This is a genomic window from Cellulomonas chitinilytica (genome assembly GCF_016862675.1).
Taxonomy (GTDB): Bacteria; Actinomycetota; Actinomycetes; order Actinomycetales; family Cellulomonadaceae; genus Cellulomonas; species Cellulomonas chitinilytica.
In genome coordinates, this window is record NZ_BONK01000006.1 from 172,219 (window position 1) to 227,366 (window position 55,148).

Here is a 55,148-nt window from a genome sequence, read left to right on the forward strand (position 1 = left end):
GGCGGTGCTCCTCTGGAGCGTGCTCGCCCGGATGCACCGGCAGCTCGTGCGCCGGGTGCCCGTCGGGTCGACCTACCGCGCCGGCGCCGACGACACGCACCTGTGGCTCGACGGGCCGGTCGTGGCGCTCGAGCTCACCTACGCCGGGATCACCGACGTCCGCACGCGCGACGAGGTCGTCTTCCTCCGGCAGCGGGGGACGGGCCAGTGGATCCCGTTCCCGGTGCAGGTGTTCCCCGGTGCGGCGCTCGACGACCTGCGCCGCCGGGTCGCGGCGGCACGGGTGGCCGGCTGACGCGGCGCCGCTGGGGCCCCGGCCCCGCCCGCCCGCAGCGCGGTCTCCGTTCCGCCTCCGCCGGCCCGCCGGTGCTCCTACGCTCTGCCCCGTGGAGAGCCTCGCCGAACCGTCGTCCCTCGTCTGGCGGTCGCACGTCACCGACGCCTCGTGGGCGCGCCGCCTGACGCACGCGGCCTGGCGGGACCAGCTCGCGCGTCCCGCCGCAGGCGTCTGGGCGGCCCTGCTGCTGCTGCTGGCCTTCGTCGTGCTCGTCGCCCCGCACGGCGGAGGACGTGCCGTGCTGGTCGTGCTCGCCGTCGAGGCGGCGGTCCTGGCCGGCCTGTACGCCCGGAGCCGGGCCCTCGTCGCGCGACGCGTCCCGGTCGGCACCGAGCTGGGGCTCGCACTGGCGGACGACCGGCTCGTGACGCGGGGCCCGCAGGGCGTCTCCGACGCGCCGTACGCCGGGTTCGCCGGCCCGCCGGTCGTGCGGGACGGTGTCGTCGTCCTGCGGTTCCGGTCGAACGGCGTCTCGATGTACCTCCCGGCGGAGCTGCTGCCGGGCCGGACGGCCGACGACCTGAGCAGGCGGATCCGTGCGGCGGCGAACCGTGGCACCGCGGCAACGACGGTCTCGCCGCTGGGGTCCGAGGTCGTCGACGGCACCACCTCGTGCACCGTCGACGCGGGCTACTCGCGTCGGCTCGCGCGGGCCGCGTACGTCGAGCTCTCGCTGCGGACCCAGGTCGCGGCGGTCGCGCTCGTGGCCGTGGTGGCCGGCGGCGTGGCACTGCTCCTCGCCTCCGACGGCGTCCCCACGGGCGCGGTCGTCGCGATGGCGGTCCTGCCGCTGCTGGCGCCGTGCGGCGTCTTCGCCGGGTCGTACGTGCGTCTGCGGCGTCGGCTCGTCCAGCAGGTGCCTGCGGGCTGGACGTACCGCGCGCGGCTGGGCGAGTCGACGCTCCGGTGCGAGGCGCCCCTGTCGACGTGGGAGCTCGAGTACTCGGTGTTCGGTCCTGTGCGGGTGCGCGGGGAGGTCGTGTTCGTGCGCGTGCGGGGCACGAGGTTCTTCCAGATGCTCCCGGGCGCGCTGTTCCCCGGACCGGCGCTCGACGACCTGCGACGGCGCATCGCGGCGGCGAGCCCGGGGGCGACCCGGCGCTGACGCTCACGCCGGTCCGCTGGACCGCGGACGGGCTCCGCGGTCAGGATGCCCGCGTGCCGTACTCCACCACGCCGATCGTCCCGCCCGGCCGCATGTCGGCCGCGCCGCAGCCGACGCTCGTCGCCGGCGACCTCGTCCTGCGCCCCTGGACGCCCGACGACTGGCCCGTCGTCGTCGCCGCGCACGCCGACCCCGCGATCCGCTACTGGCACGCCCGCATCCTCACCGACGAGGCCGGGGCCGCCGAGTGGATCGCGCAGCGCAGCGGCGCGTGGGGCGAGGAGACGGGCGCCGAGTGGGCCGTCTCCGACGGGTCGACGATCCTCGGCCGGGTCGCGATCTACCACCTCGACCTGCACGACGGCGTCGGAGAGATCGGCTACTGGGTGCTCCCGGAGGCCCGAGGACGCGGCGTCGCGACCCGGGCCGGTGCGGCGGCCGTCGACTGGGCGTTCGGCACGCTCGGGATCGAACGCGTCCAGCTCGAGCACTCCGCGCTGAACACGGCGTCCTGCGAGGTCGCGCGGCGGCTCGGCATGCCGCTCGAGGGCGTCCTGCGGGCGCACCTCCTGCACTCCGACGGCCGGCACGACACGCACCTGCACGGCCGGGTCGCACCGGGCGTCGAGCCCGTCGAGCGCCCCGACCTGTCCTCGATCGGCGAGGGTTGAGCGCGGCTTCGCCCGTCCGCCGCCGGAGGACCCGTCAGCGGGCGTCGAACTGCGCGCGCGCCGCCTCGATCCCCGGGTAGTGCGCGATCGCCCAGGTCGCGAAGGCCAGCGACGGTGCGATGAGCGTCTCGCCCATCGGGGTCAGTGCGTACTCGACCCGCGGCGGCACCTCGGCGTGCACGGTGCGGGTGACGAGCCCGTCGCGCTCCAGGTGGCGCAGCGTGAGGGTGAGCATGCGCTGCGAGACGCCGGGGATGTGCCGCTGCAGCTCGGTGAACCGCAGGCTGCCGTCCTGCAGGGTCGCGATGACGAGCAGGGACCACTTGTCGGCGATGCGGTCGAGCACCTCGCGGATGGCCTTGCCCTCGTCCGCGCGGCCGTCGTGGCACGAGCCCTCGTAGGGGCTGCGGACGTGCTGCTCGGCCGACATGGGTTCCTCCGGTGTGCGTCGGGCACACGTGTGTGCCTTTTGTAGCGGCGCCGATGATCACTCATCATCTGGCTACGCACAAACAGTAACTAATGATGGAGCACCACTCGCATGGACATCGTCTTCTGGGTCGTCGCCGGCCTGCTCGCCCTCGCCTTCCTCGCCGCCGGCCTCATGAAGGTCGCCCGCAGCAAGGAGCAGCTCGCCGCCTCCGGCATGGCCTGGACCGAGGACTTCTCCGACCGCTCGATCACCCTCATCGGGGCCGTCGAGGTCGCCGGTGCGCTCGGCCTCGTCCTGCCCGCCCTCACCGGCATCGCCCCCGTGCTGACCCCGGTCGCGGCCGTCGGCCTCGCCGTCGCGATGGTCGGCGCGATCGTCGTGCACGCGCGCCGCCAGGAGCCGTGGGTCCCGCAGGCCGTCCTGCTCGTCCTGACGCTCGCGGCGACCGTCCTCGGTGTCGCCTACGTCGGCTGACCGGACGGGCAAGACGAAGGGCCCGTGACCGCATCGCTGCGAGTCACGGGCCCTTCGGTGCGCGGAGGATGGGGGATTCGAACCCCCGAGGGCTTTCACCCAACACGCTTTCCAAGCGTGCGCCATAGGCCACTAGGCGAATCCTCCCGGCCGACCGAGGATACCCGACCGGACGCGCTGGACCGAACCGGTCCGGAGGCTCACTCGTCCCAGTCGACGGACACCTGGTGCTGCCACGCGCTGTCGACGTGGAGCTCGACGGTCGCGGGTGTCGTCACGCCGTCCGCCCACAGCGCGGTGCCGGTGCAGGTGAGCACGGGAGACAGCCCGTCGGGGTGCGGCCGCTGCACGTTCGCGCGGTGGTCGTCGGTGACGGTGAGGCCCGACAGGGACGTGAGGGGGACGTCGGTGCCGGTGACCTCGGTCTGGGACCGGGTGACGGCCTCGGCGGCGATCGACTCGCACGTCACGGTCGACAGCTCCGCGAGCTCGGCCTTGACCTTCTGGTTGAGGAACACGGGGATCGCGATGGCGGCGAGGATGCCCACCACGAAGAGTCCGCCCATCACGCAGCCGACGACGATCAGTGCGACCGTGAGCGGGCTGCGCCCGCGGGCGACCGGCGCGGGCGGGGTACCCCAGGCGAGGGCGTAGGCGCCGGGCGGCGCCGCGGCGAAGGCGGCCGGTGGGGGTGTCGGGACGGGTGCGGCGGGGCCGCGGTGCTCCGTCCACGCCTGCCCGTCGTACCAGCGCGTCGTGGTGGGGTTCTCGGGGTCCGGGTACCACCCGGGCGGGACGGCGGTCATCACAGCTCCTGCGTCGGGGGTGGCTCCGACCTGCATCGGCATCCACAGTCGCCGCCTGAAGCCCGCGGCGCGGGCGCCGGTGTCAGAACCCGTCCCGACCGGGCTCAGCCGCCCCGCGTCGACTCCAGCACCGCCATCGCGGCGGACCTCCCGGGGATCCCGCTGACGCCGCCGCCCCGTCGTGCGCCCGCACCGCACAGCAGGATGCGCTCGTGGTCGGTGGCGACCCCCCATCGGCCGGCCGGGGTCGCGGGTGCGTCGTCCTCGTGCCACGGCCACTGCAGGTCGCGGTGGAAGATGTGGCCGCCGGGCAGCGCGATCTCCTGCTCGAGGTCGACGGGGGTGCGGACCTCCAGGCACGGGCGCCCGTCCGCGTCGAGCGCGAGGCAGTCCTCGATCGGCTCGGCGAGCACGGAGTCGAGGGACCGCAGGGTGGCGGCGAGCGCTGCGGCCCGCGTCCCCTCGGGATCGGCGCGGAAGAGGCGGGCGGGCATGTGCAGGCCGAAGAGGGTGAGGGTGTGGTGGCCCGTCGCCCGCAGGTCGGGCCCCAGGATCGACGGGTCGGTGAGGGTGTGGCAGTAGATCTCGGCGGGCGGCAGCGTCGGGATCCGGCCGGCGGCGGCCTGCGCGTGCGCGGTGGCGAGCTGCTCGTAGGACTCGTTGACGTGGAACGTCCCGGCGAAGGCGGTGCTCGGGTCCACCGTCGCGTCCCGGAGTCGGGGCAGCCGGCGCAGGACCATGTTGACCTTGAGCTGGCTCCCCTCGGGCTCGTCGTGGGGTTCGACGCCCAGAAGGCGGTCGAGCACGCGCGGGGCGGCGTTGACCAGCACGTGGGCCGCGTCGACCGAGTGCTCGGCCCCGTCGTCGTCGGTCCACGACACCTCCCCGGCGTCCGGGTCGACGGCGTGCACCGTGGCCCGGGTCCGCAGCTCGGCACCGGCAGAGCGTGCCGCGTCCGCCAGGGCCGAGACGACGGCGCCCATGCCACCCACGGGCACGTCCCAGTCGCCCGTGCCGCCGCCGATCACGTGGTAGAGGAAGCACCGGTTCTGCGCGAGGGTCGCGTCGTGGGCGCCGGCGAACGTCCCGATGAGCGCGTCGGTGAGGACGACGCCGCGGACGAGGTCGTGCGCGAACGTGCGCTCGAGGAGCTCCCCGAGCGGTGCGTGCAGGTCCGCCCACCACTGCTCGCCCATGGCCGCCCGAGCCTCGGCACGCGTCGGGAGCGGCCCGGTGACGGTCGGGAACACGGACTGCGCCAGCGCGTGGGTGCGGGCGCCGAGGTCCTGCCACGCGTGCTGGTCCGCCGCCGCGCCGATCGCGCCGAACGACCGTCGCGTCGCGTCGACGTCCCCGGTGTCGACGAGCAGGCCACGGGCCGGGTCGGCGGGCAGCGGCGTGTACGAGGCGACGCGCCTGCGCCGCAGGTCGAGTGCGAGCCCGAGCTCGTCCCGGACCGCGCGCGGCATCAGCGAGACGAGGTAGGAGTACCGGGACAGCCGTGCGTCGACCCCACGGAACACGCGGTGCGACCCGGTCGCACCGCCGAGGTGGTCGGCGCGCTCCAGCACCAGCACGCTGCGACCGGCCCGGGCGAGGTAGGCCGCGGCGGTCAGCCCGTTGTGGCCGCCGCCGACGACGACCGCGTCGTAGCGGGTCCGTTCCACGGGGTCACGCTAAGGCTCCCGATGCCTCTGTGGGCGGTCGGTCCTAGCCTGCCGGTGTCCGGGCTCGCCCGACCGTGGTGGGCCGTCACGCGAACGAGGAGCGAGAGCCATGGCGCACGGCGACATCACGCACATCGACATCCCGGCGGACGACCTGCAGCGGGCCGTCAGCTTCTACTCGGCCCTGTTTGGCTGGGACATCAACGAGATGCCCGGCTTCGAGGGCTACCCGATGTGGCAGGCCCCGAACAAGATCAGCGGCGGCGGCCTCGGTCAGCGCGGCGGCAACCTGCAGGTCCCGCGCAGCTACGTCGAGGTGGACTCGATCGACGACGCGCTCACGCGGATCGAAGAGCTCGGCGGCAGCACCGTCCAGGGCAAGACGGAGATCTCCCCGACGAGCTGGTGGGCGGTCTTCGCGGACTCCGAGGGCAACCAGCTCGGCCTGTACGAGGGGACGACGGACGCGGGCTAGATCTCGCTGAACCGGGCGACCGCCCGGATCTTGTTCGTCGCGTCGAGCGCGGCCACCTTGTACGCCTCGGACAGCGTCGGGTAGTTGAGGACGGTGTCGACGAGGTAGTCGATCGTGCCGCCGCACGCCATGATCGCCTGCCCGATGTGCACGAGGTCGGTCGCGGACGTCCCGAAGATGTGCACGCCGAGGAGCTCGCGGGTCTCGGTGTGCACGAGGAGCTTGAGCATGCCGTAGGAGTCGCCGACGATCTGCCCGCGGGCGAGCTCGCGGTAGCGCGCGATGCCGACCTCGTAGGGGACGGCGTCGCGCGTGAGCTCCTCCTCGGTGCGTCCGCAGTAGGAGATCTCGGGGATCGTGTAGATGCCGATGGGCTGCACGGACGCGAGCTCGCGGGCCGGTTCGTCGAACGCGCGGTAGGCCGCGAGGCGGCCCTGGTCCATCGAGGTCGCGGCGAGGGCGGGGAAGCCGATGACGTCGCCGACGGCGAAGATGTGCGGGTGCTCCGTGCGGTAGTCGGAGTCGACCTTGATGCGTCCGCGTGAGTCCGCGGACAGCCCGGCCGCCTCGAGCTGCAGGGCGTGCGTCTGGCCCTGCCGGCCCGCGGAGTACATGACGGTGTCGGCGGCGATCTTCTTGCCGGACACGAGCCGGGTCACGGTGCCGTGGGCGCCGGAGTCGACGCCGGCGACCTCCTCGCCGAGCCGGAACGACACGGACAGGTCGCGCAGGTGGAACTTGAGGGACTCGACGACCTCGGGGTCGCACATCTCGAGCATCGTGGGCCGCTTGTCGATGATCGTGACGCGGGTGCCGAGGGCGGCGAACATCGAGGCGTACTCGATGCCGATGATGCCGGCGCCGACGACGACCATGGAGTTCGGCACCCGGTCGAGGGCGAGCACGCCGTCGGAGTCGACGACGGTGCGCTCGTCGAACTGCACGGTGTCGGGGCGGTGCGGCTTGCTGCCGGTGGCGATGACGACGAACCGTGCGGCGAAGCGGGTGCGGCGGCCGTCGTCGTCGAGCACCTCGATCGTGTGCGGGTCGACGAACGACCCGGTGCCGTTGTGGATCTCGACGTGGTTGCGCAGCAGCTGGGCGCGGACCACCTCGATCTCCCGGCCGATGACGTGCTGGGTGCGGGCGAACAGGTCCTCGACGGTGATGTCGCTCTTCACGCGGTAGCTCGCGCCGTACATGTCGCGCTGCGCCATGCCGGTGAGGTACATGACGGCCTCGCGCAGGGTCTTGCTGGGGATGGTGCCGGAGTTCACGGAGACGCCGCCCATCATGTGCCGGCGTTCGACGACGGCGACGCGGTGGCCGAGCTTGGCGGCGGCGATGGCGGCTTTCTGCCCGCCCGGTCCTGAGCCGATGACGACGAGGTCGTAGTCGTAGCGCTCGGGCTCGTCGGCCCGTTCGTCGGTGGCCATGGTCGCCAGTGTGGACCGCCCGCGGACACCTGGCAGCCCCTGGACGGGCGGCCGACTCGTGTCACCGACCCCCTGTCGCTCGCGCCGTACTGGCGAGTACGATCCGTGACCGAGACGATGACAACAGTCATCGTCCGGATTACGGAGAGGTGACATGAGACGCATGCGTGAGATGGCCGCCGTCACGATCGGTCTGGCCGCAGCACTGGTCCTCACCCCCACCGCCGGCTGGGCGGCGTCCGAACCCGACGTCAGCGCACCCGGTCCCACCACGGCGGCGAAGGTGCCCGCCGGGGTGATCGGCGCACTCCAGCGCGACCTCGGGCTCTCGAAGGCCGCCGCGAGCGAACGGCTCGCGTTCCAGGCGGGAGCCCTCGACACCGAGCGCACCCTCGAGCAGCGGCTCGGCGCCGACTACGCCGGCGCCTGGTTCGACACCACCAAGAACGTCCTGCACGTGGGCGTCGTCGACGCCGCCGACGCCCCCGCGGTCCGCGCTGCCGGAGCCCACCCCGTCGTCGCCCGCCACGCGCTCGCCGACCTCGACGCCTGGAAGACCGGCCTCGACACCGCCCTGGCCCCCGTCGCCGCCGCCGTCCCGTCCTGGTACGTCGACGTCACCACCAACACGGTCGTCGTCAACGCCACCGCCGGTGCGCTCACGCAGGTGCGGGACCTCGCCGCCGCCGCCGGCATCCCCGCGGACGCCGTCAAGGTCGTCGAGACCACGGAGGCGCCCCGCACGTTCATCGACGTGATCGGCGGCAACGCGTACAACATCAACAACCAGTACCGCTGCTCGGTCGGCTTCGCCGTCAACGGCGGCTTCGTCACCGCCGGCCACTGCGGCACGACCGGGTCGACCACGACCAACCCGTCCGGCACGTTCGCGGGCTCCAGCTTCCCCGGGAACGACTACGCGTGGGTCCGCGTCGCCACGGGCAACACCCCGGTCGGCGTCGTGAACAACTACAGCGGCGGCACCGTCGCCGTCGCCGGGTCCACGCAGGCCGCCGTCGGCGCGTCCGTGTGCCGCTCGGGTTCCACGAGCGGGTGGCACTGCGGCACCATCCAGGCGTTCAACGCCACGGTGAACTACGCCGAGGGCAGCGTCTCCGGTCTCATCCGCACCAACGTGTGCGCCGAGCCGGGCGACTCCGGCGGCTCGCTCATCGCCGGCAACCAGGCGCAGGGCATGACGTCCGGCGGCTCCGGCAACTGCACGTCGGGCGGCACCACGTACTTCCAGCCCGTCAACGAGGCGCTCGGCGCGTTCGGCCTCACGCTCCTCACGTCGACGGGCGGCGGGGGCGGCGGTGGCACGTGCACCGGCTACGCCCGCACGTACACGGGCACGCTCGCGTCGCGCCAGTCGGCGGTCCAGCCGACCGGCAGCTACGTGACCGTCAACGCGAGCGGCACCATCCGGCTCTGCCTCGACGGCCCGACCGGCGCCGACTTCGACCTGTACCTGCAGAAGTGGAGCGGGTCGGCGTGGACCAACGTCGCCTCGGCGACGTCCACGAGCGCCGACGAGTCGATCACCTACAGCGGGACGTCCGGCTACTACCGGTACAGCGTCTACGCGTACTCGGGCTCCGGCGCCTACACCCTCGGCGCGACCACGCCGTGAGGCACCGCTAGTCCCACCGACGGACGCGGGGCCCGCGTGGCAGGGGGGTGCGGGCCCCGCGTCGAACCTGGACGGACCGACGCGGGCACGGTAGATCTCGACCGTGCCCGCGTCGTCGTCGCCCACACCCGCGTTCTCGTCGTACCCGCTGCGCCGGGTGTCCTGGTCGGGCGAGGACGTGCCGCCGGACGCCTGGTACGCCCGCGTCCCTGTGATCGAGCAGGTGCTCCGCGACGGGTGGGAGCCGGCGCAGGTCAACGTGCTGGTGGGGGAGAACGGCGCCGGCAAGTCGACCCTCGTCGAGGCCGTTGCCCTCGCGTTCGGCCTCGGTGCCGAGGGCGGCTCGACGGGGTCCATGCACTCGACGCGTCCCACCGAGCCGGGCCTCGCGCACTGCCTGCGGCTGACCCGCGGCGCAGGGGCACCCCGCAACGGGTTCTTCCTGCGCGCCGAGACGATGCACTCCTTCTACACGTACCTCGAGGAGAACCCGGACGTCCGTCGCAGCGACCCGGTGTTCCACGAGATGTCGCACGGCGAGTCGTTCCTCAGCCTCGTCGGCGACCGCATGTGGCGCCGCGGCCTGTACGTGCTCGACGAGCCCGAGTCCGCCCTGTCGTTCACCGGCTGCCTCGCGCTCGTCGCGCACCTGCACCGCATGGTCACGACCACCGACGCGCAGGTGGTCCTCGCGACCCACTCGCCGCTCCTCGCGGCCCTGCCCGGCGCGACGATCTGGGAGGTCGGCGACTGGGGGATGCGCGAGTCCACGTGGGAGGACCTCGACCTGGTGATCCACTGGCGGGGCTTCCTCGACGACCCCCGGCGGTACCTGCGGCACGTCCTGGAGGACTGACCCGTTGGGTTAGGCTTGGCGGCAGACCCCTCGTGCGGCGTCATCTCGCTGAACTCCCCCAGGGCCGGAAGGCAGCAAGGGCAGGTGAGCTCTGGCGGGTGTGCGGGGGGTCCTTTTCATGCCTGCAGACGAACGTCCCGTGCTGCGGTCGGCACGCCGCGCCGCGACCGGTGGGTGGACAGCCCGTACGACCCTGGGCGGACGACCACGGGCACGAGGACGCGACCCTCGGTCGACGCGGCGACGGCTCGTCGCACCGCAGGCTGGTCACCATGACGACGACCCCCCTCGCCGGTCCCGACCGACTCACCGCCCGCGGGCTGGTCAAGCGCTTCGGCGAGACAGTCGCGCTCGCGGGCGTCGACGTCAGCCTGGCCCCCGGTGAGTCGCTCTCCGTGATGGGCCCGTCCGGCTCCGGCAAGTCGACCCTGCTGCACTGCCTCGCCGGCATCCTGCAGCCCGACGCCGGCGACGTCGTCCTGCAGCCGGCGGACGGCTCGCCGCTCGACCTCGGCTCGCTCGGTGAACGCCGCCGCTCGCTCGTGCGGCGGCAGCACCTCGGGTTCGTGTTCCAGTTCGGCCAGCTCCTGTCCGAGCTCACCGCCCTCGAGAACGTGGCGCTCCCGTCGATGCTGCTCGGGGCGTCGCGCGACGACGCCGAGCTGACGGCGAGCGGCTGGCTCGGCAGGCTCGGGCTCGACGGCATGGGGGACCGCCGGCCCGGCGAGCTGTCCGGCGGGCAGGCGCAGCGCGTCGCCGTCGCCCGGGCGCTCGTCACACGGCCCGCGGTCGTGTTCGCCGACGAGCCGACCGGTGCCCTCGACCAGGCCACCGGGTACGAGGTGATGCGGCTGCTCACCGAGACCACCCGGGCCGCCGGCGCGTCCCTCGTCGTCGTCACGCACGACGCCGACGTCGCCGCCTGGTGCGAGCGGCGGATCACCGTCCGTGACGGGCTCGTGGTGGACGAGGCGCGGCGCGCTGACGGCACGGCGGGCGCCGCGACGGTCCCCGCGGGTGCCGTGCCCGGCGTCGCCGCGGACGGGCTCGACGGCTGGGCGGGCGCGCGATGAGGACCGTCCGCGCCCTGTCGCCGCTGCTGCGCCGGGCCGGGGGACGGGACGCCCGGATCACGACGGCGCTCGCGTGCACCGCGTTCGCCGTCGTCACGGCCCTGGCGCTCAGCGTCGTCGGCGGCCTGCTCGCGTTCCAGGGGCGCGCCGCCGAGCCGGTCGCGAACGGCGAGCCCGTCTTCGGCTACCTGTACGTGTCGCTCGCCTGGACGGCGCTGGCGCTGCTCGTCGTCCCGCTGGTCACGCTCGGCGGCGCGGCCGCCCGGCTCGGCGTCTCCCGGCGGGACGCCCGGTTGTCCGCGCTGCGGCTCCTCGGTGTCACACCCCGCGAGGTCGTCGGGCTCACGCTCGTCGAGACCGCCTGGCAGGGGCTCGTCGGTGCCGTCGCCGGGTGCCTCCTGTACGTGCTGCTCATCCCGTTCTGGACGCTGTTCGTGTTCCAGGACCGGCCGTTCACGCCGGGCGAGCTCTGGGTCGGGCCGCTCGTCCTCCTGGCGGCCCTCGTCGTCGTCCCGCTGCTGGCCGCCGGGTCCGGGGCCGTGTCGCTGCGGCAGGTCGTCGTGTCGCCGCTCGGCGTCTCCCGGCGGGTCCGGGCGCCCGGGCTGCGAGCGGTGCGGGTGCTCGTCGCCGGAGTCCTGGTGCTGGGGTTCATCGTCGTCAGCGTCGCCATGCGGAGCTTCGGAGCCGTGGCCATCGGTGTGCTGCTTGGGTCGTTCGGGACGGCGTTCCTCGCGCTCAACGCGATCGGGCCGTGGGTGCTGCGGCTGTTCGGCCGGCGACGGCTGCGGACCGCCCGGACACCCGAGCAGCTCCTCGCCGCCCGACGGCTCCTCGACGACCCGAAGGCCGCCTGGCGCGTCGTCGGCGGGCTCGGGCTCGCCGGGTTCGTCGCGGGTGCCCTGGCCGTCGTCCCGGCGCTCGCCGCCGCCCAGGCCGAGCGGGACGCGACCGCCGAGATCATCGGCCGCGACCTCACCACCGGCGGACTCCTCACCCTGACGCTCACCTTCGTCGTCGCCGCCGTCTCCGCAGGCATCACGCAGGCGGCGTCCGTGCTCGACCGGCGGCGCGAGTACGCCCTCCAGCACCTCGCGGGCCTCCCGACCGAGCTGCTCGACCGCGTGCGACGCCGGGAGGTGCTCGGCCCGCTGCTCCTCGTGTCCGTCGGCTCCGCGGCGCTGGCGATCGTCATGCTCTCGCCGCTGTTCGGGTTCCTCGCCCTCACGTCCATGACCGGCCCCGTGCTCCTCGTCGGGTGCCTCGCGCTCGGCTGCGGGCTCGTCCTCGCCGCCACCGAGGCGTCCCGGCCGCTGCTGCGGTCGGTCCTCGCCGAGACGGTGGTCCGCGCCGACTGACCGTCTCCGATCCGCCCGGACCGCCGGGCCAGAGCCGGGCTGCCGGTCGCCGGGGGGTCGGCGACCGGCAGCCCACGTCCGAGCCGTCTGCGCCGGATCAGGAGCCGGGGCCGCGCAGGGCCAGCCGCGTGAACGTCTGGGCCGCGCCCGCCTCCCGCTTCAGGCGCCGGACCAGGTGGTCGAGCGCCACCGGGTCCGCCACCCGCGCGTGCAGCAGGTAGTCGTAGGAGCCCGTCACGTGCACGGCGTCCAGCACCTGCGGGAACCCGGGCGGGCGGACGAGCGCCGCGGCGAAGTCGTCGTTCGTCGTCTCCGGCGCGAGCCGGACCTCGACGAACACCTCGAGCCCTGCGTCGGGGCCCGGTCCGGGCCCGCCGCGCCGGGCTCCCGCGGTGACGATGGTGAACCCGCGGATCGTGCCGTCCTCCTGCATCCGGCGGACGCGCGCCGCCGCGGCGTTCGCGCTCAGCCCGACCCGTGCCCCGAGCTCGCGGAACGGCAGCCGCGCATCGTCGGTGAGCTCACGGAGGATGGCGTCGTCGATGGCGTCCATCCCGCGATTGTCGCAGCGCCACGGTGACATCCGCAGAAACTGCTGGCCGCTCCTCGGGTCGTGTCGGCACCCTGCTGCCATGGCTGCTGTCCTCACCGCCCTCGTGCTGGGCGCTCTCGCGGGACTCGCCGTCGCGGTGCCCGTCGGGCCCGTCGGCGTGCTGCTGCTGCGGACCGGCCTGCTCCAGGGAACCCGCGTCGCGGTCGGCGCCGCCGCCGGCATCGCCACCGTGGACGCCGCGTACGCGGTGCTCGCCGTCGCCGCAGGCGCCCCGGTGAGCCGCCTCGCGACGACCCACGCCGACGTCGCGCGGCTGGTCAGCAGCGCCGTCCTGCTCGTCGTCGGCCTCGTCGCCCTCGCCCACTGGTGGCGCACCCGACCTGCAGGTCCCGCCGCAGCCGCCCCAGCCGCCCTGACCTCCGTGCCCGCCAACCAGACCCCGGCCGGCGCCACGTCCGACGAGACCACCACGAGTGTCGCTGCCGGGCCCGCGCACGACCGTCATGCTGGTCTCGCCACCGCCGACCCCGCCGAACCCGCCGACCCGGACGACCCGGTGTCCGGCCGGGAGGGGTCGGCGTGGGGCGCGTACGGCAGGTTCGTCGGGTTGACCGCCGTGAACCCGATGACCGCGGTGACGTTCGCGACCGTCGCGGTCGGGCTCGCGGCGCGGGTCGGGGAGCGGCCCGGTGCGGACGGGGCGGTGGCGTTCGTCGTGGGCGCCGGGGTGGCCTCGCTCGCCTGGCAGCTCGTGCTCGCCGTGGTCGGCGGCGGGCTCGGCGGGCGGCTCGGACCGGTCGGGCGCTCGCACGCGTCGCTCGTCGGCGCCCTCGTCGTGGTCGGGCTCGCCGTCGCGGTCGCCGCAGGCTGAGCCCGCCCGACGAGTCCGTCGCCGCTGCCTGAAGGCCGGCGCGCACGTCGTGCCGTCGCGTGGGCGACCCGTGGACCCGTGGCCTGCGGGGCTCGGCGGGTGTCAGCTCCTGCGTCTAGGGTTCGGTGCGTGACAACAGCCCTGTACCGCCGCTACCGGCCCGAGAACTTCGCCGAGGTGATCGGTCAGGACCACGTCACGGCCCCCCTCCGTCAGGCGCTGCGCAGCGGCCAGGTCAACCACGCGTACCTGTTCTCCGGTCCGCGCGGCTGCGGCAAGACGACGTCGGCGCGGATCCTCGCCCGCATCCTCAACTGCGCGCAGAACACCGAGGCCAGCCCCACGGACACCCCGTGCGGCGTGTGCCCGTCGTGCGTCGAGCTCGCGCGCGGCGGCTCCGGGAGCCTCGACGTCGTGGAGATCGACGCGGCCAGCCACGGCGGTGTCGACGACGCCCGCGAGCTGCGGGAGCGCGCCACGTTCGCGCCGGCCCGCGACCGCTTCAAGGTCTTCATCCTCGACGAGGCGCACATGGTGACGCCGCAGGGCTTCAACGCCCTGCTGAAGATCGTCGAGGAGCCCCCGCCGCACATCAAGTTCATCTTCGCGACGACGGAGCCGGACAAGGTCATCGGCACCATCCGGTCCCGCACGCACCACTACCCGTTCCGCCTCGTCCCGCCGGACGTGCTGGTGCCGTACCTGGACCAGCTCTGCGCCACGGAGCAGGTCCCCGTCGGCTCGGGCGTCCTCCCGCTCGTCGTCCGGGCGGGCGCGGGCTCGGTCCGCGACACGCTCTCGGTGCTCGACCAGCTCATCGCGGGCTCGGGCGGTGCGGGTCTCGAGTACGAGAGCGCCGCCGCGCTGCTGGGGTACACCCCGGCGGCCCTGCTCGACGACCTCGTCGACGCCGTCGCCGCCCGCGACGGGGCGGCCGTGTTCCGCATCGTCGAGCGGGTCATCGCGACGGGCCACGAGCCGCGCCGCTTCGTCGAGGACCTCCTGGAGCGTCTGCGCGACCTCATCGTCATCGCGGCGTCCGGCGATGCGGCCGACGCCGCCCTGCGCGACGTCCCCGCCGACCAGATGGCCCGGATGCGCCTGCAGGCCCAGAACCTCGGCCAGTCGGAGCTGTCCCGCTCGGCCGACCTCGCCAACGCGGGCCTGACGGAGATGACGGGGGCGACGTCGCCCCGGCTGCACCTCGAGCTCCTGATGGCCCGCCTGCTGCTCCCCGCCGCCGACGACTCCCGGTCCGGCCTGGGCGCGCGGATCGACCGGCTCGAGCGCGGCCTGCCCGCCGCCGGTGCGGTCGCGCTCCACGTCTCCGACGCCGCCGAGCCGACGCCCGCTTCTCCGGTCGACGCCGATCGCCCCGTCGCCTCCGGTCGCCCGGCGGGCGCCGCACGCGTCGTGCGCGACGCGCTCCCGACGGCCGCGCCGTCCGCGCCGAGCGCCCCGGCCCCGTTGCCGGTCGGCCCGATCGCGTCCGCTCGACCCGCCGGGGGCGGCGACACCGAGCGGGCCCCTGCCCGGCCCGCCGAGGTGGCCGCCGAGCGGACCCCTGCACCCGCCGACGCGCCCGCCGCGCGGACGCCGGCCCCCGCCGACCCTCTCGTCGGGCGGACGCCGGCACCCGCTGCCGACACCACCGCCGCGCCGACCGGCGACGTGCCCGTCCCGCCGACCGCCGACGTGCCCGTCGAGCCGGTCGCCGACGTCCCCGTCGAGCGGACCGCCGACGCACCCGTCGAGCCGGTCGCCGAGGTACCTGTCCCGCCGGCCGTCGCGGTCGGCGCCGAGCCCGTTGTCGACACCTCCGCGGCGCCGGAGTCGGACGTCGCGGCACGGCCCGGCGCTCAGGCGACCGCCGAAGACGACGCGCGGCGCTCGGACGGCCCGGCCGACGCCGTCCCGCCCGCGGCGCCCGCCGTCACGCCACCGCCCCCGCCGGCGGCGGCGCCCACGTCGCCGAGCACCCCCTCGGGACGCGGCGGCGGCCAGGACACCGAGATGCTGCGTCGCCGCTGGCCGGAGGTGCTCGAGACGGTCAAGGGCCTGCGCCGGGTGACGTGGGCGCTGGTGGACCCGCGGAACGCCCAGGTCGCCGAGCTCGACGCGTCGACACTGCGCCTGGCGTTCAGCACCAGCCAGCTCGCGACCACGTTCCGCAACGGCGGTCACGACGCCGTCGTCGCCCGCGCCGTCCGCGAGACGCTGGGCTTCGACGTCCGGGTCGAGGGCATCGTCGGCGACCAGGCGACCAGGCCGTCGAGCGCCACGACGCCGTCGGCCCCCGGCGGTGCCGGAGGTTCCGGCGGTCCTGCGTCCGCTGCGCAGTCCGGCTCCCCGGCCCAGGCGGTCTCCCCGGCCCAGGCCGCCGCGTCGTGGGACGAGGAGCCGCCGCTCCCCGAGCCGCCCGACGACGAGCCGCCGCACCCCGACGACGTCCCGCGGACCGCAGGCGACCGGGCGCAGGGCGGCGAGCAGCCGACGCGACCGAACCCGACCGCCCACGACCCCGGGCACGCCGACCGTGCGTCTGCTGCGGGTCCGGCGTCGCCCGACGCCGGCGGCCTGAGCGCTCGTGAGCGCGGCGAGGCGGCCGCGGCCCGCAGCTCGGCGGCGCGGTCGACGGCCGCCCAGGTGGTCGACGAGCCGTCGCCGGACGACCCCGACATCACGGGGTCGACCTTGGTCGGTGCCCCCCTCGTCGCGCAGATGCTCGGCGGCACGGTGATCGACGAGCAGGTCGACGACCACGCCTGACGAGGCCGCGAGACGATCTGCGGGGCGGCTGCACCACCTGGAGCTGTGGGTCGCGGACCTGGACGCGCTCGACTCGTGGGCGTGGCTGCTCGGCGAGCTGGGCTTCGAGCCGCGCGACACGTGGGCCGTCGGCCGGAGCTGGTCGGGTCCGGGCGGCGAGTACCTGGTCGTCGAGTCGGGCCCGGACGTCCGCGCCGTCCCGCACGACCGGTGGCGCCCGGGCCTCAACCACGTGGCGTTCTGGGCGGGGTCGGAGTCGGACGTCGACGTGCTCGCCGCCGCCGCCGCGGAGCACGGGTGGACTCCGTTGTTCGCGGACCGGTACCCGCACGCGGGCGGGCCGTCGCACTACGCCGCCTACCTGGAGAACGGCGACGGGTTCGAGGTGGAGCTCGTCGCGCAGCCGCGCACCGGCGGCGGTGACCGGTGACCGTCCCCACGGGTGGCGCGACCGGGTTCGGGACGTCGACCACGTAGGCTGGCCGGGTGTACGAGGGCGCGGTCCAGGACCTGATCGACGAGCTCGGGCGGCTGCCCGGCGTCGGTCCCAAGAGCGCTCAGCGCATCGCGTTCCACATCCTGGCGGCGGACCCGGCGGACGTGCGGCGGCTGTCGGACGCGCTCGTCGAGGTCAAGGCGCGCGTGAAGTTCTGCGACGTGTGCGGCAACGTGGCGCAGGAGGACCAGTGCCGCATCTGCCGTGACCCGCGTCGCTCGCCGGCGACGCTGTGCGTCGTCGAGGAGCCGAAGGACGTCGTCGCGATCGAGCGCACCCGCGAGTTCCGCGGCAAGTACCACGTGCTCGGCGGGGCCATCAACCCGATCGCGGGGGTAGGCCCGGACGACCTGCGGATCGCGCAGCTGATGACCCGTCTCGCGGACGGCACGGTCACCGAGGTCATCCTCGCGACCGACCCGAACGTCGAGGGCGAGGCCACCGCCACGTACCTGGCGCGGATGCTCGTGCCGATGGGTCTGACGGTGAGCCGGCTCGCGTCGGGCCTGCCCGTCGGCGGGGACCTCGAGTACGCGGACGAGGTGACGCTCGGCCGGGCGTTCGAGGGCCGTCGCCGCATCAGCGCCTGACCGCCAGCGGCAGATCCACCAGACAGGACGAACGGAGCAGGTCATGGACACCACCAGCTCGCGCAGCGCTGACGATGCCGACCTGCGGGACATCGCCCGGGCGGTCGCCGAGGAGGCGCGCAGCTACCTGAGCACCGTCACGGAGGTCGCGGCGGGCACGAACCCGGAGGCGGCCCTCCCGCTGGTGCTGCTCGCGGTGTCGGACATCCTCGCGGCGGGTGCGCGTCTCGGTGCGACGACGGACGTGGTGCCGTCGGAGCGGTTCGAGCCGGACCTCGGGCCGGACCCGGACGTCGACCCGTTGCACGCCAACCTCGCGAACGTGTTCGAGGGGATCGACGAGTACGTCGAGGTCGTCGACCCGCTGCTCGGCGAGGACGTCGAGCACGCGTCGGTCTCCGGTGACCTCGTCGCGATCGCGGGTGCGCTCGCGCAGGGGCTGCGGCACTACGAGACGGGGGCCGTGCTCGAGGCCCTGTGGTGGTGGCAGTTCTCGTACCTGTCCGACTGGGGCGAGCGGGCGTCGAGCGTGCTGCGGACGATCCAGACGATGCTCGCGCACCTGCGTCTGGACGTGCCGGACGACGTCGCGACCGAGGCGGAGTACGACGCGCTGCAGCCCTGACACCTGATCGGCGTGCCCCGTCCGGCACGACCGGGACGAAGCACGCCGACCAGAGCAGGCGGTGGCCTCAGGCGACGCGCGTCCCCCGGGCGAGGTTCCGCTGCGGGATCCGCAGCCGGCGCACCGCGACGACGAACCCGGCGACGCCGAGGAGCAGGTTCGCGCCGAGCCCCCAGGGCCAGACGGGCGCCGTGGAGACGTCCTTGCGGAGGTCGTCCCGGATCTCGACGGGCGTGGAGGTGCCGTTCCAGCACTCGTCGAGCATCGGCGCGGGACCGGCCCGCAGCTCACGGACGCCGTCCCGGATGACGCTGAGCGGGTTGCCCTCGACACCGGGAGCCAGCTCGGCGGTCCCGGCGCCGTCGGCGACGACGACGAACGGGTTGATCCCGAGCAGCCACCAGGTCCGCTCGGTGTGCGTGAGGCCGCGCTCGGCCGTGAACACCTCGCACGTGTCGGAGCTCCCGACCTGGCCGTACCCGTTCTGCGTGCCCCACACGGTGACCTGCTCCACGGTGGTCGTCGCCGCGTACGTCAGGCCGAACAGGATCGGCGTGAGCACGGTGACGGCGGCGACGGTGATGAACGCGAGCACCGTCGACCCGGCGGTCCGTGCGACGAGCGCGGAGAACCCGAGCCCGACCCCGCACACGGCGAGCAGCAGCAGCGCGACGAGCAGCACGACGCGGACCAGGGCCTGCGCCGGGGTCCCGCCCATCGTGAGCGCGAGCACGAGGAACGGCAGGCTGGTGACGAGGAACGCGCACGCCGCGGACCATGCCGCGAGCAGCTTGCCGGTGGCGATCTCGGCGGGCGTCAGGAGCGTGACCTGCAGCGTCGCGAGCGTCCCCGCGTTCCGGTCGCCGTTGACCGCCGTGGACGACAACGTCGGGGTGACGAGCAGGCCGAGCCCGAGGACGAGCGCGGTGACGGCGGCGAACAGGATGGGGCCGCTGTTCGGGCTCCGGTCGGCGCTGCCGAACTCGCTCAGCGCGCCGGTGGTGAGCAGCGTGATGCCGCCGACCACCACGAACCAGACGACGAGCGCGACGATCCACCGTGTCGAGCGGACCCGCTGGCGCAGGTCGAGGACGGCGACCGTGCGGACGCCGTGCCACGTGAGGCCCCAGGTGCCGGCGCGCCCGACCGGCGGCGGCGCTGCGTCGTCGACGGGGTCGGCGGGGTGGTCGAGCCCGACGGGCTCCGTCCGGGTCATGTCCGCTCCTCGTCGAGGGCCAGGTAGGCCTGTTCCAGCAGTCCGGTGGCGGGTGCGAACGACAGCACGGGCACGCCCGCTGCGACGGCGTCGCGCAGGAGCCGTGCCGCCGACTCGTCGCCGTCGAGCTCCAGCAGCACCCCGCCGGGGACCGGGCGGGGCGGGGTGAGGCTGTCGTCGTCGGGCCGCCACGTCATCCCGACCGACGTCAGCCAGGCGGTCGCCGCGTCGAGGGCGAGCGCGCGCAGGTGCCAGGTGCGAGGTGCGGGCCCGGAACTGTCCACCGAGGACGACACGGTGCGGCCCCGGGAGAGGAACACCGCGTCGTCGGCCATCTCCTCCAGCTCGGACAGCACGTGGCTGGACACGAGCACGGTGCGGCCCTCGTCGGCGAGCCGCCGCAGCAGGAGCCGCAGGTCGACGCGCGAGCGGGGGTCGAGGCCGCTCGCGGGCTCGTCGAGCAGCAGCACGTCGGGGGAGTGCACGAGCGCCCGTGCGAGGCCGAGCCGCTGCTTCTGGCCGCGCGACAGGACGCTCGCGGGCCGGTCGGCGAACTCGGTGAGGTGGACGGTCGCGAGCAGCTCGTCGACCCGGGTGCGGGCCTGCGCGGGCGGGATCCGGTACGCGGCCGCGAACGTCAGGAGCACCTCCCGGGACGTCAGGGAGTCCCAGGTGCCGAACGTGTCGGGCATCCAGCCGGTGCGGGCCCGGGCGGACCGGCCGTCGGCGACGGGGTCGAACCCGCCGATCCGCACGTCGCCCGAGTCCGGCACGAGGAGCCCGGCGAGCACCAGCAGCAGCGTGGTCTTGCCGGAGCCGTTGGGCCCGACGAGGGCGGTCACGGCACCGGCGCGGGCCTGCAGGTCCACGCCGTCGAGCGCGTGCACCGACCCGAACGACCGGCGCAGGCCGCGCACGACGATGCCGGCCGGCGGGGTCGGCGACCCGGACGTGGAGGGGCCCGGCGCTGCGCCGGGCGGTGGACCGGCGGCGGGGCCGTCGTCGTCGACGATGCTCGTCATGCGGCACAACGTACGGGCGCGACACCGCTGCGGTCCGCGGTTCGGTGGTCGAAGTCTGTGAGGGAGATGTGCGGGAACGCGGCGCACGGCCGGGACCGGTGCGCGAGGCACCTGTCCCGGCCGTGCTCCCGTCCCGGCGGGCCGCAGGCGGGTCGGTCAGCAGCCCTGCCGGGAGCTCCCCACGACGACGTCGTCGAACCACAACGTGTCGCTGCCCTCGCCGTAGCTCTCCCACCCGAGACGCAGGTCGGTGAGCTTCGGCGACCAGGCCTTGTTCGACCACTGGCCGTCGAGGTCGTGCGTCGGGGTGCCGTCGGCGACGAGGCCGGGCACCACGTCGCCGTCGAGCCACGTGGTGAGCTTGCCCGCGGTGCCGTCGACCTGGACCTCGACGCAGTGCCAGGACGCGGTCGGCAGCGGCTTGCTCTGCGCGACGCCCGCGGGGCTCTGCTCGGGGAGGGTCGCGTCGTCCGACGAGCGGTTCCACTGCAGGGCCGCGTTCTGGCCGCCCATCCGCAGGTCACGGTTGCCGTCGTTGGCGTCCTTCATCGCGAGGAACGTGGTGTGCGAGGTCGGCTGCGCGGTGGAGTGCCGCACCCAGAACCGCACGTAGTACTGCTGCGGGAGGCCGCTCAGGCTCTGGCCCGCCTGCACGAACACGTGGTTGCAGTACCCGGCGGTGCCGTCGATCCGCAGCGAGCGGCTGCCCGAGTGCGCGACCGACGAGTCGATCGCCGCGCGGCCCGTGCCGGAGCAGTCGGGGTAGGTGACCGTCCACGTGCCCGAGGGGGTGGTGCCCGTCTGCGTCTCGAGCCCGTCGCAGAAGATCGCGGAGCCGCAGACCGTGGGGGTGGGGGTCGGGGTGGGCGTCGGCGTCGGGGTGGGTGTGGGCGTGGGGGTCGGAGTAGGCGTCGGCGTGGGTGTCGGAGTCGGCGTGGGCGTCGGCGTGGGGGTGGGGGTCGGGGTGGGGGTCGGGGTGGGCGTGGGCGTCACGGTCGGCGTCGGCGTCACCGTCGGCCCCCCGTTGCACGACACCCCGTTCAGCGCGAAGTCGGTCGGCGCGGTGTTCACCCCGGACCACGTCCCCTGGAACCCGAACGACGCGCTCGCCCCCGCGGCCAGCTCCCCGTTCCACGCGGCGTTCGTCGCGGTCGCGACCGCCCCGGACTGCGTGACCGTCGAGCTCCACGCCTGCGTCACCTTCTGACCGGACGGCCAGGTCCAGGTCAGCGACCAGCCGTGCACCGCCTGCGCGGGGGTCACCTTGACGTCGGCCGTGAACCCGCCGGGCCACGAGCTCGTGCTCCATGCGACCTGGCACGCGCCGGCCGCCTGGGCGGTCACGCCGACGACGACACCCGCGGTGGCGACGCCGACGACGGCGACCGCCGCGAGGGCCGCGCGCCAACGCGCACGGGTGAGGGGGATCCGCATGGGTGGTGTCCTCTCGGCAGGGCGTCCGCAGGCACGAGCTTGCGACCACGGGCGTGCGACGACGGGCGTGCGACGGTTGCGCGTCGCCTCGTTCCCGGCAGCGTCCCGACCGGCGGCGGGGCGGCGGAACCCCCTCAAACGCTTCACCTGGCGCTCGATCCGGCATGCGAAACCCTCTGCCCACCTGGCGGGCACCGCCGTACACTCGCCCGGACCCCAGTCCTGGACCTCGTGCCCGGACCATGTCCGCATCTCGACAGAGCACCTCGAAAGAGCACCCCCGTGGCCCTCATCGTGCAGAAGTACGGCGGTTCGTCCGTCGCCGACGCCAGCAGCATCAAGCGCGTCGCGAAGCGGGTCGCCGAGGCGAAGCGCGCGGGGAACGACGTCGTCGTCGTGGTCTCCGCGATGGGTGACACGACGGACGAGCTCATCGACCTCGCCCAGCAGGTGACGCCGCTGCCGCCGCAGCGCGAGATGGACATCCTCCTGACGGCGGGCGAGCGCATCTCGATGTCGCTGCTCGCGATGGCGATCCACAACCTGGGCGTCGACGCGAAGTCGTTCACCGGCCAGCAGGCGGGCGTCATCACCGACGAGACGTACGGCAAGGCGCGGATCATCGACGTCACGCCGAGCCGCATCACCGACACGCTCGCGGAGGGCTCGGTCGCCATCGTCGCCGGCTTCCAGGGCGTCAACCCGTCGACGAACGACGTGACGACGCTCGGCCGCGGCGGCTCGGACACCACGGCGGTCGCGCTCGCGGCGGCCCTCAAGGCGGACGTCTGCGAGATCTACACGGACGTCGACGGCGTGTTCACCGCGGACCCCCGGATCGTGCCGAGCGCGCGCAAGCTGGACCGGGTGAGCTACGACGAGATGCTGGAGATGGCGGCCAGCGGCGCGAAGGTGCTCATGCTCCGCTGCGTCGAGTACGCCCGCCGGTACCACGTGCCGGTGCACGTCCGCTCGTCGTTCTCGACCCACACGGGCACGCTGGTGACGGACCAGCCTCGCGAAGGAGAAGAAGTGGAACAGCCGATCATCGCCGGCGTCGCGCACGACCGCAGCGAGGCCAAGGTCACCGTGGTGGGCGTCCCGGACGTGCCCGGCAAGGCCGCCCGCATCTTCGAGGTCGTCGCCGGCTCGGGCGTCAACATCGACATGATCGTCCAGAACGTCTCGGTGGCCGCGACGGGCCTGACGGACATCTCGTTCACGCTGCCCGCCACGGACGGCGCGGCCGCGACGACGGCCCTCACGGAGCACCAGCCCGATATCGGCTTCCGTTCGCTGCAGTACGACGACACGATCGGCAAGCTCTCGCTCGTCGGCGCGGGCATGAAGTCGCACCCGGGCGTCAGCGCGCGGCTGTTCGCGGCGCTGTCGGACGCGGGCATCAACATCGAGATGATCTCCACGTCGGAGATCCGCATCTCGGTCGTCACGCGGGCGGACTCGCTGGACGACGCGGTGCGTGCGGTGCACACGGCGTTCGACCTGGACGCGACGGAGGACGAGGCAGTGGTCTACGGAGGGTCGGGACGATGAGCGGGCTGAACGTCGCCGTGGTGGGTGCCACGGGTCAGGTCGGGGCCGTCATGCGGCGGCTGCTCGACGAGCGCGACTTCCCGGTCGCGAGCATCCGGTACTTCGCGTCTGCCCGGTCGGCCGGCACGACCCTGCCGTGGCGCGACGAGCAGGTCACGGTCGAGGACGTCGAGACGGCGGACCTGTCCGGCATCGACATCGCGCTGTTCTCCGCCGGTGGCGGCACGTCGAAGATCCACGCCCCCCGGTTCGCCGCGGCCGGTGCGGTCGTCATCGACAACTCCTCCGCGTGGCGCCGCGACCCGTCGGTCCCGCTCGTGGTGTCCGAGGTGAACCCGGACGCGCTGGGCGACGTCCCGCAGGGCATCGTCGCGAACCCGAACTGCACCACGATGGCCGCGATGCCGGTGCTCAAGGTCCTGCACGAGGAGGCCGGCCTGCGCCGCCTCGTCGTCTCGACCTACCAGGCGGTCTCGGGCTCCGGTCTCGCGGGTGCCGCGGAGCTCGACGGGCAGATCCGCGCGGCCGTCGAGCAGGACACGCTCGCGCTCGTGCACGACGGCAGCGCCGTGCAGTTCCCCGACCCGGTGAAGTACGTCGCGCCGATCGCGTTCGACGTCATCCCGCTCGCGGGCTCGATCGTCGACGACGGCCTGTTCGAGACGGACGAGGAGCAGAAGCTCCGGCACGAGTCGCGCAAGATCCTCGGCCTGCCCGATCTGCTGGTCAGCGGCACGTGCGTGCGCGTCCCGGTGTTCACGGGCCACTCGCTGTCGATCAACGCCGAGTTCGAGCGGCCCATCACCCCGGAGCGTGCCCGCGAGCTCCTCGCGGACGCGCCGGGCGTGCAGCTCACGGACGTGCCGACGCCGCTCGCCGCGGCCGGGCAGGACCCGTCGCTCGTCGGCCGGCTGCGCCAGGACGAGGGCGTGCCCGACGGGCGTGGTCTCGCGCTGTTCGTCAGCAACGACAACCTGCGCAAGGGCGCCGCGCTCAACGCGGTGCAGATCGCGGAGCTCGTCGCCGCCCGGCTCTCGGCGTCGACGCCCGCCTGAGCCACCCGCACGCACGACGAACCCCGCCCCCCCCGGTCGTCCGGGGCGGCGGGGTTCGTCGTCGGTGGGCGTCCGCTCGTACCGCGGGCGCCCGGTGCCGGGCCCAGATCCGGGCGGTCAGGCGCCCGCGAGCACGTTGGTGAGCTCCTGCTCGGCCGGTGCCGTGATGCCGAGGTCCGCACCCCAGTTCGTGTAGGCCATCTCGACGGGGGTGCCCGCGACGTTCGACTGGGCCAGGAGCAGCCGGTTCTCCTGGTCGACCCAGAAGGTGAGCGTCACGGTCGGCGGGAGCTGGTCGGCGGCGACGCCACCGGCGAGGTCGCCGAGGCCGTCCGTGAGCCGCGAGGTGGCGACGACGACCTCGTAGGGCTGCGCCGAGGTGCCGTTGACGTCGGCCGGCGTTCCGGCGGGGCGGACCGCGATGACGGCGCCGTAGAGCGCCCGCAGGGGCCGGACGGGGTCCACCCCGACGGAGGGCTGCGCCAGGCCCGAGGTGCCCAGGGTGTCGTCGTAGAACTTGCCCTTGGTCCCCGGGGCCTTGACGAAGCGTCGTCCGTCGACCGAGCGGACCTCCACGGACCCCTCGGGGACGGTCACGCGGACCCGGTTGTTCGAGTTGACCAGGTCGACGTCGACGACGTTCGCCGTCGGCCCGGACGCGCCGTTCGTGCTCGTCGTCCAGGTGAGCGAGCGTGCGGCGAGCATGACGTCGGAGAGCGTCGTGACCAGGGTGTCGGGGGTCAGGGCCTCCGCCGTGGTCGCGGTGGGCTGAGGTGCCGCGGTCGTGGCGGCCGGCGTCCGGTCGGCCTGCGTCGCCTCGCCGCCCGCGGCGCATCCGGCGGCGGTCGTGGCGACGACGAGCGTCGTGGTCAGGGCACGGGTGAGTCGGGTGGTGCGCACGGGAGCCTCCTGCGATGTCGGGAAATGGTCCTCGGCATCGCGGCCGGGCGCGCCTCCACCCTCACACCCGATCGGGTGATCTGTCCCGGGCTGGGCGGATCCGTCTCGCCTGGCGGCCGGTGTCCTGGGTCACGTCACGGTGCGTGCTCGGCGGTGGTCCGCCGCGTCCCCGCAGGTCATCCCCGGTCGCGCCCCTGTGACGGGTCGGTCAGCGGGTCGACGGCCAGATGTGGGCGATCTGCTCCTCCGGCGGTGCCTCGATGCCGAAGTCGAAGCCCCAGTTCGTGAACAGCATCTCCACCGGCGTCCCGGCGATGTTCGACGTCGCCCGTCGCAGGTGGTCCTGCTCGTCGATCCAGAAGGTCAGGGTCACCTTCGGGGGGAGCTGGTCCCGGGCGATGCCGGCGCCGAGGTCGCCCAGGCCGTCCTGGAGCTTCGCGGTCGCGACGACGACCTCGTACGCCTGGCTCGGGACGCCCTCGAGGTCGACCGGGAGGCCGGTCGCCCGGATCGAGGTGACCGCACCGAACAGCGCGCGGACGGGTCGGACGGGATCGACGCTGACCGCGATCCGCGTGAGCGTGGTGTCCTCGGCCTTGGCGGCGTAGAACATGCCCTCGGTGATCGGGGCCTGGAGGTACCGCTGCCCGTCGACCGATCGCACCTCCACGGAGCCCTCGGGCAGGGTGAGGCGGACCAGGAAGTTCGATGAGGGCATGTCCACGTCGACGACGCACGAGATGGGCCCGAGCGCGTCGCTCGTCCGCGTCGCCATCGTCAGGGAGGCGGCGCTCAGCATGGCCTCGGCCAGCCTCGGGACGAGGTTCTTCGCCGTGAGCCCACCGGTGGGGAAGTGGGCGACGTGCCTCGGCGGCGCGGTCGTGCTGGTGCCGGCACCCGCGTCGGGGCCGGCCGCCGCGGACGCGGGTGCTGCGGCGGCGATCGGGGCGGCGGCGGCCGCCGCGACGAGGAGAGCGCTCAGGGCGCGGGCGCGCTGGGAGACGGGCATCGTGACCTCCTGCGATGTCGGGACGGAATCCTCGGCATCGCGGCCGGGCGCGCACCCAGCCTGGCAGGTCAGCGGGCGATCTGTCCCGGTGTCGGCGGGTTCGTCTCGCCTGTCGGCCGCAGAGAGCGGACCCGCCCCGGGCGCCGTCGCGTCACCGCTCGTCACGGCTGGTGGTCGCGCTCCCAAGCATGCGTCTCCCGAAAGGTTTAGGAGTCTGGACGCCCCCTGTGCACGACACGAGGGTGGTCGCCGTCCCGACCGTCGACCCCGGACTCCCGCGCCGCTGCGTGCGTCCGGTCCCTCGCCGGCTCGGTCCTTCGTGCACCTCCCGCCACAGTCCGCCACGCGCGCGTGCCGGACGGCGGGCCGTCGTCCCGTGATGTCGCGGGCGCCGCCCCGCAAGCCAGAAAGGTACGAGAGATGTCCTCATTGACCCGACGGCGAGGAACCTGGGTGGCCCTGGCCACCCTCGGCACCTCGTCGCTCCTGGCGGTCGCGGGCATGCAGCCCGCGCTCGCCGCGACCGGTGGTGGGTCGCTGCCCGCCTCGGTCACGATCCCCGCGGCGTCGCCCGTCCAGCTCGCGGCCTCCGACGGGGAGTACGCGCAGCGGTTCCTGACGCAGTACAACAAGATCAAGGACCCGGCCAACGGGTACTTCAGCCCGCAGGGCATCCCGTACCACTCCGTCGAGACGCTCATCGTCGAGGCGCCCGACTACGGCCACGAGACCACGTCCGAGGCCTACTCCTACTGGGTGTGGCTCGAGGCGCTGTACGGCCAGGTGACCGGCGACTTCACGCGCGTGAACACCGCCTGGGACACGCTCGAGAAGTACATGATCCCGACGAGCGCGGACCAGCCGACGAACTCGTTCTACAACCCGTCGAGCCCCGCCACGTACGCGTCGGAGTTCAACCACCCGAGCAGCTACCCGTCGCAGCTCAACAGCGGCGTGACGTCGGGCGCCGACCCCATCGGCGCCGAGCTGAAGTCGACGTACGGCAACGCGGACGTCTACGGCATGCACTGGCTCGCCGACGTCGACAACAAGTACGGCTTCGGCGCCACGCCGGGCACGGGCTGCGAGCTCGGCCCGACGGCGACCGGCACGTCCTACATCAACACCTTCCAGCGCGGCCCGCAGGAGTCGGTCTGGGAGACCGTCCCGCAGCCGTCCTGCGAGGAGTTCAAGTACGGCGGCACCAACGGCTTCCTCGACCTGTTCACCAAGGACTCGTCGTACGCCAAGCAGTGGAAGTACACCAACGCCCCCGACGCCGACGCCCGTGCGATCGAGGCCGTCTACTGGGCCAACCAGTGGGCCACCGCGCAGGGCAAGCAGTCCGTCATCGCCGGCACGGTCGCCAAGGCCGCCAAGATGGGTGACTACCTGCGCTACGCGCTGTTCGACAAGTACTTCAAGCAGATCGGGTGCACCAGCCCGTCCTGCCCCGCGGGCTCCGGCCGCAGCAGCGAGCACTATCTGCTGAGCTGGTACTACGCGTGGGGCGGCGCGACCGACACGTCGGCCGGCTGGGCCTGGCGCATCGGCTCGTCGCACGCGCACTTCGGGTACCAGAACCCGCTCACCGCGTACGTGCTGTCGAACGACACGTCGTTCATCCCGAAGTCGGCGACCGCCAAGGACGACTGGGCGAAGTCGCTCACGCGTCAGCTCGAGTTCTACCAGTGGCTGCAGGCCCCCGAGGGCGGCATCGCCGGTGGCGCGACGAACAGCTGGGACGGCGCGTACGCGACGCCCCCGAGCGGCACGCCCACGTTCTACGGCATGGGCTACACCGAGGCGCCCGTCTACAACGACCCGCCGTCGAACCAGTGGTTCGGCATGCAGGCGTGGGGCGTCCAGCGCGTCGCCGAGCTCTACTACGCCACGGGCAACGCCCAGGCGAAGAAGATCCTCGACCTGTGGGTCCCGTGGGTCGTGAAGAACATCACGGTCAGCGGCAACAACTGGTCGATCCCGTCCGAGCTCACGTGGTCGGGCAAGCCGGACACGTGGAACGCGACGAGCCCCGGCTCGAACTCGGGCCTGAAGGTGACGGTCAAGAGCACCGGCCAGGACGTCGGCGTCGCCGGCGACACCGCCCGTGCCCTGCTGTTCTACGCCGCCAAGGCGAACGACACCGCGACGGCCGCGAAGGCCAAGGCGCTCCTCGACGCGATCTGGAACACCGACCAGGACTCGATCGGCATCACGACCGACGAGACCCGCAAGGACTTTCTCCGCTTCGACGACACCTACGTCGCCGGTGGCGACGGCATCTACATCCCGTCCGGCTGGACCGGCAAGATGCCGAACGGTGACGTCATCAAGCCGGGTGTCTCGTTCCTCGACATCCGCAGCTGGTACAAGCAGGACCCGTCGTGGTCGAAGGTCCAGACGGCCCTCGACACGGGCGTCGCCCCCACGTTCCGGTTCCACCGGTTCTGGGCCCAGACGGCCATCGCGGCGGCTCTCGCCGACTACAACCGCCTGTTCGGCACCACCACGCCGACGGACGACACCACGGCCCCGTCGGTCCCGACGGGCCTGCAGGCCGGCACGATCACCGCGAACTCCGCGACGATCACGTGGACGGCGTCGACCGACAACACCGGCGGTTCCGGTGTGGCCGGCTACGACGTCTACCGCGGCACGACGCTGGTCGGCTCCTCGACCACCGCGTCGTTCACCGAGACCGGCCTGACGGCGTCCACGGCGTACACCTACACGGTGAAGGCCAAGGACGTCGCGGGGAACGTCTCGGCGGCGTCGGCGGGCCTCACGGTCACGACGAAGGCCGCGACGACCGACACGACCGCACCGAGCGTCCCCACGGGCCTCGTCGCGGGCACGGTCACGCAGGACACGGTCTCCCTGTCCTGGACGGCGTCCACCGACAACACCGGTGGCTCCGGCCTGGCCGGGTACGACGTGTACCGCGGCACGACGAAGGTCGGCTCGACGACCACCACGTCGTACACCGACACGAGCCTGAGCCCCTCCACGGCGTACTCGTACACCGTGCGGGCGAAGGACGTGGCGGGCAACGTGTCGGCGGCGTCCTCGGCGCTGTCCGTCACCACGCAGGCCGCGGCGACCGACACGGTCGCACCGAGCGTCCCGACGGGTCTGGCCGCCACCACGGTGACCGAGACCTCCGTGACCCTCACGTGGGCGGGCTCCACCGACACCGGTGGCTCCGGCCTCGCGGGCTACGACATCTACCGCGGCACGACGAAGGTCGGATCCTCGACCACCGCGTCGTACACGGACTCGGGCCTGACGGCCGCGACGGCGTACTCGTACACCGTCCGGGCGAAGGACAACGCGGGCAACGTCTCGGCGGCCTCGTCCGCCCTGTCGGTGACCACGAAGACGCCCACCACGACCGCGTCCTGCAAGGTCGTCTACACGGCGAACAGCTGGAACAACGGGTTCACGGCGTCGGTGAAGGTCACCAACACCGGCACCGCGGCGCTCAACGGCTGGACCCTCGGCTTCTCGTTCGCGAACGGCCAGAAGGTCACGCAGGGCTGGAGCGCCGACTGGTCGCAGTCCGGCACGGCCGTCACCGCGAAGAACGCCGCGTGGAACGGCTCGCTGGCCGCCGGTCAGTCGGTCGACATCGGGTTCAACGGTTCCCACACGGGCACCAACAACAACCCGACGTCGTTCACGCTGAACGGCGCCACCTGCAGCTGATCCTGGCTGCGCACCGCCCCTAAGCGGGCGACGAGGGGCCGGTCCCGGGACATCCTGGGGCCGGCCCCTCGGCCGTCCCCGTTCCCGTCACCGCCCCCGCCCCCGGGGGGAGGGTAGGGATTTCCCACGGGTGGGTTGGTGGGGGGTCTTGGTGTCCCCGTGCTGGTGCGGGGCCTAGCGTCTTCGGTATGAGCTTCGACGACAGCGTCCCGACGACGACACCCCTGCCGGTGCCGGCGGGGACACCGGCCACGGCCGACGCGCCGACCCGCGTCCTCGGCCCGACAGGCCCCGCCCCGACCGGCCCCGCGCCCACCGCCCCCGCACCGGCTCCGCGGGCCGTCACGACCGACGACGACCTCCGGGTCGTCGCCCCGGCCTTCGCGAACCTGCGCGAGCTGGCCTGGGCCCCGGTGTCCGGTGCGACGTGGCGGGCCGTCTCGCAGGTCGTCGTCGGCAGCTTCGGGCTGCTCGTGATGGCGATCTGGCTGTCGGTGGCCCTGTCGCTGGCTGCCGGCCTGCTCGTCGTGTTCCTCGTGGGCCTGCCGATCCTCGTCTTCACGCTGTGGTCGACGCGCCCGTACGCCCGCCTCGAGCGGGCCCGCCTCAAGGCGCAGGTCCTGGTCGACGTCCCCGCACCGCCGTACCGCAGGCCGAAGGGTCCGGGCTGGTGGCCGTCGTGGGTCGCGATCATGGCCGACGCGCGGACCTGGGGCCACGTCGCGTACGTCATCGTCGCGGGACTGCTGATGACGGTGACGACCGCCCTCCTGTCCGTCCTGGGCTCGTTCGGCCTCGCCCTCGTCGTCTACCCGCTGCTGGTCGCGGTCCTGCCGGACACGCGCCTCCCCGCGCCGTGGCCCCTGCTCGTCGTCGGCGGCGTCGTGGCGGTGTGGCTCGCCGCGCTCGCGGCGCAGGTGTCGACGCTGCTGCAGGTGCGGCTGGCCCGGTCGATGCTCGGTGCGTCCCCGCAGGACCTCGCGGTGCTCGCCGCCCAGGAGCGGGCCGCACGCGCCGAGGGACGCGCCGAGCACCTCGCGGAGACCCGGACCGCCGCGGTCGGGGCGGCCGACGACGAACGCCGGCGGATCGAGCGGGACCTGCACGACGGCGCCCAGCAGCGGCTCGTGGCGCTCGGCGTGGAGCTCGGGGTGGCCCGCCGGACGGCGACCGCCGACCCCGACGCTGCGGCTGCGGCTCTCGACCACGCCCACCGCGAGGTCAAGGAGACGCTCGCCGAGCTGCGCGACCTGGTCCGCGGCATCCACCCCGCCGTCCTCACCGACCGCGGCCTGGACGCGGCGCTGTCCGCGCTCGCCGCCCGCAGCCCGGTCCCCGTCGAGGTTGTCGTGCCCAACGCGACGCTGCTCGGCACCGCCAGCACGTCGGCGCAGGCCGCCGCGTACTTCGTGGCCGCCGAGGCGCTCACCAACGCGGCGAAGCACGCGCACGCCCAGCACGTCCGGGTGGAGGCGGCAGTGACCGACGGTCGTCTGCGGCTCGTCGTCCAGGACGACGGCGTCGGCGGCGCGGACGCGCACCCGGGCAGCGGCCTCGACGGCCTGCGCAGCCGGGTCGCGGCGCTCGACGGCACGTTCCACCTGGAGAGCCCGGCCGGAGCCGGCACGCGACTGACCGTGGAGGTGCCGTGCGCATCGTGATCGCCGAGGACTCGGTCCTCCTGCTCGACGGGCTGACGCGCCTGCTCACGGCGGAAGGGCACGAGGTGACCGGCTACAAGACGGCCGACGAGCTCGTCGCCGCGCTCGGCCCTGGCGCCGACGTGCCGGACGTGCTGGTCACGGACGTCCGGATGCCCCCGACGCACACCGACGAGGGCCTGCGGGCCGCGGTCCACCTGCGCAGCCTGCACCCGCGGCTGCCGGTGCTCGTGCTGTCGCAGTACGTCGAGCAGCGGTACGCGCAGGAGCTGTTCGCCGGCGACGTCCGCGGCCTCGGGTACGTGCTCAAGGACCGGGTGGCCGACGTGGACGAGTTCCTCGACGCCCTCACCCGCGTCGCGTCGCGCGGCACCGTGATCGACCCCGAGGTCGTCGCCCAGATCCTCGCCCGGACCCGCAGGTCGGGTCTCGAGACGCTCACCCCGCGGGAGCGCGACGTCCTGGGTCTCATGGCCGAGGGCCGCTCCAACACGGCGATCGCCGATCGCCTCGTCGTCGGCCTGCCGGCCGTCGAGAAGCACGTCACCTCGATCCTCACCAAGCTCGGGCTGCCCCCGGACAGCGACGACCACCGCCGTGTGCTCGCGGTCCTCCGCTGGCTCGAGCACACCCCCTCGAACGGAGAACGGCCATGACCACCACGCTCGAGAACCCCGTGCAGTCCCCGCCGCCCCCGGCGCCGCGCTCGCCCAGCTCGCGGGCGCTCATCTGGACCGGCGGGATCATCGGCGGCCTCATGCTGGTCACCGGCGTGTGGAGCGCCACGGGCCAGCTCATCGCAGCCAACGTCGACGTCGAGGCGACGGCCCGCACCGAGACGTACGACGCGCAGCCGGTGGTGCGTCTCGTCGCCGACGGCGACGTGACGGTGACGACGGGTGGCTCCGAGGTCGTCGTCCGCCGTGAGTCCCGCAGCGCGCTCTCGACGCCGCGGTACAGCACCGGCGTCGTCGGGGACACGCTCCTCGTGCAGCACAAGTGCGACTGGTGGTCCCCGGGCGTGTGCTCGGCCTCCCTGGTCGTGCAGGTCCCCGAGGGCACCGACGTCGAGATCGAGGCGTCCGACGGCGACGTGTCCGCCTCCGCCCTGCAGGGCTCGGTCGACGCGCACACCTCGGACGGCGCCACGACGATCGAGGACGTCGTCGGCGACGTCGCCGTGCACAGCGGCGACGGGCGGATCGAGGTCTCGGCTGTGCAGGGCGACGTCGACGTGTCGTCCTCGGACGGCCGCGTCGCGGTCGCCGACGTGTCCGGCCGTGCCGACGTGCACTCGAGCGACGGTCGCCAGGAGATCTCCGGCGTCCGCGGCGACATCGACGCCTCGGCCAGCGACGGCGACGTGACCGTCTACGGCACGGGGGAGCCGGTCGCCCTCGACATCTCGGTGGCCGACGGGCAGCAGACCGTCACCGGCCCGACCGACCCGAGCGCGAGCGTCCACGTGCGGATCCACACCAGCGACGGCAACGCGTCGTACCTGGGCCCGAACGGCTGACCTGGACCGACGAGAGGGCCCCTACCGCTCCCGGTCGGGGCCTTCTCCCGCGCCTGCGGGCCTACGTCCTGGCATGAGCCGGTCACGATCGGGGTGGCGGGATTCGAGCCCGCGACCTCTTCGTCCCAAGAAGACGAGAGCCACGTCGCTGGGCACAGCGTGACCTGACTGGTCGTGGCGGTGACCGCGGCGAGGACATCTACGTCACCAGACACGACGGGACCGCCAGCGCAGACTGTCGCGACCTCATCGCCTCGGCCCGCATCGACCTCCCCGTCCTCATCGACGAGATCCGTCACCTCGCGCCGAGCTCTGACCCGCACGCCGCGCCTGCGCCTGTGGTCCGTGACGTCAGGGCGTCAGGTGGGTCCTGAGCCAGGACGGACCACGGGCTCGACGGGCACCGACGAAGCTCATCCCCGGACGAATCCGAGCGAAGGGCCGCCGTCCGGCGTCGGCTGCCGGGTGCAGACTTGGGTCGTGGGGGGAGGTGGGGCGCGGACCCTACCGAGGGAATGACGGGCGTTCGTCCGTTGATGCGAGAATCGCTGCACCACCGCCTCATGTGCAGACCGTCGGCTGTTCCACTCGACACGGACGAGCGTGACGACGGCCTCCTCGCGCGCAGATTTGCCTTCCTCCGGACTTCGAGGACGCAGAAGTGACGATCACGTCGAGGTACATCGCATCCCGTGGTCCTTTTCTCGGGCCGACAGGTGCGCAGTGAGGGGGTTCAGTGGGCTGCAAGCGCACGTGAACAACCGCGCGCCATGGCGCCCACGTCTTCTGGCTTTGGCGTTGATAGCTCCGGGGTGCGTACTCCTGTGCGCATTCTGGCTCGAGGCGCAGCCAGCGCTCCTCACCGTCACGGCGCTCCTCCTCGATCGCATGTTCATACCAGCGACAGTCCTGCAGTTCGCGGGCATTGCTGCAATCGTCGTCGGGACGTGGCCGGTGATGCGGGCCGGCTGCCTCGTTGCGGGTGGTATCAGCATCGCCGTCGGCGTGTCCGTGCTCTTGACCTTTCGACAGCCGACGGACTACGCCGGGGTGACTCTCGCGGCATTGACGACACTCGCTGGCGGCGCTTTGGTTTGGCGAGTCCGCCCGTGGGGGACGGCATCCTTCGAATTCCATCCTCGCCATGGCGCAGTGGTGGCATCGGCGATCCTTGCGCTGCTGCCCGTCATTCAATTCTGGCACGTCTCGTCCTATGTGCCTTCGCGCACGGCTTCTACGGTCGGCGTTGAGGTGTCTTCCGACGCCGCCACGTCAACGAGCGGTGTGGAAGACGCCCTGACTGTGACGATTGTCAATAGTGGAAACATCGGCGCACTGGTGATATCGTCCGAGCTGATCGTGTGTTATCGATCGGCGGTGGTTGGGTCTTCATTTCCGGAAGAGCTCTATGTCGACCCTGACTGCACGACCGAACAAATTCTAGACAACTTCACAGAAATAGACGCTCGAAGCACGTGGAGGATACAGAAGGCCGTTGACCGCCCCGAGATTCCGCCTGCTGACTTTAGAGTACTGGAAGCTGTCGTCCTCCTGTGGTACGGACGCCAAGATCGGCTCAAGGTGGGCGACGAGATCGAGGACTTTGCCACTGAGGCGGAACTCGCTCAGTGCAATCTGGACGACGACGAGATCAGGGCCTACCAGGTAGTTGACGACTCGCGGGCGCAGGGCCTGACACAGAAGCCGCGCCGGATCGTCACGGTGCGCCAAGGCCCCCAGGGCGATCAGGGCGATGCGTACTTCGCGTTCCAGGCGCAAGGTGAAGACGTGTGCAACGAGTATGGGCTCCCGCTCAACTCCAAGTATCCCCTTCAGGAACAAGTGGGTTTAACGAACGTTCGACTGAACTACTCTGCGTGGCTCACCGAGCGTTAGGACAACGCCGGGTCGTGCTGTTCCTGTCGTACCGGTAGCGGTACGACCGCCACGCCCGGTACTCGAGTGGTGCGGTTTCATCACGACGTTCTGAGCGCAGTCGTCGGTGCGGTCCTCGTCTCGTCGCTACTCTCTGGCCGTGAGCGGTTGGCAGCAGACGTACCGCATGGACGGTGGCGAACGGGTCGAGGGCACCTGGCGGACGGTCTTCATCCACAACGGGGACACGTTCTACCTGACGGAGCTCAAGATCTACGAGGACGGCCTCGTCGACTGCTGGGGCCTCGTCGACCTCGCCGAGTTCCGGCAGAAGGTCGCGTCCGGGTGGGTCGCCACGGAGCTGCCCGCCGGGGCCCGGGTCTCGGCACATCTGCTGGCGAGCTGGACCGCCACGGAACCGACGAACCACCTCAGCGGCGACGAGCTCGTCCGGGAGGTCGTCGACGAGGTCGACCGGCTCGCCGGCAGGCCGACGGCGGCCGGCAGGTGCATGGCCGCGCTCGAGCGCTTCCTCGAGACGCCGAGCGAGGAGGGACGTGCGGCGGTCCGCGCCGCGTACGGCGAGATCCCCCGGCACCTGCGCAGGTTCGTCCTCGGCGACATGGACGCCAAGGACCTGCCGCTGCGCACGCTCATGACGCCGGCCGGGACCGTCGCGGACGGCCGGACGGTGACGGCCGCCGACCACGAGCGAGCCACGGCCTACTTCGCGGAGCGCAGACCGCGCGCCGACAAGGCGGCAGCGGCCACCCGCACGACGCGCACCCCACGGCGCACGACGACGCTCGTGCCGCAGACCTCCTACCCGAACGGGTGGCCCGCAGAGCTCGGCGCCACCGCGCTCCGGCCCGAGTTCCCCCGCCCGATCCGGTACCGAGGCCGGACCTACCCGAGCGCGCACCACGCGTTCTGGTCGGCCGCCCTCGAGGACCGCGGCCGCCGATCCGACGTCCTGTCCGCGCCGACGCCGTTCGCGGTCGAGAAGGCGGCGCGCGCTGCCGGCCTCCGGCCTGACTGGCCCGATCGGCAGCTCGCCGTCATGACCGACCTGCTGCGGCACCGGTTCGGGAAGGAGAAGGACCTCGCGCAGCTCCTCCGCTCGACCGGGAGCTCGCAGATCCTCTACCAGGCGTTCGACGACCACGTGTGGGGCTGCGCCGACGGCGGCGAGAACTGGATGGGACGACTGCTCGAGCTCGTCCGATCCGAGCTCGCCGACGAAGCAGCTGGCGGGGTGGGCCCTCGACGCTGGAGGCGATGACGCCCCGACCGGCGCACGACGACGGGACTCGCGTCGACCGGCCGGTCGGCGCGTGCACCGCCCCAAGCGGCCGCGGCCCGCTCAACCCTCAGCCGGGCGGGCACGATGTCGCCTGTGAGCCTGAAGACGCGACCGACGCTGTTCCTGACCGTGGGGCTTCCCGGGACCGGGAAGACGACCGCGGCGCGCCGGGTAGAGGCCGAGCAGGACGCGCTGCGCCTCACCAAGGACGAGTGGGTGAAGGCGCTGTACGGACTGGCGAACCCGCCGTCGGCCTCGGACGTCATCGAGGGCCGCCTGATCGAGATCGGACTGCGTGCCCTCGAACTCGGCATCAACGTCGTCGTCGACTTCGGACTGTGGAGTCGAGATGAGCGCTCCGCACTCCGGCAGGCAGCGACAGACCGTGGGGCAGACGTCGAGATGCTCTACGTGGAGCTGACCCCGGCCGAGCAGCGGAGTCGGCTGGACCAGCGCCAAGCGGACGAGCCGCACACGACCTGGCCCATGTCGGACGAGGAGCTCGCCAGGTGGGCGGGCGCGATCGAGGTCCCGTCGCCGGGTGAGATCGATGGCAGTGAGCCTGTGGGCCGTCCACCGGACGGGTTCGGCACGTGGGACGAGTGGCGGGTGCACCGCTGGCCGCCGCTGGCGCCCTGACGCCGTCCTGCGCTGGGCGGGTCGGGGAAAGCGAAAGGCCCCCTGGCGCCAGCGCTTCCGCTGACCAGAGGGCCTTTCACACTGTCGGGGTGGCGGGATTCGAACCCACGACCTCTTCGTCCCGAACGAAGCGCGCTACCAAGCTGCGCCACACCCCGTGGAGCCCCGTAAGGATAGCCGACGGGTGCCCCTACGACGAAACCGGATACGGTCAGCCGGCGACGAGTGTGAGCAGCGTCGCCTCGGGGCGGCAGGCGAACCGCACCGGGGCGTACGGCGAGGTCCCGAGCCCGGCGGAGACGTGCAGCCACGTGGACCCGGCGCCACCCGGGCGGTCGGGGCGCGGTCCGGGCCAGCCGTGCAGACCTTTGGCCCGGCGGGTGTCCAGGTCGCAGTTCGTCACGAGCGCGCCCCAGCCCGGCACGGCGAGCTGGCCGCCGTGGGTGTGGCCGGCGATCGCGAGGTCCACGTCGTCGTCGTGCATCGCGTCGAGCACGCGCCGGTAGGGGGCGTGCGTGACGCCGACGTGCAGGTCGACGCTGCCGTCGCCGGTGCGGGCGTCGTCCGGTCGGCCCGCGGGCGGGTACCGGTCGAGGTTCATGTGCGCGTCGTTGGTGCCGACGAGCGAGAGGCGGCGGCCGTCGACCTCGACGACGTCCCGGCGGTTGTCGAGGTCGATCCAGCCGGCGTCACGGAACCGGGCGCCGAGCTCGCGCCACGGCAGGTGCACGGGCTCCGGGTGGTGCGGCACGCGGGCGTCGGGCAGCAGGTACCGCGCCGGGTTCTTGAAGATCGGCGCGATGAAGTCGTTCGAGCCCCACACGAACGCGCCGGGCCGTGCCAGGTGCGGCTCGAGCGCGTGCAGCAGCGCGGGCATCGCGTCGAGGTGGGCCCAGTTGTCGCCGGTGTCGACGACGAGGTGGGGGTCCAGGGACGCGAGGTCACGCACCCAGTCGACCTTGCGCTGCTGACCGGGCAGCAGGTGCAGGTCGGACAGGTGCAGGATCCGCAGGGGTGCCTGCCCGGCCGGGAGCACCGGCACGGTCAGCTCGCGCAGCGTGTACCAGCGGACCTCGACGAGCGACGCCCAGGCGAGGGCCGCGGCCCCGGCGAGCGCGAGGCCGCCGGCGGTGCGGGCCAGGGTGCCTGCACCGCCGGACGCGGAGCCCATCAGTGGCCGCCGTTCCCGCCGCCGTTGCCGTTCCCCGGGAAGCCGGGCAGCCCGGGACCGGCCGGCGGCTGCCCGTTCGAGAGGCGCAGCGTCACCACGGAGCCGGGCGTCGTGCTCCCTGTCGGGCTCTGCTCGGCGACCGAGCCGGCAGGGACCGTCGAGGCGACCGGGTTCGGGTCGACCGACACGGAGAACCCGGCACCCTTGAGTGCCGCGGTGGCGTCACCCACGGACTTCCCGACGACGTTCGGCACGAACTTCTTCTCGCCGAACACCTGCTTGTCGTCGGGTGCGGCGAACGCGGGGTTCGGCGCACCGTCGAGCGCCTGGACCATGAAGGCCTTCCACAGCGGGGCGGCGAACGTCGCACCGAACAGCCGGGGGTAGAACTTGCCCTTGATGATGACGTCCTGCACGGGGGTGGGCTTCGCGCTGAAGCCGATCCAGGACACCGTGGCGAGCAGCGGCGTGTAGCCGGCGAACCAGGTGTACTCGTTCTCCGACGTCGTACCGGTCTTGCCGGCCGACGGGAACGGCGGCTCGCCGACGCCTCGCGCCGTGCCGTCCCAGATCCCGCTGAGCGCGAAGTTGATCGCGTTGGCGTACTTCGGGTCGATCGCCTGGTGGCAGCCCGCCTGCGGGACCGGGAGCTCGGTGCCGGCCGGGTCCTTGACGCTGGTGATGGCGATCGGGGCGCAGTACACGCCACCGGACGCGAACGTCGCGTACGCGGCGGCCATCGTCAGCGGCGCGACCGTGTCGGAGCCGATGATGTTGGCGGGGTACGGCTTGTACGGCTCGGGAGCGACGGTGCGGGAGCCCGGCGTGTGGACGCCGAGGTCGGTCGCGCCCTGCATGATCGCGCACAGGTCGAGCTTGGTGCCCATCGCGATGTACGCGGAGTTCACGGAGTTACGGGTCGCGTCGAGGACGGTCATCGGGTGCGTCTCGCCGCCGCTCGAGTTGTGGAACTTGTACGTCCCGCCCGAGAGCTTGGTGCAGCTGCCGTGGAACGCGTTCATCGGGTACTGCAGGGGCGTCGCGTCGATCGTCTCGTACAGGCTGTGCCCCTCCTTCAGCCACTCGAGGAGGGTGAACGGCTTGAACGTCGAGCCGGGGGAGAAGCCTTGCGAGGCGCCGTACTGGAAGTCGGTGTTGTAGTTGATCGGCTCGTCACCGGGGTTCGCCGCGACCGGCGTGTAGTTCCGGTTCTGCGCCATCGCGAGGATCTTGCCCGTGCCCGGCTGGACCGTCACGAGCGCGTCGGCGACGCCTGACGTGTCGTCGACGGGGATCGAGGCCTTGACCTCGGCGTCGGCGATCGTCTGGAGCCGCGGGTCGAGCGTCGTCGTGATGATGAGGCCGCCGCGGTAGAGGACCGCCTTGCGGTCGTCGGGTGTCGGGCCGAACGCGGGGTCGTTGACGATGACCTTCGTGACGTAGTCGCAGAAGTAGCCGGCACCCGCGACCACGTCGCCCGCCGTCATGCAGCCCTGCCGGAGCGGGTGCACGTTGAGCGTCGCGGGGAGTGGGGTGGTGACGCCGGCGGTGTACTCCTCGGCGGTGATGTAGCCCTGCTTCTTCATGTTGAGCAGGACGCGGTTGCGGCGCGTCTCCGAGTCCCCGGGGTTGATCGTCGGGTCCCACTTGGTCGGGCTCTGGGTGATGCCGGCGATCGTCGCGGCCTCGAGGTAGTTGATGTCCTTCGCGGGCTTGCCGAAGTAGTACTGCGCCGCCGACTCCGCGCCGTACACCGAGGCGCCGAACTGGGCGATGTTCAGGTACTTCTCGAGGATCTGGTCCTTCGTCATCGTCTTCTCGAGGGCGATGGCCAGCTTGGCCTCGCGCAGCTTGCGCGCGTACCCCTCGGTGCCCTCGTGCTCCTTCGCCGCCTCGACCGCGGCGAGCTGCTCGGCCTTGGTGCCGGTCGACAGCGCCTTCTCGATCAGCACGTTCTTCACGTACTGCTGGGTGAGCGTCGAGGCGCCCTCCTGGTCCTGACCGGCGAGGTTCTTGACGAACGCGCGCGCCATGCCCTGGGGGTCCACGCCCGCGTGCTCGTAGAACCGCCTGTCCTCGGTCGCGATGACCGCGTGCTGGAGCAGCGGCGAGATCTCGGTGAGCGGCACGACGACCCGGTTCTGGTCGTAGAACGTCGCGAGCAGTGAGCCGTCGGCCGCGAGGATCGTCGACTTCTCCGGCAGCGTCGTGGTCCCGAGCTCGGTCGGCAGCCCGTCGAAGGCGGTGATCGAGAGGTCGGTGACGCCGTTCGCGGCGGCGACGCCCGGGAGCGTCAGCCCGGCGGCGAGCACACCGCCGACGCCGGCCACGAGGACGAAGGACAGCAGGAGGGCCAACGCCTGGAAGGCGTTGACCTGTCGGCCGCGCGAGCGCGCAGGGTTCGGCATGCCGACAGGGTAGTCGGGCGTCCTTGCAGGACCGGCCCGCTGTCGCGCGGCGGGGTGGACCTGCACCCAACCTGCACATGCGGGAGGCGGTCACGGAACATGGTCACCCGTCCATCAGTCGATATGACCCGAATGGAGGCTCGCCAGATGCCTCCGGCACCCGCTAGTTTCCCGGCAGGACCCGGGAGCGTTCGCTGCGGCACGCTCCCGTCATCGCGCCAGGAGGGCGAGTGTCGACTGTCACCTACGACGCGCACTGGACGGCGGTTGCCGCGTGCGGCACGGGCAAGATCTCGCCCGACGCCCTGTTCGTCGAGGGTGCCGCGCAGCGCGAGGCCCGGACGGTGTGCTTGGGCTGTCCGGTGCGCCTGGAGTGCCTCGCCGACGCGCTCGACAACCGCATGGACTTCGGGGTCTGGGGCGGCATGACCGAGCGGGAGCGGCGCGCGCTGCTGCGCCGCCGGCCGGACGTGCGGTCCTGGTGGTCCGAGCTGGTCGGCTCGGAGAGCGGAGCGCTCCCGGTCCGGTGAGAGCGCTTGCACACCGCGTGGTCAGGTGCGCACTAGGGTGTGGCGCATGGCCACGAAGTGGGAGTACGCGACGATTCCGCTCATCATCCACGCCACGAAGGCGATCCTCGACCAGTGGGGGGCCGACGGCTGGGAGCTGGTCCAGGTGATCCAGGGTCCCGACGCCGGGCTGGTGGCGTACCTCAAGCGGCCCAAGGAGTCCTGATGGGTGCGGCCGCCCGGCTGGCCGAGCTCGGCCTCGAGCTGCCGCAGGTCGCGCTGCCCGTCGCGGCGTACGTCCCGGCCGTCCGGTCGGGCGCCTACGTCCACACGTCCGGGCAGCTGCCCTTCGTCGACGGTGCGCTGCTCGCCACGGGCAAGGTCGGCGCCGACGTCGCGCCGGACGACGCGACGGTCTACGCCCGCACCGCGGCCCTGAACGCCCTCGCGGCGGTCGCGGCGGTCGTCGCGGCCGACGGCGGACCCACGGGTGCCGACGCGCTCGACCGGATCGCGCGCGTCATCAAGGTCGTCGGGTTCGTGGCGAGCGACCCGGCGTTCACCGGGCAGCCCGCCGTGGTCAACGGCGCGAGCCTCCTGCTGCACGACGTGCTCGGCGACGCCGGGGTGCACGCCCGGTCGGCCGTCGGCGTGGCGGTGCTGCCGTTGGACTCCCCGGTCGAGGTGGAGATCGTCGTCGAGCTGAAGGCCTGACCGGCCGGGCCTCAGCGGGCCCGGCGCTCCAGCCTGTCGACGTCGAGGAGCACCACGGCGCGGCCCTCGCGGCGGACCCACCCGCGCGCGGCGAAGTCGGCGAGCGCCTTGTTGACGGTCTCGCGCGACGCGCCGACGAGCTGGGCGAGCTCCTCCTGCGTGAGGTCGTGCGCGACCCGCACCCCTTCGTCGACGGGCTCGCCGAACCGCGTCGACAGGTCGAGCAGCGCCTTCGCGACACGACCGGGCACGTCCGAGAAGACGAGGTCGGCGAGCGCCTCGTTCGTGCGCCGCAGCCGGCGCGCGAGCGCCTGGAGGAGCTGCTGGGCGACGGACGGCTTGTCGTGCAGCCACCGGACCAGCTCGGTGTGCCCGAGCTCCAGCACGACGGCGTCGGCGACGACGGTCGCGGTCGCGGTCCGCGGGCCCGGGTCGAACAGGGACAGCTCGCCGAACATCTCGCCCGGGCCGAGCACGGCGAGCAGGTTCTCCCGCCCGTCGTTCGAGCGGCGGCCGAGCTTGATCTTGCCCTCCCGGACCACGTAGAGCCGGTCGCCCGGGTCGCCCTCGTGGAAGAGCGTGTCGCCGCGGACCGCCTCGATCGGCTTCATGCTCTCGACGAGCGCCGACGAGGCCTCCGGGTCGAGCCCCGCGAACAACGGGGCCGTCAGCACGATGTCGTCCTCCACCGTGGCACACACCTTCCCGGCCGCTGTGCGGCCAGCCGGCCGCCCGCGCCCACGTCGGACGGTGACGGCATCGAGCCTGGGGCGGCCGCGACGAGCGACCACAGCCCCCACAAGTCTGCCCCATGCAGGGCAGGACCTGCGGCCTAGCCGCGCCCGAGGGGCTTGTGGAGGAGCTGGGAGGCGGTCCCGGGGTCGTCCGCGAGGTTCGCGATGAGCCGCTCGGTGGCGCGGGTGAGGGCCGCCTCGACCCCCGCCTGGTACGTCGCGAGCCTGGCGTCCAGGGCCCGCAGCTCGTCGAGCTGGGCGATGTCGCCGCCCGCCTGACCGGCGTCGAGCACGGCCGCGAGCTCTGCGGGTCGCGGCACGGTGACGCCCACCTCGAGCGGCAGGTGGAACGCGACACCCTCGCCGAGGACGTCCGGACCCGTCGCCCGGGCGACCGCGAGGTCGAGCCGTGCGCGCACGATGCGGCGCCACCAGGAGACGCGTGCGTGCTCGACGCGCAGGGCGCGACGGTCGAGGCGCAGGTCACGAACCCGTTGTTCGACGGGTGGCGTCATGGGGTGGGCCCTCCTCGGGGAGCGTTCCTCCTCGTTCTCGGTGCCCGGGAGGCCCGACTTGAGCGTTCCGGCCGACGCGTCCCCCGTCGGGAGCAACCGGGCACGTGTCACCGCGCTCAGGAGTGAACGCGCATGTCAGAGGGCCGTCCTAGGCTCGCCGTGTGACGACGACCGCACAGGAGTCCGCACTGGCCCGGACGCGTCGGGCGAGGCGGGTCGACCGCGCGCTCGCGGTCCGGTACCCCGACGCGCACTGCGAGCTCGACTTCACGTCGCCGTTCGAGCTGCTGGTGGCGACGGTGCTGTCGGCCCAGACCACCGACGTCCGCGTGAACCTCACGACGCCGACGCTGTTCGCCCGCTACCCGGACCCGCAGTCGCTCGCGGCGGCGAACCCGGACGAGCTCGAGGAGATCCTGAAGCCCACCGGCTTCTTCCGGGCGAAGGCCAGGTCCGTCACGGGGCTGTCGCAGGCGATCGTCGAGCGGTTCGGCGGTGAGGTCCCCGGCCGGCTGAAGGATCTCGTCACGCTGCCGGGCGTGGGACGCAAGACGGCGAACGTGGTGCTCGGCAACGCGTTCGGGGTCCCCGGCATCACCACCGACACGCACGTCCTGCGGCTCTCGAAGCGGCTCGGGTACACGGAGAGCGACGACCCGCTCGTGGTGGAGCGTGAGCTCGGCGACCTGCTGCCCAAGAAGGACTGGACGATGGCCTGCCACCGGCTGATCTTCCACGGCCGGCGCACCTGCTTCGCCCGCAGGCCGGCGTGCGGCGCGTGCCCGGTGGCAGCGCTGTGCCCGTCGTACGGCGCCGGCGAGACCGACCCCGTGAAGGCCGCGGCGCTGGTGAAGGACTAGCGCCCGGCACCCGAGCGCCGAGGCGGACGGGCCACGATCCGGTCGTTCACCTGGACGGACGCATCCCCTGGACGGACGCACCCCCTGGGCGGGGACGCGACCGCACAGTGGCCGTCGTGGCACCCTGACGCCGTGACGCACCCTCGGACGGCTCTGATGTTGGCGCTCGACGAGCAGGTCGGGCCTACCGCCGGCGCGCACGGGTTCGAGGTCACGAGACCCCGCTTCGGCTCGATCGACCGCAGGTGGGTGCGACGCAACGCCGTCGGTGACGTCGCCGTGGTCGAGGTGGCCGCAACGGCGGGGCCCAGCGAGGGTGACCTCCGCGCGTTCGAGCTGTGGATCGCCGTCACTCCCGAACCGGCGCTCGCACGGCTCCGGCAGGGTCAGAGCGAGTCGGTGGTGCAGGCGCTCCAGCACTCGGCGTCGCTCGGCATGTACACCGCGGTGCTGCCCCCGCCGGGCGGCGAACCCACCCCCGGGTCGGGCTCGTGGTGGAAGGTCCCCGAGGCCGACGTGGCGCCCGAGGTGGCCGCGGGCATCGCCGCGGAGCTCGAGCGCACCGGCTGGCCGACCCTCACCCGGCTGCTCGACCGCGAGGCGCTGCTCGCCCAGGTCCGCTCCGGCGACCTCGGCAACCGGACCACCGCGAGCCCGCGCGTGCTGGCCGGAGCCGAGGCGATGCTGCTCGCCGACCGGGGGCCGAGCCCCCGGCTGGACGAGCTGATCGCGATGCTGGACGAGGGTGTCGACGGCCGGGGCCGCCCGTACGCAGGCGTCGCCACGGCGTTCCTCCGGGCCCGGGCCGGCGAGCGGGCGCCCGCACGGGCACGCGGGGCGAGGGCATGGTTCCGGCGCCGGCACAAGGGTGCTCGCCCGGCCGGCTGAGGCACGGGGGACAGGGTGCTCGTCCGGCCGAGGCGCCGGCGCGGCCTGCTAGACCGGGACGGTGTCGCCGAGCCAGTCGAGCAGCAGCTCGGTGACGGTCTCGGGCACCTCGTCGGGCAGGTAGTGCCCCGCAGAGGCGACGAGCTCGTAGCGGTAGTCGGGCCCGAGGAGGGCGGCCGTGCTCGACGAGAGCGCCGCCCGGGGCGCGGGGCGCAGGCCGTCCCGCGCCCCGTGCACCTGCAGCACCGGCAGCGGCCGCGTGGACTCCAGGGCCGAGTGGTACCGCCGGCCGTCGAGCCGCGGCGTCGAGCGCACGAGCCAGCGGAGCTGCTCCATCTGGCTGTGCGCCGCGAACGGCACACGGATCGCGTCGCGGTACGTCCGCTCGGTGCCCGCGTCGGGCCAGCCGGGCGTGCCGCCCCACTCGGAGAGCAGCTGCGCGACGAGGTCGCCGCGGGTCAGCGCCCGCTCGGGGAACGACGGGAGCTGCACGAACGCGAGCCGCCGCATCGCCCCGGGACGGATCGCCGCCCGGGGGTGCCACTGCATGTCGAGGGGATGGGGGGCACCCAGCGCGGCGACGGCCCGGACCACCTCCGGGTGGAGCGCCGCGAGCGCCCACGCGATCTCGCCACCGGTGCCGTTGCCGACCACGACGGCCTGCGTCGCACCGAGCGACCGCACGACGCCCGCGACGTCGGTCGCGAGCGTCGGCACGTCGTACCCCTGCGGCGGCTTGTCGGACCCGCCGGTGCCGCGGACGTCCATCGCGGCGACCCGGTAGCCGGCCGCGGCCAGCGCGGGGAGCTGGTGGCGCCACGCCCACCAGAACTGCGGGACGCCGTGCAGGAGGACGACGAGCGGGGCGTCACGGTCGTCGGGTCCGCACACGGCGACGTGGAAACGTGCGCCGTTCGCGGCCACGAACCGGTGCTGCCACGGGCCGTCGATCAGGAGCGTGGCGGAGTCGACGGTCGTCATCGAGGCGAACTTACCCGACCGTTCCGGCTCCCAGCCCGACGCCGCGGGCGTGGTGCCGGTCGCGTCGCCACAGGGCCGCGCCGCCCAGCAGCGCGGCCACGAGCGAGGCCGCCAGGACGGCGACCACGACGTGCTCGTCGTGCGCGCTGCCCTCACCGAACGCCAGCTCCCCGACGAGCAGGGACACCGTGAAGCCGATGCCACCGACGAGCCCGACGGCGAGCACGTCGGCCCAGCCGAGCCCAGGCGCGAGCGTGGCCCGCGTGAACCGGGCGACGAGCCAGGTCGCGGCGAGGATCCCGACCGGCTTGCCGACGACGAGGCCGAGCGCGACCCCTTGCGCGACGGGGTCGGCGAGGGTGTCGCCGAGCACCCCCTGGTCGAACGTCACGCCCGCGGCGAAGACGGCGAACACGGGGACCGCCACGCCGGCGGACCAGGGCCGCCACCGGTGCTCCCACCGTTCGGCGAGCGAATACTCGGGCGGTCCCGGCAGCCGCAGCGCCCGCTGGGTAGCCGCGGCCGTCGCGGGTGCGGTGAGGCCGAGCAGCACCCCGGCGATCGTCGCGTGCACGCCGGACGCGTGCAGCAGGGCCCAGGCGAGCACGCCGAGGGGGAGCAGGAGCCAGCCCGACGTCCACCCGCGGCGCACGACGAGCGCGAACACGGCCACCGTCGCGAGGGACGCGACGAGCGGGCCCAGGGCCACGTGGTCGGTGTAGAACACGCCGATCACGACGATCGCGAGCAGGTCGTCGACCACCGCGAGCGTGAGCAGGAACGCGCGCAGGGAGTTCGGCAGGCTGCGGCCGACGAGGGCGAGCACCGAGACGGCGAACGCGATGTCCGTCGCGGTCGGCACCGCCCAGCCGGCCAGGTCGCCGCCGACGGCCCGGACGTTCACGGCGACGAACAGCGCCGCCGGGACGAGCATGCCGCCGACGGCCGCGACGATCGGCACGACCGCCCTGCGGGGGTCGCGCAGCTCGCCGGCCACGATCTCCCGCTTGAGCTCCAGCCCGACGACGAAGAAGAAGATCGCGAGCAGGCCGTCGGTGGCCCAGGAGGAGACCGTCAGGTCGAGGTGCAGCGCCGCCGGTCCGAGGACCGTGCCCGACACCGACTCGTACGACGCGGGCGCCACGTTCGCCCACAGGAGCGCGACGACGGTGCCGACCAGGAGCAGCACCCCGCCGGCCCGCTCCTCGCGGAGGGTGTCGGCGAGGTTGCGCTCACCTCCGGGGGTGAGCGCCCCGAACAGGCGCTCCCCGACGCGTCGCACGGTCAGGCGTCGAGAGGCTCGGGGACGCCCGACCGGTCGTCGAGCGCGTTCCGGCGGTCCTTCGGCGGGTCGAACCGGTAGCCGACGTTGCGGACGGTGCCGATGAGCTGCTCGTGCTCGGGGCCGAGCTTGGCGCGCAGCCGTCGCACGTGGACGTCGACCGTGCGCGTGCCCCCGTAGTAGTCGTAGCCCCACACCTCCTGCAGCAGCTGGGCGCGGGTGAACACGCGGCCCGGGTGCTGCACGAGGTACTTGAGGAGCTCGAACTCCTTGTACGTGAGGTCGAGCGGGCGGCCCCGGAGGCGGGCCGTGTAGCCGCCCGCGTCGATCGTGAGCTCGCCGGACGAGATCTCCTGCGGGGCGTCGTCGAAGCTCGTCGTCGCCGCACGCTCCATGACGAGACGGAACCGGGTCTCGACCTCCGCGGGCCCCGCCGACTCCAGGACGATGTCGTCGGCACCCCACTCCGCGGTGACGACCGTGAGGCCGCCCTCCGTGAGGACGAGGACGAGCGGGACCGTCAGGCCGGTCGCGCGCAGCAGGCGGCAGGTGGTCCGGGCCGTCACCAGGTCACGGCGCGCGTCGAGCACGACGATGTCCGCGTCCGGTGCGTCGACCAGCGCCGACGGTTCGACGGGGAGCACGCGGACACGGTGGGAGAGCAGTCCGAGAGCCGGGAGCACCTGGGCGGAGCCCCCGGACGCTGGAGTGAGCAGCAGCAGATCCGCCACCTGGTACCTCCCCGCGTGCGAGTGGTGGACACGGTACCGCCTGGCCCGCACGCTTCGCGCCGACCGTCTGCCGACCGACCGGCAGGTGGCGGCGCGTCTGCGACAATCGTCGCCGTGCAGACCCCCTCGTCCCCGACCCGCGCGCCCCGGTAGCGGCCCGTGCAGCTCGCTACGCGTGCGGTCGTCACGGCCGCCCTCGCCGCCCTGGTCGCCGTCGCCGGGTACTTCGGGGGGATCTACGTCGCCGGTGCCGCGGGCCTGCTCGCGCTCGTGTTCGCCGTCGGCTGGCCCAGCCTCGCCGGCCTGCCCTTCCGCCCCGGCTCCACGGTCGTCGTCGCGCTCGCCGGTCTCGGTGGCGTGGCGGTCGTCCACTTCGTGGCCGACGAGCCGTACCTGCGGGACCTGCCCGTCGTCCTGGCCGGCGCGATCGTGCTCGCGTTCATCAACGAGCTGCTGCGGCGCGACGGCCGGCCGCGGCTCGTCGAGTCGGTGTCCGGGACCGTCGCGGGGACGGCCGTCGCCGTCGCCGTCACGGGCTGGGTGGCGACCGACCGGTCGGCGGGCGGCGAGTCGCTCGTCGTGGCAGGCGCGACCGCGCTGGCCGTCGGGTCCGCGGTCGTCGCACTGACGCTCGCGCCGCTGCTCGGTGCCGTCGTGACCTCGCTCGCCGCGACCGCCGCCGGTGCCCTGGCGGGTGCGCTGCTGCCCGGGATGGGGGTCGTCCCGGGTGCCGCGCTCGGGTTCGCGGTCGGCGTGCTCGTCGCCGCCCTGCACGCCCTGTTCGACCGGCTCCCCGCGCTGTCGCGCAAGACCGCGGCGCTCGCGGCCGTCACGCTCCCCGTCACGGTGACGGGCACCCTCGTGTACGTCGTCGGCCGGGTCCTCGGGGGCTGACGTGGGTCGTGTGCTGCTCGTCGTCGCCGTCCTGGTGCTGGCCACCGGGCTGGGGCTGTGGTGGCGGGCGCGCAACGGCCGGTTCACCGCCGTCGACCCGCGGGTCGTCGCCGACGCGGAGCACACGCCGACGACGGGCGACGAGACCCGCCTGACGGCCGCCGAGATCGGCGCGCCGCTGGGGTCGAGGGTGACGTTCGTCCAGATGTCCAGCGCGGTCTGCACCCCGTGCCGCCGCACCCACGCCGTCCTCACGCAGGTGGCCGCGGAGCACGAGGGCGTCTCACATGTGGAGCTGGACGTGGAGGAGCACCTCGACCTCGTGCGACGCTTCCACGTGATGCGCACGCCCACCACCCTGCTGGTCGACGCCCACGGCGTCGTCGTCGGTCGCCTCTCCGGCGCGACCGACCGCCGGCATGCGCTCGCCGCGCTCGCCTCGTGCCTCGACGGCTCGAACCCCGGCGGCTCGTGTCCGGACGGGGTCCTGCCCCGCTGACGACCGAGCGCCCCGGCACCGCCGAGGCCCCCGGTGCACCGCGAGCCGGTGCCCACGTCACCGGGCGACGACCCCGGCCCCGCCGCCGTCCAGCCGCAGCCCGTCCGCGGCACCCCCAGACCCCCGGAGAACACCCGTGTCCGAGCCCGTCCCGTCCACCGTCACCCCGTCGGCACCCGCCTCTGCGCCCGCCTCTGCACCCGCCTCTGGGCCCGCTTCTGCGCCCGCCGGCATCGACCCCCGCGGCCCGCGCTTCGGTGCCGCGCTCACCGCCGTGCTCCTGGTCGGCGTGCTGCTCCTCGGCACGTCGGCGGCCGCCACCGCGCTCCTCGCCGTCGTCGCCGCGGGCTTCGCCCTCGGCGTCGCCTTCGGGGTGGGCGGCACCTGGCAGGGCGTGCTGTTCCGGAAGGTCGTCCGGCCCCGGCTCGCACCGCCGACCGAGCTCGAGGACCCGCGCCCGCCGCGGTTCGCGCAGCTCGTCGGGCTCGTCGTGACCGGCGTCGGGCTCGTGCTCGCGCTGGTCGGCGTGTCCGCGGCGGTGCCCGTCGCGGCGGCGTTCGCGCTCGTCGCGGCGTTCCTCAACGCGGTGTTCGGGCTGTGCCTCGGGTGCGAGCTGTACCTGCTCGGCGTCCGGCTGCGGGCGCGCGCCTGAGCGGTCGCCGGGCGCGCGTGAGCGGACGTCAGTAGACGAGCGCCTGCGCGCCCTCGGCGAGCGTCTCCTCGACGAACACGGCCGCGCCGGCGATCCGCACGCCCGGCAGCACGTCGTCCGGGGTGATGCCCCGCCGCGCCGCGCACTGCGTGCACACCGTGACCGTGCCGGACTCCAGCACGACCTCGAGGAGCTCGGCGAGCGGGGTGGCGTGCTCGAGGACCAGGTCGGCGGCGCGCCCGGGCAGGCCGAACCAGGCGGACTCGCCCGTGAGCCACAGGCTGACCTGCGCACCCGCGGCGACCGCGGCCGCAGCCACGGTGAGTGCCTGGTTGGCGGCCTCGGGACGGTCGGTGCCGGACGTGGTCTTGATCACCAGGCTGCGCGTCGGGGTGCTCACCGGAACAGGGTAGGGGTGCGTGCTCGTTAGGATCGGTGCCATGACTGTCACCGAGGGCGTCTTCATCGGTCTGCTCGTGGCGACGACCCTGACGATCGGCTGGTTCGCGGGTCTCGTCGTCTGGAAGCTCTACAAGGGCCAGCGCTGACCGCTCGCCCGATCATCAGGAGGACCTGACCCATGCCGTTCGTCCTGCCGGACCCCGAGGGCCTCGCCCCCGAGGTGTACCCGTTGGCGTGGCTCGTCGGCCGGTGGCACGGACCCGGCGTGGTCGGCTACCCGGGCATCGACGAGACGGCGTTCACCCAGGACGTGGTGTTCGACCACGACGGCGGCCCCTACCTGTCGTACACGTCGACCATCCGGCTCGTCGTCGCGCCGGACGACGCGGCGGCGCTGGACGAGGACGCCGCGGACGACGACGGCCCGGTGTGGGCCTCCGAGTCGGGGTACTGGCGGGTGCCGCCGGAGCGTCCCGACGACCTCACCGACGACCAGCACCCCGTCGAGCTGCTGCTCGCGGACCCGTCCGGCCACGTCGCCCTGTACGTGGGCACGGTCGGCAAGGGCCGCATCGACCTGGTGAGCGACCTCATCGCCCGGACGGCCAGCGGCGCCGACGTGAGCGCCGGCAAGCGGCTGTACGGGCTGGTGCAGGGCGAGCTCATGTGGGCGCACGACATCGCGGCGTTCGGTCAGCCCATGCAGTCCTACGCGTCGGCCCGGCTGGCGCGCGTGGAGCCGACGACGACGCCCGGCGACGAGGGCTGAGCCGGTGAGCGCTCCGGCCGAGGTCGAGGCCAGCCACGGTGAGCCGCCGCGGCACGTCAGCCCGCTGCTGCAGCGCCGCGGGGCCGTCGCCGGCTCCGGGCCGGACGCGGGGGTCGCGTGGCACTACGGTGACCCGACGGCCGAGCAGCGGGCGCTGACCCGGGGCGGGGCCGTCGTCGACCAGTCGCACCTCGGCGTCGTCCGCGTGGCCGGCCCCGACCGGCTGAGCTGGCTGAACTCGATCACCTCGCAGGAGCTGACCGCGCTGCCGCCGCGGACGTCCACGGAGCTGCTGGTGCTGAGCCCGCAGGGGCACGTCGAGCACGCGGCCGCGGTCGTCGACGACGGCGAGGCCACCTGGCTCGTCACCGAGACGCCGATCGCGCTCGCGGCGTGGCTGAACCGCATGAAGTTCATGCTGCGGGTCGAGATCGCGGACGTGACCGACGAGTGGTCCGCGATCGGCGAGCCCGTGTCCGCCGAGGGTGCCGCCGACGAGCCCGTGACGTGGCGCGACCCGTGGCCGACCACCGCCCCCGGCGGCACGCGCTACGGTCCCGCCGACGACGAGCACCCCGGCAACGACCGGCCCTGGCGGCTCGTGCTCGTCCCGCGTGCCCGGCTCGTCGACGAGGTGCGCGCCCGGGAGGCCGCCGGCTGGCCGCTCGTCGGCACCTGGGCGTCGGAGGCCGTCCGGGTGGAGGCGTTCCGTCCGCGCGCCGCCCGCGACGTCGACCACCGGACCATCCCGCACGAGCTCGACTGGCTGCGCACCGCCGTCCACCTGCACAAGGGCTGCTACCGCGGCCAGGAGACCGTCGCGCGCGTGCACAACCTGGGACGCCCGCCGCGGCGGCTCGTGCTGCTGCACCTCGACGGGTCCGGGCACCTGCTGCCTGAGCCCGGCGCCGACGTGCACGAGGTCACCGCCGACCACGAGCCCGGCCGGGTCGTCGGCAAGGTCACGACGGTCGCGCGGCACCACGAGCTCGGGCCGGTCGCGCTCGCCGTCGTCAAGCGGTCGACGCCCGTCGATGCCACGCTCGTCGTGGACTGCGAGGGCGGGGCCGTCGCCGCGGGCCAGGAGCAGGTCGTGCCGGGGGAGGGCGTGTCCGTGGACCGTCCCGCCCCGCGCGGGCCCGTGGCCCGCGGGCTCGGGGTGCACCCGAGCCTGTGACGTCCGGCCGGCGACGTCAGCCGACCGGTGCGGGTCCGTCGCACGAGGCGAGGGCCGCTGCGGTCCCGGACGGGGAGGTCCCATGAGCACCGGCGCCGCCAGTCCCGTCCCGCTGCCCGGGCCAAGCCCTCGGACCGGTCCGCGCAGGTCCGACGCCCGGCGGCTCGTCGAGGCCCGCGTCCGTCAGGGGTGGGCGCGGGTGGTCGGCTCGTGGTTCCCGATCCTGGAGGCCGCCGTCGCCGGTGGGATCGCGTTCGGCATCGCGCACTACCTGGTCGGCCACCCGTACCCGTTCTTCGCGCCGGTCAGCGCGTGGGTCGCGCTCGGGTTCTCGATGGACCGTTCGGTGCGCCGCGTCGCCGAGCTGGCGGCCGGTGTCGCGCTCGGGGTGGCGCTCGGCGACCTCGTCGTGCACGTCATCGGCTCCGGGGCCTGGCAGATGGCCGTGGTGCTGTTCGTCGCGGCGCTCATCGGCCGGTTCCTCGACCGCGGGGCCATGCTGACGACGCAGGCGGGCGTCCAGGCGATCGTCATCGTGGGGCTGCCCGTGGCCAGCGGCGGGCCGTTCGGGCGGTGGGTGGACGCCGTGATCGGCGGTGCCGTGGCGCTCGCCGTCGCGCTGCTGACGCCCAGCGACCCGCGACGGCGCCCGCGGGCCCTCGGCCGGTCGGCGGTCGACGAGCTCGCCGCGGTGCTGCACGCGCTCGCGCGCGGGCTCGACGCCCGGTCGCTGCCGGACATCGACGACGCGCTCCTGCGCGGTCGCGCGTCGCAGCCGGTGCTCGACGACTGGACCGAGACGGCCTCGAACGCGCAGGAGCTGTCCCGGGTCTCGCCGGCCAGCCGCCGGTACCACGACGAGCTCGGTGGGCTGGTGCAGGCGTCCGTGCTGGTCGACCGGGCCATGCGCAGCGCGCGGGTGCTCGTGCGGCGCTCGCGGGCCGTCGTCGAGGCGGAGCAGCCGCACGCGCTCGACGACGTCGCCGCGCAGGTCGAGGCGACCGCGCGCGCCGCCGACGAGCTCGCCCTGGCGATCGGCACCGGCCGCGACCCGGACCGGGCGCGGGAGCGGCTGCTCGACGTCGCGGGCCGCCTCGACCCGTTCGTGCTGGCCGCCGACGACTGGCAGGCGCAGAGCCTCGTCCTGCTGCACAGGTCGCTCGCGGTCGACCTGCTGGAGACGGCCGGCGTCCCGCCCCGGGACGCGCGCGAGCGGCTCCCGGAGATCTGACGGACCGACCCGCCCGACACCCGCCCCGCAGACGCGACCGTGACGCACGGCCGCCCGGTACGGTCGGCACGTGGAGGTCGCGGTCAGCGCGTTGCGCGCGGAGCTCAGGCAGTGGATCGAGGCCGCCCGCAGCGGCGAGGACGTGGTGATCACCGAGCGGGGCATCCCGGTGGCGCGGCTGTCCGGCATCGACGCGGCGGACCTGCTCACCCGGCTGGAGCGTGACGGGCTGCTGACGTCGCCCGACTCGCCGCGACCGGCCGCCCACCCCACGGCACGCCCCGCGCAGGCCGTGTCGGGCCTCGTGCGCCGGCTGCGGCGCTGACGTGGCGGTCGTCTACCTCGACACGAGCGCGCTCGTGAAGCTGTGCGTGCGCGAGGCCGGCAGCGAGCTCGTCGCCGCGCTGTGGGACGGCGCGGACCTCGTCGCGACGTCCCGGCTCGCCGACGCGGAGGTGCGGGCGGTGCTCGCCGCCGGCCGGCGGTCCGGCCACCTCGACGCAGGAGTCGCGGCGCACGCCGTCGCCGAGTGGGACCGGCTGTGGCCCGGCCTGCACGTGCTCGAGCTCGGCGCACCCGTGACGGCGCAGGCCGCGGCGCTCGTCGGGCGTCACCCGCTGCGGGCCGCCGACGCGCTGCACCTCGCGTCCGCGCTGGCCCTGCGGTCGCCGGACCTCGTGGTGGCCGCGTGGGACGAGCACCTCGTCGCCGCGGCACGGGCGGAGGGCCTGCGCGTCGTGCCGTGACGCTGCTGTGTCGCGACCTGCCGGGGCGCCCGTGCGTCTCGTAGGCTCGGCGCGTGTCCATCGCCGGAATCCAGGTCGTCCTCTTCTTCCTCTTCTACCTCGCCATCTTCGCGCTCGCCGTGTGGGCGGCCGTCGACCTGATGACGCGGCCCACGTCGGCGTTCCCGGCCGCCGGCAAGCGGACCAAGTCGTTCTGGGGGGCGATCCTCGCGGCGGCCGTGGTGGTGTCGTTCCTGTCGATCCCGCTCAACGTCATCCCGTTCCCGCAGTTCCTCGGGCTGCTGGCCGCGGTCGCGGCGATCGTCTACCTCGTCGACGTCCGGCCGGCCGTGAAGCCGTACTCGAAGCGCCGCGGTGGCGGCTCGCGCGGACCGTGGGACAACGGGCGCGGCTGGTGAGCGCACCCGACGTCGGCGCGCACGCCGTCCCGGTCGCTCGGGTAGTGCGCGGTGACCTCGTCGAGTCGGTGCACCACGGGCACGTCGTGGTGCTGGCGCCCGACGGGTCGGTGCGGCTCGCGCTCGGCGACCCGGACGTCGTCGTGTGGGCGCGCTCGTCGCTCAAGCCGCTGCAGGCCGTCGGGATGCTGCGGCTCGGGCTCGACGTCGACGACGAGGAGCTGGCGCTCGTCTGCGCGAGCCACAACGCCGAGCCGGGGCACGTCGACGTGGTGCGCGGGCTGCTGTCCCGCGCGGGCCTGCGGGTCGACGACCTGCGGAACACCCCCGACTGGCCGCTGGACCCGGAGGCGGCGTTCGAGTGGCGGACCACCGGGCAGGCGCGCTCGTCGCTGACCCAGAACTGCTCGGGGAAGCACGCCGGGATGCTCGCGACGTCCGTGTGGGCCGGCTGGTCGACCGAGGAC

56 protein-coding genes, 2 tRNA genes and 1 other RNA gene (2 of these 59 only partly in view) are annotated in these 55,148 nt (G+C 73.7%); 39 read left to right on the plus strand and 20 right to left on the minus strand.

Going from position 1 to position 55,148, the window contains the following annotated elements:
* The 3 genes from Cch01nite_RS10405 to Cch01nite_RS10415 all read left to right on the plus strand — a co-directional run.
* On the plus strand, positions 1 to 295 hold the end of the coding sequence (locus Cch01nite_RS10405) for a hypothetical protein (RefSeq protein WP_203752843.1). Its footprint begins 716 nt before the window's first position; the window shows 295 of its 1,011 coding nt (coding positions 717-1,011); its start codon lies beyond the left edge, outside the window; its stop codon occupies positions 293 to 295.
* Positions 296 to 386: 91 nt separating this feature from the next.
* Positions 387 to 1,442, plus strand: coding sequence for a hypothetical protein (locus tag Cch01nite_RS10410; protein ID WP_203752846.1), 1,056 nt, complete (start codon positions 387 to 389; stop codon positions 1,440 to 1,442).
* Positions 1,443 to 1,495: 53 nt separating this feature from the next.
* Complete coding sequence (locus tag Cch01nite_RS10415; protein ID WP_239070250.1) at positions 1,496 to 2,113, plus strand: GNAT family N-acetyltransferase; 618 nt, start codon at positions 1,496 to 1,498, stop codon at positions 2,111 to 2,113.
* A 34-nt stretch (positions 2,114 to 2,147) separates the two neighbouring features.
* Here the strand turns inward: Cch01nite_RS10415 and Cch01nite_RS10420 are convergent, their stop codons facing one another.
* The gene (locus Cch01nite_RS10420; RefSeq protein WP_203752849.1) at positions 2,148 to 2,543 is read right to left on the minus strand and encodes a winged helix-turn-helix transcriptional regulator; all 396 of its coding nucleotides are present in this window, start codon (positions 2,541 to 2,543) and stop codon (positions 2,148 to 2,150) included.
* A 111-nt stretch (positions 2,544 to 2,654) separates the two neighbouring features.
* Between Cch01nite_RS10420 and Cch01nite_RS10425 the strand changes: the two genes are divergently transcribed.
* Positions 2,655 to 3,020 carry a DoxX family protein gene (locus Cch01nite_RS10425; RefSeq protein ID WP_203752852.1) on the plus strand — a complete coding sequence of 122 codons (366 nt, stop codon included), beginning with the start codon at positions 2,655 to 2,657 and terminating at the stop codon, positions 3,018 to 3,020.
* 62 nt (positions 3,021 to 3,082) lie between these two features.
* Here Cch01nite_RS10425 and Cch01nite_RS10430 read toward each other — a convergent pair.
* The 3 genes from Cch01nite_RS10430 to Cch01nite_RS10440 form a co-directional block, all read right to left on the minus strand.
* Positions 3,083 to 3,167: transfer RNA gene (locus Cch01nite_RS10430), tRNA-Ser, on the minus strand.
* A 53-nt stretch (positions 3,168 to 3,220) separates the two neighbouring features.
* Positions 3,221 to 3,826, minus strand: a complete 606-nt coding sequence (locus tag Cch01nite_RS10435; RefSeq protein ID WP_203752855.1) for a DUF2510 domain-containing protein — start codon at positions 3,824 to 3,826, stop codon at positions 3,221 to 3,223.
* Between the two features lie 104 nt (positions 3,827 to 3,930).
* Complete coding sequence (locus Cch01nite_RS10440; RefSeq protein ID WP_203752858.1) at positions 3,931 to 5,493, minus strand: phytoene desaturase family protein; 1,563 nt, start codon at positions 5,491 to 5,493, stop codon at positions 3,931 to 3,933.
* 109 nt (positions 5,494 to 5,602) lie between these two features.
* On the opposite strand from Cch01nite_RS10440, the gene Cch01nite_RS10445 reads away from it, so the two are divergent.
* Positions 5,603 to 5,968 (plus strand): VOC family protein, encoded by a 366-nt coding sequence (locus tag Cch01nite_RS10445; protein WP_203752861.1) that lies wholly within the window; start codon positions 5,603 to 5,605, stop codon positions 5,966 to 5,968.
* Here the strand turns inward: Cch01nite_RS10445 and sthA are convergent.
* Positions 5,965 to 7,404: a Si-specific NAD(P)(+) transhydrogenase gene (gene sthA / locus Cch01nite_RS10450; protein WP_203752875.1), complete on the minus strand. Its 1,440-nt coding sequence runs from the start codon at positions 7,402 to 7,404 to the stop codon at positions 5,965 to 5,967. The two genes, Cch01nite_RS10445 and sthA, sit on opposite strands and share 4 nt — an antisense overlap.
* A gap of 154 nt (positions 7,405 to 7,558) precedes the next feature.
* Here sthA and Cch01nite_RS10455 point away from each other — a divergent pair, with 154 nt between their 5' ends.
* The 5 genes from Cch01nite_RS10455 (at position 7,559) to Cch01nite_RS10475 (ending at position 12,321) form a co-directional block, all read left to right on the plus strand.
* Positions 7,559 to 9,037, plus strand: coding sequence for a S1 family peptidase (locus tag Cch01nite_RS10455; RefSeq protein ID WP_203752878.1), 1,479 nt, complete (start codon positions 7,559 to 7,561; stop codon positions 9,035 to 9,037).
* Between the two features lie 103 nt (positions 9,038 to 9,140).
* On the plus strand, positions 9,141 to 9,893 hold the full coding sequence (locus Cch01nite_RS10460) for an AAA family ATPase (RefSeq protein WP_373309920.1): 753 nt from the start codon (positions 9,141 to 9,143) through the stop codon (positions 9,891 to 9,893).
* A 21-nt stretch (positions 9,894 to 9,914) separates the two neighbouring features.
* Positions 9,915 to 10,011, plus strand: an RNA gene (ffs, locus tag Cch01nite_RS10465) — signal recognition particle sRNA small type.
* A 154-nt stretch (positions 10,012 to 10,165) separates the two neighbouring features.
* On the plus strand, positions 10,166 to 10,966 hold the full coding sequence (locus Cch01nite_RS10470; RefSeq protein ID WP_203752881.1) for an ABC transporter ATP-binding protein: 801 nt from the start codon (positions 10,166 to 10,168) through the stop codon (positions 10,964 to 10,966).
* On the plus strand, positions 10,963 to 12,321 hold the full coding sequence (locus tag Cch01nite_RS10475; RefSeq protein WP_203752884.1) for an FtsX-like permease family protein: 1,359 nt from the start codon (positions 10,963 to 10,965) through the stop codon (positions 12,319 to 12,321). The genes Cch01nite_RS10470 and Cch01nite_RS10475 overlap by 4 nt, the downstream gene beginning before the upstream one ends.
* Positions 12,322 to 12,418: 97 nt before the next feature.
* Here Cch01nite_RS10475 and Cch01nite_RS10480 read toward each other — a convergent pair whose 3' ends face one another.
* A complete protein-coding gene (locus tag Cch01nite_RS10480; protein WP_203752886.1) occupies positions 12,419 to 12,874 on the minus strand; it encodes an Lrp/AsnC family transcriptional regulator in 456 nt (151 codons plus the stop codon).
* A 79-nt stretch (positions 12,875 to 12,953) separates the two neighbouring features.
* Here Cch01nite_RS10480 and Cch01nite_RS10485 point away from each other — a divergent pair, with 79 nt between their 5' ends.
* From Cch01nite_RS10485 to Cch01nite_RS10505, 5 genes are all read left to right on the plus strand, one after another.
* On the plus strand, positions 12,954 to 13,745 hold the full coding sequence (locus Cch01nite_RS10485) for a LysE family transporter (protein ID WP_203752900.1): 792 nt from the start codon (positions 12,954 to 12,956) through the stop codon (positions 13,743 to 13,745).
* A 129-nt stretch (positions 13,746 to 13,874) separates the two neighbouring features.
* Positions 13,875 to 16,514, plus strand: a complete 2,640-nt coding sequence (locus tag Cch01nite_RS10490; protein ID WP_203752903.1) for a DNA polymerase III subunit gamma and tau — start codon at positions 13,875 to 13,877, stop codon at positions 16,512 to 16,514.
* 43 nt (positions 16,515 to 16,557) lie between these two features.
* A complete protein-coding gene (locus Cch01nite_RS10495; protein ID WP_275407197.1) occupies positions 16,558 to 16,944 on the plus strand; it encodes a VOC family protein in 387 nt (128 codons plus the stop codon).
* 56 nt (positions 16,945 to 17,000) lie between these two features.
* Positions 17,001 to 17,600, plus strand: a complete 600-nt coding sequence (recR, locus tag Cch01nite_RS10500; RefSeq protein ID WP_203752906.1) for a recombination mediator RecR — start codon at positions 17,001 to 17,003, stop codon at positions 17,598 to 17,600.
* A 43-nt stretch (positions 17,601 to 17,643) separates the two neighbouring features.
* Positions 17,644 to 18,225, plus strand: a complete 582-nt coding sequence (locus tag Cch01nite_RS10505; RefSeq protein ID WP_203752909.1) for a DUF5063 domain-containing protein — start codon at positions 17,644 to 17,646, stop codon at positions 18,223 to 18,225.
* Positions 18,226 to 18,292: 67 nt separating this feature from the next.
* On the opposite strand, the gene Cch01nite_RS10510 is transcribed toward Cch01nite_RS10505, so the two are convergent.
* The 3 genes from Cch01nite_RS10510 to Cch01nite_RS10520 all read right to left on the minus strand — a co-directional run bounded on the left by Cch01nite_RS10510 (position 18,293) and on the right by Cch01nite_RS10520 (position 21,897).
* Positions 18,293 to 19,441, minus strand: a complete 1,149-nt coding sequence (locus Cch01nite_RS10510; protein WP_203752912.1) for an ABC transporter permease — start codon at positions 19,439 to 19,441, stop codon at positions 18,293 to 18,295.
* Entirely contained in the window at positions 19,438 to 20,463 is a 1,026-nt protein-coding gene (locus Cch01nite_RS10515; RefSeq protein WP_203752915.1) for an ABC transporter ATP-binding protein, read from the minus strand. Before Cch01nite_RS10515 ends, Cch01nite_RS10510 begins: the two co-directional genes overlap by 4 nt.
* A 156-nt stretch (positions 20,464 to 20,619) precedes the next feature.
* Positions 20,620 to 21,897: a cellulose-binding domain-containing protein gene (locus Cch01nite_RS10520; RefSeq protein WP_203752918.1), complete on the minus strand. Its 1,278-nt coding sequence runs from the start codon at positions 21,895 to 21,897 to the stop codon at positions 20,620 to 20,622.
* Between the two features lie 282 nt (positions 21,898 to 22,179).
* Here Cch01nite_RS10520 and Cch01nite_RS10525 point away from each other — a divergent pair, with 282 nt between their 5' ends.
* Together Cch01nite_RS10525 and Cch01nite_RS10530 are read left to right on the plus strand one after the other, a co-directional pair.
* On the plus strand, positions 22,180 to 23,451 hold the full coding sequence (locus Cch01nite_RS10525; protein WP_203752921.1) for an aspartate kinase: 1,272 nt from the start codon (positions 22,180 to 22,182) through the stop codon (positions 23,449 to 23,451).
* Positions 23,448 to 24,506 (plus strand): aspartate-semialdehyde dehydrogenase, encoded by a 1,059-nt coding sequence (locus tag Cch01nite_RS10530; protein ID WP_203752937.1) that lies wholly within the window; start codon positions 23,448 to 23,450, stop codon positions 24,504 to 24,506. The genes Cch01nite_RS10525 and Cch01nite_RS10530 overlap by 4 nt, the downstream gene beginning before the upstream one ends.
* 117 nt (positions 24,507 to 24,623) lie before the next feature.
* Here Cch01nite_RS10530 and Cch01nite_RS10535 read toward each other — a convergent pair whose 3' ends face one another.
* The gene (locus Cch01nite_RS10535) at positions 24,624 to 25,406 is read right to left on the minus strand and encodes a LolA-like protein (protein ID WP_203752940.1); all 783 of its coding nucleotides are present in this window, start codon (positions 25,404 to 25,406) and stop codon (positions 24,624 to 24,626) included.
* A gap of 208 nt (positions 25,407 to 25,614) precedes the next feature.
* Positions 25,615 to 26,415 carry a hypothetical protein gene (locus Cch01nite_RS10540; protein WP_203752943.1) on the minus strand — a complete coding sequence of 267 codons (801 nt, stop codon included), beginning with the start codon at positions 26,413 to 26,415 and terminating at the stop codon, positions 25,615 to 25,617.
* 420 nt (positions 26,416 to 26,835) lie between these two features.
* Here Cch01nite_RS10540 and Cch01nite_RS10545 point away from each other — a divergent pair, with 420 nt between their 5' ends.
* The 7 genes from Cch01nite_RS10545 to Cch01nite_RS10575 all read left to right on the plus strand — a co-directional run bounded on the left by Cch01nite_RS10545 (position 26,836) and on the right by Cch01nite_RS10575 (position 37,120).
* Complete coding sequence (locus tag Cch01nite_RS10545) at positions 26,836 to 30,123, plus strand: glycoside hydrolase family 48 protein (RefSeq protein WP_203752956.1); 3,288 nt, start codon at positions 26,836 to 26,838, stop codon at positions 30,121 to 30,123.
* A 188-nt stretch (positions 30,124 to 30,311) separates the two neighbouring features.
* The gene (locus Cch01nite_RS10550; protein ID WP_203752958.1) at positions 30,312 to 31,784 is read left to right on the plus strand and encodes a sensor histidine kinase; all 1,473 of its coding nucleotides are present in this window, start codon (positions 30,312 to 30,314) and stop codon (positions 31,782 to 31,784) included.
* On the plus strand, positions 31,772 to 32,440 hold the full coding sequence (locus Cch01nite_RS10555) for a response regulator transcription factor (RefSeq protein WP_203752960.1): 669 nt from the start codon (positions 31,772 to 31,774) through the stop codon (positions 32,438 to 32,440). The genes Cch01nite_RS10550 and Cch01nite_RS10555 overlap by 13 nt, the downstream gene beginning before the upstream one ends.
* Entirely contained in the window at positions 32,437 to 33,303 is an 867-nt protein-coding gene (locus Cch01nite_RS10560; RefSeq protein WP_203752962.1) for a DUF4097 family beta strand repeat-containing protein, read from the plus strand. The genes Cch01nite_RS10555 and Cch01nite_RS10560 overlap by 4 nt, the downstream gene beginning before the upstream one ends.
* Before the next feature lie 753 nt (positions 33,304 to 34,056).
* Entirely contained in the window at positions 34,057 to 35,199 is a 1,143-nt protein-coding gene (locus Cch01nite_RS10565) for a hypothetical protein (protein ID WP_203752964.1), read from the plus strand.
* 139 nt (positions 35,200 to 35,338) lie between these two features.
* The gene (locus tag Cch01nite_RS10570; RefSeq protein WP_203752965.1) at positions 35,339 to 36,460 is read left to right on the plus strand and encodes an NADAR family protein; all 1,122 of its coding nucleotides are present in this window, start codon (positions 35,339 to 35,341) and stop codon (positions 36,458 to 36,460) included.
* Positions 36,461 to 36,574: 114 nt separating this feature from the next.
* Positions 36,575 to 37,120: a P-loop nucleotide/nucleoside kinase family protein gene (locus Cch01nite_RS10575; RefSeq protein WP_239070251.1), complete on the plus strand. Its 546-nt coding sequence runs from the start codon at positions 36,575 to 36,577 to the stop codon at positions 37,118 to 37,120.
* 84 nt (positions 37,121 to 37,204) lie between these two features.
* Here the strand turns inward: Cch01nite_RS10575 and Cch01nite_RS10580 are convergent.
* The 3 genes from Cch01nite_RS10580 to Cch01nite_RS10590 all read right to left on the minus strand — a co-directional run bounded on the left by Cch01nite_RS10580 (position 37,205) and on the right by Cch01nite_RS10590 (position 40,699).
* Positions 37,205 to 37,278, minus strand: a tRNA-Pro gene (locus Cch01nite_RS10580).
* Between the two features lie 53 nt (positions 37,279 to 37,331).
* Positions 37,332 to 38,291 carry a metallophosphoesterase gene (locus tag Cch01nite_RS10585; protein WP_203752971.1) on the minus strand — a complete coding sequence of 320 codons (960 nt, stop codon included), beginning with the start codon at positions 38,289 to 38,291 and terminating at the stop codon, positions 37,332 to 37,334.
* On the minus strand, positions 38,291 to 40,699 hold the full coding sequence (locus tag Cch01nite_RS10590) for a penicillin-binding protein (protein WP_203752974.1): 2,409 nt from the start codon (positions 40,697 to 40,699) through the stop codon (positions 38,291 to 38,293). The genes Cch01nite_RS10585 and Cch01nite_RS10590 overlap by 1 nt, the downstream gene beginning before the upstream one ends.
* Before the next feature lie 230 nt (positions 40,700 to 40,929).
* Here Cch01nite_RS10590 and Cch01nite_RS10595 point away from each other — a divergent pair, with 230 nt between their 5' ends.
* Genes Cch01nite_RS10595 through Cch01nite_RS10605 form a run of 3 tightly spaced genes read left to right on the plus strand, consistent with a single transcriptional unit; the run spans position 40,930 to position 41,922 of the window.
* Entirely contained in the window at positions 40,930 to 41,229 is a 300-nt protein-coding gene (locus tag Cch01nite_RS10595) for a WhiB family transcriptional regulator (RefSeq protein ID WP_203752977.1), read from the plus strand.
* A 46-nt stretch (positions 41,230 to 41,275) separates the two neighbouring features.
* Positions 41,276 to 41,434: a Sp36 family protein gene (gene sp36, locus Cch01nite_RS10600; RefSeq protein WP_203752980.1), complete on the plus strand. Its 159-nt coding sequence runs from the start codon at positions 41,276 to 41,278 to the stop codon at positions 41,432 to 41,434.
* A complete protein-coding gene (locus Cch01nite_RS10605; protein WP_203752983.1) occupies positions 41,434 to 41,922 on the plus strand; it encodes a RidA family protein in 489 nt (162 codons plus the stop codon). The genes sp36 and Cch01nite_RS10605 overlap by 1 nt, the downstream gene beginning before the upstream one ends.
* 11 nt (positions 41,923 to 41,933) lie before the next feature.
* Here the strand turns inward: Cch01nite_RS10605 and Cch01nite_RS10610 are convergent, their stop codons facing one another.
* Complete coding sequence (locus Cch01nite_RS10610; protein ID WP_203752986.1) at positions 41,934 to 42,611, minus strand: Crp/Fnr family transcriptional regulator; 678 nt, start codon at positions 42,609 to 42,611, stop codon at positions 41,934 to 41,936.
* 143 nt (positions 42,612 to 42,754) lie between these two features.
* Positions 42,755 to 43,171 carry a hypothetical protein gene (locus Cch01nite_RS10615; RefSeq protein ID WP_203752989.1) on the minus strand — a complete coding sequence of 139 codons (417 nt, stop codon included), beginning with the start codon at positions 43,169 to 43,171 and terminating at the stop codon, positions 42,755 to 42,757.
* A 161-nt stretch (positions 43,172 to 43,332) separates the two neighbouring features.
* Here Cch01nite_RS10615 and nth point away from each other — a divergent pair, with 161 nt between their 5' ends.
* Positions 43,333 to 44,031: an endonuclease III gene (gene nth, locus Cch01nite_RS10620; RefSeq protein ID WP_203752992.1), complete on the plus strand. Its 699-nt coding sequence runs from the start codon at positions 43,333 to 43,335 to the stop codon at positions 44,029 to 44,031.
* Between the two features lie 132 nt (positions 44,032 to 44,163).
* Positions 44,164 to 44,919 (plus strand): hypothetical protein, encoded by a 756-nt coding sequence (locus Cch01nite_RS10625; protein ID WP_203752995.1) that lies wholly within the window; start codon positions 44,164 to 44,166, stop codon positions 44,917 to 44,919.
* Between the two features lie 48 nt (positions 44,920 to 44,967).
* Here Cch01nite_RS10625 and Cch01nite_RS10630 read toward each other — a convergent pair whose 3' ends face one another.
* Genes Cch01nite_RS10630 through Cch01nite_RS10640 form a run of 3 tightly spaced genes read right to left on the minus strand, consistent with a single transcriptional unit; the run spans position 44,968 to position 47,913 of the window.
* A complete protein-coding gene (locus tag Cch01nite_RS10630) occupies positions 44,968 to 45,900 on the minus strand; it encodes an alpha/beta fold hydrolase (RefSeq protein ID WP_203753010.1) in 933 nt (310 codons plus the stop codon).
* A 10-nt stretch (positions 45,901 to 45,910) separates the two neighbouring features.
* Positions 45,911 to 47,182, minus strand: coding sequence for a Na+/H+ antiporter NhaA (nhaA, locus tag Cch01nite_RS10635; protein WP_203753013.1), 1,272 nt, complete (start codon positions 47,180 to 47,182; stop codon positions 45,911 to 45,913).
* Positions 47,183 to 47,184: 2 nt separating this feature from the next.
* Positions 47,185 to 47,913 carry a winged helix-turn-helix transcriptional regulator gene (locus tag Cch01nite_RS10640; protein ID WP_203753016.1) on the minus strand — a complete coding sequence of 243 codons (729 nt, stop codon included), beginning with the start codon at positions 47,911 to 47,913 and terminating at the stop codon, positions 47,185 to 47,187.
* A gap of 159 nt (positions 47,914 to 48,072) precedes the next feature.
* Here Cch01nite_RS10640 and Cch01nite_RS10645 point away from each other — a divergent pair, with 159 nt between their 5' ends.
* From Cch01nite_RS10645 to Cch01nite_RS10655, 3 genes are all read left to right on the plus strand, one after another.
* The gene (locus tag Cch01nite_RS10645; RefSeq protein WP_203753019.1) at positions 48,073 to 48,807 is read left to right on the plus strand and encodes a hypothetical protein; all 735 of its coding nucleotides are present in this window, start codon (positions 48,073 to 48,075) and stop codon (positions 48,805 to 48,807) included.
* 1 nt (position 48,808) lies between these two features.
* Positions 48,809 to 49,306, plus strand: a complete 498-nt coding sequence (locus tag Cch01nite_RS10650; protein WP_203753022.1) for a TlpA family protein disulfide reductase — start codon at positions 48,809 to 48,811, stop codon at positions 49,304 to 49,306.
* 136 nt (positions 49,307 to 49,442) lie between these two features.
* The gene (locus Cch01nite_RS10655) at positions 49,443 to 49,958 is read left to right on the plus strand and encodes a DUF4395 domain-containing protein (RefSeq protein WP_203753025.1); all 516 of its coding nucleotides are present in this window, start codon (positions 49,443 to 49,445) and stop codon (positions 49,956 to 49,958) included.
* Between the two features lie 28 nt (positions 49,959 to 49,986).
* On the opposite strand, the gene Cch01nite_RS10660 is transcribed toward Cch01nite_RS10655, so the two are convergent.
* On the minus strand, positions 49,987 to 50,358 hold the full coding sequence (locus Cch01nite_RS10660) for a DsrE family protein (RefSeq protein WP_239070252.1): 372 nt from the start codon (positions 50,356 to 50,358) through the stop codon (positions 49,987 to 49,989).
* A 180-nt stretch (positions 50,359 to 50,538) separates the two neighbouring features.
* Here Cch01nite_RS10660 and Cch01nite_RS10665 point away from each other — a divergent pair, with 180 nt between their 5' ends.
* The 7 genes from Cch01nite_RS10665 to Cch01nite_RS10695 all read left to right on the plus strand — a co-directional run.
* Positions 50,539 to 51,129 (plus strand): heme-binding beta-barrel domain-containing protein, encoded by a 591-nt coding sequence (locus tag Cch01nite_RS10665; protein ID WP_203753031.1) that lies wholly within the window; start codon positions 50,539 to 50,541, stop codon positions 51,127 to 51,129.
* 4 nt (positions 51,130 to 51,133) lie between these two features.
* Entirely contained in the window at positions 51,134 to 52,306 is a 1,173-nt protein-coding gene (gene ygfZ / locus Cch01nite_RS10670; protein ID WP_203753034.1) for a CAF17-like 4Fe-4S cluster assembly/insertion protein YgfZ, read from the plus strand.
* An 82-nt stretch (positions 52,307 to 52,388) separates the two neighbouring features.
* On the plus strand, positions 52,389 to 53,537 hold the full coding sequence (locus Cch01nite_RS10675; protein ID WP_203753037.1) for an FUSC family protein: 1,149 nt from the start codon (positions 52,389 to 52,391) through the stop codon (positions 53,535 to 53,537).
* Positions 53,538 to 53,607: 70 nt separating this feature from the next.
* Positions 53,608 to 53,862, plus strand: coding sequence for a type II toxin-antitoxin system Phd/YefM family antitoxin (locus Cch01nite_RS10680; protein WP_203753040.1), 255 nt, complete (start codon positions 53,608 to 53,610; stop codon positions 53,860 to 53,862).
* Between the two features lies 1 nt (position 53,863).
* Positions 53,864 to 54,283 carry a type II toxin-antitoxin system VapC family toxin gene (locus Cch01nite_RS10685; RefSeq protein WP_203753043.1) on the plus strand — a complete coding sequence of 140 codons (420 nt, stop codon included), beginning with the start codon at positions 53,864 to 53,866 and terminating at the stop codon, positions 54,281 to 54,283.
* A gap of 53 nt (positions 54,284 to 54,336) precedes the next feature.
* Positions 54,337 to 54,681, plus strand: a complete 345-nt coding sequence (locus Cch01nite_RS10690; protein WP_203753046.1) for a DUF2516 family protein — start codon at positions 54,337 to 54,339, stop codon at positions 54,679 to 54,681.
* Positions 54,678 to 55,148: the start of an asparaginase gene (locus Cch01nite_RS10695; protein ID WP_203753049.1), read on the plus strand. Its footprint extends 504 nt past the window's final position; only the first 471 of its 975 coding nucleotides appear in the window; it begins with the start codon at positions 54,678 to 54,680; its stop codon lies off the right edge, out of view. Before Cch01nite_RS10690 ends, Cch01nite_RS10695 begins: the two co-directional genes overlap by 4 nt.

What these genes read in the sequence shown, in the direction of transcription:
- Cch01nite_RS10420 (WP_203752849.1), bottom strand. Translation starts at nt 2,543, where the DNA reads ATGTCGGCCGAGCAGCACGTCCGCAGCCCCTACGAGGGCTCGTGCCAC.
- Cch01nite_RS10425 (WP_203752852.1), top strand. Translation starts at nt 2,655, where the DNA reads ATGGACATCGTCTTCTGGGTCGTCGCCGGCCTGCTCGCCCTCGCCTTC.
- Cch01nite_RS10435 (WP_203752855.1), bottom strand. Translation starts at nt 3,826, where the DNA reads ATGACCGCCGTCCCGCCCGGGTGGTACCCGGACCCCGAGAACCCCACC.
- Cch01nite_RS10445 (WP_203752861.1), top strand. Translation starts at nt 5,603, where the DNA reads ATGGCGCACGGCGACATCACGCACATCGACATCCCGGCGGACGACCTG.
- sthA (WP_203752875.1), bottom strand. Translation starts at nt 7,404, where the DNA reads ATGGCCACCGACGAACGGGCCGACGAGCCCGAGCGCTACGACTACGAC.
- Cch01nite_RS10455 (WP_203752878.1), top strand. Translation starts at nt 7,559, where the DNA reads ATGAGACGCATGCGTGAGATGGCCGCCGTCACGATCGGTCTGGCCGCA.
- Cch01nite_RS10470 (WP_203752881.1), top strand. Translation starts at nt 10,166, where the DNA reads ATGACGACGACCCCCCTCGCCGGTCCCGACCGACTCACCGCCCGCGGG.
- Cch01nite_RS10475 (WP_203752884.1), top strand. Translation starts at nt 10,963, where the DNA reads ATGAGGACCGTCCGCGCCCTGTCGCCGCTGCTGCGCCGGGCCGGGGGA.
- Cch01nite_RS10480 (WP_203752886.1), bottom strand. Translation starts at nt 12,874, where the DNA reads ATGGACGCCATCGACGACGCCATCCTCCGTGAGCTCACCGACGATGCG.
- Cch01nite_RS10485 (WP_203752900.1), top strand. Translation starts at nt 12,954, where the DNA reads ATGGCTGCTGTCCTCACCGCCCTCGTGCTGGGCGCTCTCGCGGGACTC.
- Cch01nite_RS10505 (WP_203752909.1), top strand. Translation starts at nt 17,644, where the DNA reads ATGGACACCACCAGCTCGCGCAGCGCTGACGATGCCGACCTGCGGGAC.
- Cch01nite_RS10510 (WP_203752912.1), bottom strand. Translation starts at nt 19,441, where the DNA reads ATGACCCGGACGGAGCCCGTCGGGCTCGACCACCCCGCCGACCCCGTC.
- Cch01nite_RS10515 (WP_203752915.1), bottom strand. Translation starts at nt 20,463, where the DNA reads ATGACGAGCATCGTCGACGACGACGGCCCCGCCGCCGGTCCACCGCCC.
- Cch01nite_RS10520 (WP_203752918.1), bottom strand. Translation starts at nt 21,897, where the DNA reads ATGCGGATCCCCCTCACCCGTGCGCGTTGGCGCGCGGCCCTCGCGGCG.
- Cch01nite_RS10530 (WP_203752937.1), top strand. Translation starts at nt 23,448, where the DNA reads ATGAGCGGGCTGAACGTCGCCGTGGTGGGTGCCACGGGTCAGGTCGGG.
- Cch01nite_RS10540 (WP_203752943.1), bottom strand. Translation starts at nt 26,415, where the DNA reads ATGCCCGTCTCCCAGCGCGCCCGCGCCCTGAGCGCTCTCCTCGTCGCG.
- Cch01nite_RS10545 (WP_203752956.1), top strand. Translation starts at nt 26,836, where the DNA reads ATGTCCTCATTGACCCGACGGCGAGGAACCTGGGTGGCCCTGGCCACC.
- Cch01nite_RS10550 (WP_203752958.1), top strand. Translation starts at nt 30,312, where the DNA reads ATGAGCTTCGACGACAGCGTCCCGACGACGACACCCCTGCCGGTGCCG.
- Cch01nite_RS10560 (WP_203752962.1), top strand. Translation starts at nt 32,437, where the DNA reads ATGACCACCACGCTCGAGAACCCCGTGCAGTCCCCGCCGCCCCCGGCG.
- Cch01nite_RS10585 (WP_203752971.1), bottom strand. Translation starts at nt 38,291, where the DNA reads ATGGGCTCCGCGTCCGGCGGTGCAGGCACCCTGGCCCGCACCGCCGGC.
- Cch01nite_RS10590 (WP_203752974.1), bottom strand. Translation starts at nt 40,699, where the DNA reads ATGCCGAACCCTGCGCGCTCGCGCGGCCGACAGGTCAACGCCTTCCAG.
- sp36 (WP_203752980.1), top strand. Translation starts at nt 41,276, where the DNA reads ATGGCCACGAAGTGGGAGTACGCGACGATTCCGCTCATCATCCACGCC.
- Cch01nite_RS10605 (WP_203752983.1), top strand. Translation starts at nt 41,434, where the DNA reads ATGGGTGCGGCCGCCCGGCTGGCCGAGCTCGGCCTCGAGCTGCCGCAG.
- Cch01nite_RS10615 (WP_203752989.1), bottom strand. Translation starts at nt 43,171, where the DNA reads ATGACGCCACCCGTCGAACAACGGGTTCGTGACCTGCGCCTCGACCGT.
- Cch01nite_RS10630 (WP_203753010.1), bottom strand. Translation starts at nt 45,900, where the DNA reads ATGACGACCGTCGACTCCGCCACGCTCCTGATCGACGGCCCGTGGCAG.
- Cch01nite_RS10665 (WP_203753031.1), top strand. Translation starts at nt 50,539, where the DNA reads ATGCCGTTCGTCCTGCCGGACCCCGAGGGCCTCGCCCCCGAGGTGTAC.
- Cch01nite_RS10675 (WP_203753037.1), top strand. Translation starts at nt 52,389, where the DNA reads ATGAGCACCGGCGCCGCCAGTCCCGTCCCGCTGCCCGGGCCAAGCCCT.